The sequence below is a fragment of the Flavobacterium olei genome, from assembly GCF_039749035.1.
Lineage (GTDB): Bacteria > Bacteroidota > Bacteroidia > Flavobacteriales > Flavobacteriaceae > Flavobacterium > Flavobacterium olei.
In genome coordinates, this window is the sequence record NZ_JBDKWC010000003.1 from 646,736 (window position 1) to 704,406 (window position 57,671).

General features: G+C 34.2%; 49 protein-coding genes, 3 tRNA genes and 1 pseudogene (1 of these 53 cut by a window edge). 28 read left to right on the plus strand and 25 right to left on the minus strand.

Going from position 1 to position 57,671, the window contains the following annotated elements; translation table 11 throughout:
- Window positions 1–980 (minus strand): annotated as a pseudogene (locus ABEB31_RS10525) (hypothetical protein); the annotation flags it as partial.
- Window positions 981–1,185: 205 nt separating this feature from the next.
- On the opposite strand from ABEB31_RS10525, the gene pth reads away from it, so the two are divergent.
- Window positions 1,186–1,809, plus strand: a complete 624-nt coding sequence (pth, locus tag ABEB31_RS10530; RefSeq protein ID WP_347051595.1) for an aminoacyl-tRNA hydrolase — start codon at window positions 1,186–1,188, stop codon at window positions 1,807–1,809.
- Window positions 1,810–1,948: 139 nt separating this feature from the next.
- Window positions 1,949–2,557, plus strand: coding sequence for a superoxide dismutase (locus tag ABEB31_RS10535; protein ID WP_347051596.1), 609 nt, complete (start codon window positions 1,949–1,951; stop codon window positions 2,555–2,557).
- A gap of 752 nt (window positions 2,558–3,309) precedes the next feature.
- On the opposite strand, the gene ABEB31_RS10540 is transcribed toward ABEB31_RS10535, so the two are convergent.
- Window positions 3,310–5,208 carry an amidophosphoribosyltransferase gene (locus tag ABEB31_RS10540; RefSeq protein ID WP_347051597.1) on the minus strand — a complete coding sequence of 633 codons (1,899 nt, stop codon included), beginning with the start codon at window positions 5,206–5,208 and terminating at the stop codon, window positions 3,310–3,312.
- Window positions 5,209–5,287: 79 nt separating this feature from the next.
- Window positions 5,288–6,211 (minus strand): PfkB family carbohydrate kinase, encoded by a 924-nt coding sequence (locus ABEB31_RS10545; protein WP_347051598.1) that lies wholly within the window; start codon window positions 6,209–6,211, stop codon window positions 5,288–5,290.
- 233 nt (window positions 6,212–6,444) lie between these two features.
- On the opposite strand from ABEB31_RS10545, the gene ABEB31_RS10550 reads away from it, so the two are divergent.
- The gene (locus tag ABEB31_RS10550) at window positions 6,445–7,020 is read left to right on the plus strand and encodes a hypothetical protein (RefSeq protein WP_347051599.1); all 576 of its coding nucleotides are present in this window, start codon (window positions 6,445–6,447) and stop codon (window positions 7,018–7,020) included.
- Between the two features lie 116 nt (window positions 7,021–7,136).
- Here the strand turns inward: ABEB31_RS10550 and ABEB31_RS10555 are convergent, their stop codons facing one another.
- Window positions 7,137–7,532, minus strand: coding sequence for a hypothetical protein (locus tag ABEB31_RS10555; RefSeq protein WP_347051600.1), 396 nt, complete (start codon window positions 7,530–7,532; stop codon window positions 7,137–7,139).
- Window positions 7,516–8,103, minus strand: a complete 588-nt coding sequence (locus ABEB31_RS10560; protein WP_347051601.1) for an RNA polymerase sigma factor — start codon at window positions 8,101–8,103, stop codon at window positions 7,516–7,518. Before ABEB31_RS10560 ends, ABEB31_RS10555 begins: the two co-directional genes overlap by 17 nt.
- Window positions 8,104–8,402: 299 nt before the next feature.
- On the opposite strand from ABEB31_RS10560, the gene ABEB31_RS10565 reads away from it, so the two are divergent.
- Entirely contained in the window at window positions 8,403–8,747 is a 345-nt protein-coding gene (locus tag ABEB31_RS10565; RefSeq protein ID WP_347051602.1) for a DUF6249 domain-containing protein, read from the plus strand.
- A 58-nt stretch (window positions 8,748–8,805) separates the two neighbouring features.
- On the opposite strand, the gene rnhA is transcribed toward ABEB31_RS10565, so the two are convergent.
- Together rnhA and purN are read right to left on the minus strand one after the other, a co-directional pair.
- Window positions 8,806–9,279, minus strand: coding sequence for a ribonuclease HI (gene rnhA, locus ABEB31_RS10570; RefSeq protein WP_347051603.1), 474 nt, complete (start codon window positions 9,277–9,279; stop codon window positions 8,806–8,808).
- 105 nt (window positions 9,280–9,384) lie between these two features.
- A complete protein-coding gene (purN, locus tag ABEB31_RS10575; RefSeq protein ID WP_347051604.1) occupies window positions 9,385–9,954 on the minus strand; it encodes a phosphoribosylglycinamide formyltransferase in 570 nt (189 codons plus the stop codon).
- Window positions 9,955–10,129: 175 nt separating this feature from the next.
- On the opposite strand from purN, the gene ABEB31_RS10580 reads away from it, so the two are divergent.
- The 10 genes from ABEB31_RS10580 to ABEB31_RS10625 all read left to right on the plus strand — a co-directional run bounded on the left by ABEB31_RS10580 (window position 10,130) and on the right by ABEB31_RS10625 (window position 21,248).
- Window positions 10,130–10,366, plus strand: a complete 237-nt coding sequence (locus tag ABEB31_RS10580; protein WP_007137004.1) for an acyl carrier protein — start codon at window positions 10,130–10,132, stop codon at window positions 10,364–10,366.
- 255 nt (window positions 10,367–10,621) lie between these two features.
- Window positions 10,622–11,875, plus strand: a complete 1,254-nt coding sequence (fabF, locus tag ABEB31_RS10585) for a beta-ketoacyl-ACP synthase II (protein ID WP_347051606.1) — start codon at window positions 10,622–10,624, stop codon at window positions 11,873–11,875.
- Between the two features lie 9 nt (window positions 11,876–11,884).
- Window positions 11,885–12,625 carry a ribonuclease III gene (rnc, locus tag ABEB31_RS10590; RefSeq protein WP_347051607.1) on the plus strand — a complete coding sequence of 247 codons (741 nt, stop codon included), beginning with the start codon at window positions 11,885–11,887 and terminating at the stop codon, window positions 12,623–12,625.
- Window positions 12,626–12,750: 125 nt separating this feature from the next.
- The gene (locus ABEB31_RS10595) at window positions 12,751–13,239 is read left to right on the plus strand and encodes an IPExxxVDY family protein (RefSeq protein WP_347051608.1); all 489 of its coding nucleotides are present in this window, start codon (window positions 12,751–12,753) and stop codon (window positions 13,237–13,239) included.
- A 5-nt stretch (window positions 13,240–13,244) separates the two neighbouring features.
- Window positions 13,245–14,678 carry a pyruvate kinase gene (gene pyk, locus ABEB31_RS10600; protein ID WP_347051609.1) on the plus strand — a complete coding sequence of 478 codons (1,434 nt, stop codon included), beginning with the start codon at window positions 13,245–13,247 and terminating at the stop codon, window positions 14,676–14,678.
- Between the two features lie 529 nt (window positions 14,679–15,207).
- Window positions 15,208–16,224 (plus strand): HAD family hydrolase, encoded by a 1,017-nt coding sequence (locus ABEB31_RS10605; RefSeq protein ID WP_347051610.1) that lies wholly within the window; start codon window positions 15,208–15,210, stop codon window positions 16,222–16,224.
- Between the two features lie 491 nt (window positions 16,225–16,715).
- On the plus strand, window positions 16,716–17,294 hold the full coding sequence (locus tag ABEB31_RS10610) for a DUF4136 domain-containing protein (RefSeq protein WP_347051612.1): 579 nt from the start codon (window positions 16,716–16,718) through the stop codon (window positions 17,292–17,294).
- 127 nt (window positions 17,295–17,421) lie between these two features.
- Complete coding sequence (locus tag ABEB31_RS10615; protein ID WP_347051613.1) at window positions 17,422–18,591, plus strand: helix-turn-helix domain-containing protein; 1,170 nt, start codon at window positions 17,422–17,424, stop codon at window positions 18,589–18,591.
- 85 nt (window positions 18,592–18,676) lie between these two features.
- Complete coding sequence (locus ABEB31_RS10620) at window positions 18,677–19,834, plus strand: BamA/TamA family outer membrane protein (protein ID WP_347051614.1); 1,158 nt, start codon at window positions 18,677–18,679, stop codon at window positions 19,832–19,834.
- Window positions 19,835–20,051: 217 nt separating this feature from the next.
- Window positions 20,052–21,248, plus strand: coding sequence for a C1 family peptidase (locus tag ABEB31_RS10625; RefSeq protein WP_347051615.1), 1,197 nt, complete (start codon window positions 20,052–20,054; stop codon window positions 21,246–21,248).
- 309 nt (window positions 21,249–21,557) lie between these two features.
- Here the strand turns inward: ABEB31_RS10625 and ABEB31_RS10630 are convergent, their stop codons facing one another.
- The 5 genes from ABEB31_RS10630 to rseP form a co-directional block, all read right to left on the minus strand.
- Window positions 21,558–21,869 (minus strand): GIY-YIG nuclease family protein, encoded by a 312-nt coding sequence (locus tag ABEB31_RS10630; RefSeq protein WP_347051616.1) that lies wholly within the window; start codon window positions 21,867–21,869, stop codon window positions 21,558–21,560.
- A 223-nt stretch (window positions 21,870–22,092) separates the two neighbouring features.
- Window positions 22,093–22,172 (minus strand) — tRNA-Asn (locus tag ABEB31_RS10635).
- 140 nt (window positions 22,173–22,312) lie between these two features.
- A tRNA-Asn gene (locus ABEB31_RS10640) sits at window positions 22,313–22,386 on the minus strand.
- 36 nt (window positions 22,387–22,422) lie between these two features.
- Window positions 22,423–22,496: transfer RNA gene (locus ABEB31_RS10645), tRNA-Asn, on the minus strand.
- Window positions 22,497–22,579: 83 nt separating this feature from the next.
- Window positions 22,580–23,923, minus strand: a complete 1,344-nt coding sequence (gene rseP, locus ABEB31_RS10650; RefSeq protein WP_347051617.1) for an RIP metalloprotease RseP — start codon at window positions 23,921–23,923, stop codon at window positions 22,580–22,582.
- Window positions 23,924–24,123: 200 nt separating this feature from the next.
- On the opposite strand from rseP, the gene ABEB31_RS10655 reads away from it, so the two are divergent.
- The 7 genes from ABEB31_RS10655 (at window position 24,124) to hflX (ending at window position 34,468) form a co-directional block, all read left to right on the plus strand.
- Complete coding sequence (locus tag ABEB31_RS10655) at window positions 24,124–25,194, plus strand: NADH:flavin oxidoreductase/NADH oxidase (RefSeq protein ID WP_347051618.1); 1,071 nt, start codon at window positions 24,124–24,126, stop codon at window positions 25,192–25,194.
- A gap of 74 nt (window positions 25,195–25,268) precedes the next feature.
- Complete coding sequence (locus tag ABEB31_RS10660; RefSeq protein ID WP_347051619.1) at window positions 25,269–26,312, plus strand: Gfo/Idh/MocA family oxidoreductase; 1,044 nt, start codon at window positions 25,269–25,271, stop codon at window positions 26,310–26,312.
- A gap of 203 nt (window positions 26,313–26,515) precedes the next feature.
- Window positions 26,516–27,730 carry an MFS transporter gene (locus ABEB31_RS10665; RefSeq protein WP_347051620.1) on the plus strand — a complete coding sequence of 405 codons (1,215 nt, stop codon included), beginning with the start codon at window positions 26,516–26,518 and terminating at the stop codon, window positions 27,728–27,730.
- Between the two features lie 181 nt (window positions 27,731–27,911).
- Window positions 27,912–30,731 carry a carboxypeptidase-like regulatory domain-containing protein gene (locus tag ABEB31_RS10670; protein ID WP_347051621.1) on the plus strand — a complete coding sequence of 940 codons (2,820 nt, stop codon included), beginning with the start codon at window positions 27,912–27,914 and terminating at the stop codon, window positions 30,729–30,731.
- Between the two features lie 17 nt (window positions 30,732–30,748).
- On the plus strand, window positions 30,749–32,083 hold the full coding sequence (locus ABEB31_RS10675; protein WP_347051622.1) for a DUF5689 domain-containing protein: 1,335 nt from the start codon (window positions 30,749–30,751) through the stop codon (window positions 32,081–32,083).
- Between the two features lie 134 nt (window positions 32,084–32,217).
- Window positions 32,218–33,081: a hypothetical protein gene (locus ABEB31_RS10680; protein WP_347051624.1), complete on the plus strand. Its 864-nt coding sequence runs from the start codon at window positions 32,218–32,220 to the stop codon at window positions 33,079–33,081.
- Between the two features lie 160 nt (window positions 33,082–33,241).
- Entirely contained in the window at window positions 33,242–34,468 is a 1,227-nt protein-coding gene (hflX, locus tag ABEB31_RS10685; protein WP_347051625.1) for a GTPase HflX, read from the plus strand.
- A 136-nt stretch (window positions 34,469–34,604) separates the two neighbouring features.
- On the opposite strand, the gene ABEB31_RS10690 is transcribed toward hflX, so the two are convergent.
- From ABEB31_RS10690 to ABEB31_RS10715, 6 genes are all read right to left on the minus strand, one after another.
- Window positions 34,605–35,537 carry a DUF3078 domain-containing protein gene (locus tag ABEB31_RS10690; RefSeq protein ID WP_347051626.1) on the minus strand — a complete coding sequence of 311 codons (933 nt, stop codon included), beginning with the start codon at window positions 35,535–35,537 and terminating at the stop codon, window positions 34,605–34,607.
- A 78-nt stretch (window positions 35,538–35,615) separates the two neighbouring features.
- A complete protein-coding gene (locus tag ABEB31_RS10695; protein WP_347051627.1) occupies window positions 35,616–36,125 on the minus strand; it encodes a DUF2480 family protein in 510 nt (169 codons plus the stop codon).
- 85 nt (window positions 36,126–36,210) lie between these two features.
- Window positions 36,211–36,534 (minus strand): SUF system Fe-S cluster assembly protein, encoded by a 324-nt coding sequence (locus ABEB31_RS10700; RefSeq protein WP_025570977.1) that lies wholly within the window; start codon window positions 36,532–36,534, stop codon window positions 36,211–36,213.
- A gap of 93 nt (window positions 36,535–36,627) precedes the next feature.
- On the minus strand, window positions 36,628–37,053 hold the full coding sequence (locus ABEB31_RS10705; protein WP_347051628.1) for a SufE family protein: 426 nt from the start codon (window positions 37,051–37,053) through the stop codon (window positions 36,628–36,630).
- Between the two features lie 2 nt (window positions 37,054–37,055).
- The gene (locus ABEB31_RS10710; protein WP_347051629.1) at window positions 37,056–37,481 is read right to left on the minus strand and encodes a hypothetical protein; all 426 of its coding nucleotides are present in this window, start codon (window positions 37,479–37,481) and stop codon (window positions 37,056–37,058) included.
- Between the two features lie 12 nt (window positions 37,482–37,493).
- Complete coding sequence (locus ABEB31_RS10715; RefSeq protein ID WP_347051630.1) at window positions 37,494–38,708, minus strand: aminotransferase class V-fold PLP-dependent enzyme; 1,215 nt, start codon at window positions 38,706–38,708, stop codon at window positions 37,494–37,496.
- Window positions 38,709–38,927: 219 nt separating this feature from the next.
- Here ABEB31_RS10715 and ABEB31_RS10720 point away from each other — a divergent pair, with 219 nt between their 5' ends.
- Window positions 38,928–40,277, plus strand: coding sequence for a serine hydrolase domain-containing protein (locus tag ABEB31_RS10720; RefSeq protein ID WP_347051631.1), 1,350 nt, complete (start codon window positions 38,928–38,930; stop codon window positions 40,275–40,277).
- A 179-nt stretch (window positions 40,278–40,456) separates the two neighbouring features.
- Here ABEB31_RS10720 and sufD read toward each other — a convergent pair whose 3' ends face one another.
- The 5 genes from sufD to ABEB31_RS10745 all read right to left on the minus strand — a co-directional run bounded on the left by sufD (window position 40,457) and on the right by ABEB31_RS10745 (window position 45,118).
- Window positions 40,457–41,773, minus strand: coding sequence for a Fe-S cluster assembly protein SufD (gene sufD / locus ABEB31_RS10725; RefSeq protein ID WP_347051632.1), 1,317 nt, complete (start codon window positions 41,771–41,773; stop codon window positions 40,457–40,459).
- Window positions 41,774–41,877: 104 nt separating this feature from the next.
- Window positions 41,878–42,267 carry a four helix bundle protein gene (locus ABEB31_RS10730; RefSeq protein ID WP_347051633.1) on the minus strand — a complete coding sequence of 130 codons (390 nt, stop codon included), beginning with the start codon at window positions 42,265–42,267 and terminating at the stop codon, window positions 41,878–41,880.
- Window positions 42,268–42,353: 86 nt separating this feature from the next.
- Window positions 42,354–43,100: a Fe-S cluster assembly ATPase SufC gene (gene sufC, locus ABEB31_RS10735; protein WP_057121683.1), complete on the minus strand. Its 747-nt coding sequence runs from the start codon at window positions 43,098–43,100 to the stop codon at window positions 42,354–42,356.
- Between the two features lie 156 nt (window positions 43,101–43,256).
- On the minus strand, window positions 43,257–44,705 hold the full coding sequence (gene sufB / locus ABEB31_RS10740) for a Fe-S cluster assembly protein SufB (RefSeq protein ID WP_347051634.1): 1,449 nt from the start codon (window positions 44,703–44,705) through the stop codon (window positions 43,257–43,259).
- Window positions 44,706–44,788: 83 nt separating this feature from the next.
- Window positions 44,789–45,118 carry a HesB/IscA family protein gene (locus ABEB31_RS10745; protein WP_071635886.1) on the minus strand — a complete coding sequence of 110 codons (330 nt, stop codon included), beginning with the start codon at window positions 45,116–45,118 and terminating at the stop codon, window positions 44,789–44,791.
- A 330-nt stretch (window positions 45,119–45,448) separates the two neighbouring features.
- Here ABEB31_RS10745 and ABEB31_RS10750 point away from each other — a divergent pair, with 330 nt between their 5' ends.
- From ABEB31_RS10750 to ABEB31_RS10765, 4 genes are all read left to right on the plus strand, one after another.
- Window positions 45,449–46,372: a hypothetical protein gene (locus ABEB31_RS10750; RefSeq protein WP_347051635.1), complete on the plus strand. Its 924-nt coding sequence runs from the start codon at window positions 45,449–45,451 to the stop codon at window positions 46,370–46,372.
- A gap of 75 nt (window positions 46,373–46,447) precedes the next feature.
- Window positions 46,448–47,305 carry an MBL fold metallo-hydrolase gene (locus ABEB31_RS10755; RefSeq protein WP_347051636.1) on the plus strand — a complete coding sequence of 286 codons (858 nt, stop codon included), beginning with the start codon at window positions 46,448–46,450 and terminating at the stop codon, window positions 47,303–47,305.
- 264 nt (window positions 47,306–47,569) lie between these two features.
- Window positions 47,570–48,703 (plus strand): hypothetical protein, encoded by a 1,134-nt coding sequence (locus ABEB31_RS10760; RefSeq protein WP_347051637.1) that lies wholly within the window; start codon window positions 47,570–47,572, stop codon window positions 48,701–48,703.
- A gap of 5 nt (window positions 48,704–48,708) precedes the next feature.
- Window positions 48,709–50,355, plus strand: coding sequence for a hypothetical protein (locus tag ABEB31_RS10765; protein WP_347051638.1), 1,647 nt, complete (start codon window positions 48,709–48,711; stop codon window positions 50,353–50,355).
- Between the two features lie 270 nt (window positions 50,356–50,625).
- On the opposite strand, the gene ABEB31_RS10770 is transcribed toward ABEB31_RS10765, so the two are convergent.
- Window positions 50,626–52,935: a T9SS type A sorting domain-containing protein gene (locus tag ABEB31_RS10770; RefSeq protein WP_347051639.1), complete on the minus strand. Its 2,310-nt coding sequence runs from the start codon at window positions 52,933–52,935 to the stop codon at window positions 50,626–50,628.
- 289 nt (window positions 52,936–53,224) lie between these two features.
- On the opposite strand from ABEB31_RS10770, the gene ABEB31_RS10775 reads away from it, so the two are divergent.
- Window positions 53,225–54,853: a S8 family peptidase gene (locus ABEB31_RS10775; RefSeq protein WP_347051640.1), complete on the plus strand. Its 1,629-nt coding sequence runs from the start codon at window positions 53,225–53,227 to the stop codon at window positions 54,851–54,853.
- 64 nt (window positions 54,854–54,917) lie between these two features.
- Window positions 54,918–56,798 carry a M1 family metallopeptidase gene (locus ABEB31_RS10780; RefSeq protein ID WP_347051641.1) on the plus strand — a complete coding sequence of 627 codons (1,881 nt, stop codon included), beginning with the start codon at window positions 54,918–54,920 and terminating at the stop codon, window positions 56,796–56,798.
- 454 nt (window positions 56,799–57,252) lie between these two features.
- Here ABEB31_RS10780 and ABEB31_RS10785 read toward each other — a convergent pair whose 3' ends face one another.
- A protein-coding gene (locus tag ABEB31_RS10785) for an L-threonine 3-dehydrogenase (protein ID WP_347051643.1) crosses the window boundary here: on the minus strand, window positions 57,253–57,671 show its 3' portion. Its footprint extends 520 nt past the window's final position; only the last 419 of its 939 coding nucleotides appear in the window; the start codon falls outside the window, past its right edge; the stop codon is at window positions 57,253–57,255.

The following is a 57,671-nucleotide window of genomic DNA, read 5'->3' on the forward strand; positions in this document are numbered from 1 at the left end:
TAAGTGATGATAAGATTTCCGGTAGCGGGATCCACAACAGCAGAAGTAATTCCCTTTCCGTCATCACCTTTATCGCCTTTTTCTCCTTTTACTATACCGGCATCTGATTTAGTTCCGTCTTCATAAGTGATGATAAGATTTCCGGTAGCGGGATCCACAACAGCAGAAGTAATTCCCTTTCCGTCATCACCTTTATCGCCCTTGTCTCCTTTGGCTTTACCGGCATCTGATATAGTTCCGTCTTCATAAGTGATAATAAGATTTCCGGTAGTGGGATCTACAACAGCAGAAGTAATTCCCTTTCCGTCATCACCTTTATCGCCCTTATCTCCTTTTGCTTTACCGGCATCTGATATAGTTCCATCTTCATAAGTGATAATAAGATTTCCGGTAGCGGGATCTACAACAACAGAAGTAATTCCCTTTCCGTCATCACCTTTATCGCCTTTTTCTCCTTTTACTATACCGGCATCTGATGTAGTTCCGTCTTCATAAGTGATAATAAGATTTCCGGTAACGGGATCCACAACAACAGAAGTAATTCCTTTACCATCGTCACCTTTATCACCTTTGTCACCTTTTGCATTTCCGGCATTTATAGTTGTGCCATCTGTATATGTAATAATAAGATCTCCCGCATTATTTATTATACTGTTAGAAATTTCTTTTCCATCTCCATTAATTATTTCATCTGAAGTAGCAAATCTTTTCCATCTGTCTATATACCAATAGTAATACCCTGGGGTAACATCTAAAGTAGTAATGGTATTATAAACCAATAAACTCTCTTTATTACCATTAGTAATTGTAATAACGTCTCTTGTTCCGTTTAGTTTTACCTGAGGAATCAATATTCCTCGATCGGTTGCGACCACTTGAAATTGTGCAGATTTGTCAGGTTTTTTGTCACCCACAACGGCCTGTGCATATGATCCGTAACTTGCTAAAACAAAAGCCAATACTTGTAATTTCTTTTTCATAAGAATTCTTTTGTAATTTTATTTTCAAATTTCCATCGAAGTAAGAAGTTGATTAGCTTCTAAAAGTTTTTAAAATTGTAGTATAGGACATATCTTATTCCGGGACATAATATGGTAATGATAATCTATCTCTTAAAAAAAACAGAATATTAAAATTCACTAGTATTAAAGAAAAATTATTGAATTAAAACTTATTTTTGCATTCATGAAATGGATAACCAAACTGTTTTCATCAACGACGAAAGAAGAGAACACAGACAATATGAAAAAATATTTAATTGTAGGATTAGGAAATATAGGAGCAGAATATGTAAACACAAGACATAACATCGGATTTAAAGTTTTAGATTTTTTAGCCAAAAAAGAAAGTTTGTCTTTTGAAACTGTAAAACTGGGTTCGCTTGCAGAATATAAATTTAAAGGAAGAACCTTTTTTCTTTTAAAACCCAATACCTACATGAACTTAAGTGGTAAGGCCGTAAAATACTGGATAGACAAAGAAAACATTCCGCTGGAAAATATTATGGTTATTACGGATGATCTGAATCTTTCGTTTGGAACCATCCGCATCAAACCAAAAGGAAGCGACGGTGGGCACAATGGTCTTAAAAATATAAATCTGGTTCTGAATACTCAAAATTATACCCGTTTTAGATTTGGAATCAGTGATGAATTTAAAAAAGGAAAACAAGTAGATTATGTTTTAGGGGAATGGAATGCAGAAGAGGAGGCCAAATTACCGGAACGTTTAGAAATTTCTGCTGAGATTATTAGAACTTTCGGAACAGCGGGATTAGAAAACACTATGACTACTTTTAATGGAAAATAAAGATTATGAGGTATTTACTATGGTAAAAATCATTTTATTGATGAATTAAATTCAATTATAAGCAAATAGTATTTTCAATTCCAAAGTTAAATGTCTAAATTTGGAATAAATTATTATAAACCATAAAATTAAAGATATCATGGCTTTTGAATTACCACAGTTACCTTACGCGTATGACGCATTAGAACCACATATTGATGCTCGTACAATGGAAATCCACCATACAAAACATCATAATGCATACACTACAAATCTAAATGCAGCAATTGCAGGAACAGATTTGGAAGGAAAAACAATCGAAAATATCTTAATCAATTTAGATAAATCTAACGCAGCAGTACGTAACAATGGTGGAGGTTTTTACAACCACAACTTGTTCTGGACAGTAATGGCACCAAACGGGGGCGGATTGCCAACGGGTGATTTATTAGCGGCAATTGAGTCTTCTTTTGGATCATTTGAAGAATTTAAAGCAAAATTTGCCAAAGCTGGTGCAACTCAATTTGGTTCTGGATGGGCATGGTTATGTGTTCAAAAAGGGGGAAAATTAGATGTTTGCGGAACTCCAAATCAGGATAATCCATTAATGCCGGAAGTAGGATGTGGAGGAACTCCAATTTTAGGAATGGATGTTTGGGAACATGCTTACTATTTAAACTATCAAAACAGAAGACCAGATTATATTGAAGCTTTTTTCAGTGTAATTAACTGGACAGAAGTTGCAAGAAGATTTGCTTTAGACAAATAAGAAGATAGAATAAAGATTATACAAAAGACGAGTGCCAAAAGTGCTCGTCTTTTTTTTGTCTTTGTCTTTATTTTATAATATATGATTTTTGCTCTTTTAAAAAGAAAATAAAAAAGGTGGAATCTCTTCCACCTTTTTTGCCCCAAATCTACCATAAATATAACCTACTAATGTTATGGTTTAGTAAATGTATGACAGATATTTTTGCGTTAAAAACTTTTCAGATAAAAAGCAAGTATATCCGATTAAAGTGCAGTAACTGCTATTTATAAATAACATGAATTTTCACCAATAAAAAAGGTGGAATCTCTTCCACCTTTTTTGCCCCAAATCTACCATAAACTTTACCTACTAATGTTATGGTTTAGTAAATGTATAACAGATATTTATGCGTTAAAAACTTTTCAGTTAAAAGGTCAGTATTTCCGATTAAGTACTGTTTAGTTGTTCTAAGATTACGAGATAAACATAATAGAGTTTCTTCTTTTGAATAGCTAACTCTTTTGATGAAAATTGGATTACGAAGAAATGTAAAAAAAAAATTAAACAACTGTCGCAGAAATACTTGAGTTTATTCCAATAAAAAAGGTGGAATTTCTTCCACCCTTTTTGCCCCAAATCTACCATAAACTTAACCTACTAATGTTATGGTATCTCAAATATATTGTAGCTTTTCAATTTTACCAAACAAACAGGATGAACGGCAAAAAAAACCGATGAAATGCACAAATTAACCTTTTATTAATACTTTTTTAATAAGCTCTTGCGTCTTTTCCTTCATAAAAGTTCATAAATGCACGGTTAACAACGCGATTTCCTCCAGGTGTTGGGTAATCACCGGTAAAATACCAGTCACCTAAATTTTTAGGACATGCTATATGAAGATCTTCAACAGTCTGGAAGATAATTTTTACTTCTGCATTAATTTCCGGAGAGCTTAACATTTCTGCAATTTTATCTGAAATCTCTTCCTGTGTAAATTGATCGTAAATCGCAGTCACATAATTTACAACGTCTTTGTCGGCAAAATTTTCCTGTGCTTTACATTTTGCATACACTTCGTCTACTATATGATATAAATTTCTTTCTTTTAATAAAGTCAAAGCAGCTCTAAAAGCCACAAGGCCTTCCAGTTTCGCCATATCGATTCCGTAACAATCCGGATAACGAATCTGCGGTGCCGATGAAACGATTACAATACGTTTTGGATTTAAACGATCCATCATCTTAATAATGCTCATTTTTAATGTAGTACCACGAACAATACTGTCATCAATAATAACCAAATTATCTTCTGGTTTGATTACTCCATACGTCACATCGTAAACGTGCGCAACCAGGTCATCCCTACTGCTGTCTTCTGTAATAAAGGTTCTTAGTTTCGCATCTTTAATGGCAACCTTTTCTGTACGTATTTTTACGGCCAGAAGCTCCTGAAGTGTTTCCGTTGTAAGTGTATTTCTGTTTTCCAGAATATAATTGTTTTTTCTCTGGTTTAAGAAATCCTGAGCAGCTTCAACTAAACCATAAAATGATGTTTCAGCAGTATTCGGAATATAAGAGAAAACAGTATTATCTGTATCGTTGTCAATTGCCTTAAGAACAGCTGGTAAAATTAATTTACCTAAATCCTTACGTTCCTGATAAATTTCGGCATCACTTCCTCTGGAGAAATAAATTCTTTCAAAAGAACATGCTTTCTTAACAGTTGGTTCCAAGATTTGTTCCATAGAAACTTTTCCGCTTTTCTTGATAATCAAAGCATTTCCCGGATCAATTTCCTGAACTTTTTCAAAAGGCACATTAAATACAGTTTGAATAACAGGTCTTTCTGAAGCAACAACCACTACTTCATCATCCTGATAGAAATACGCAGGACGAATTCCCGCAGGATCTCTAAAAACAAATGCGTCACCGTGACCTAATAATCCGGCCATTGCATAACCACCGTCAAGATTTTTTGCCGAGCGGCTTAATATTTTTGCAATATCCAAACGTTCTGCTATAACGGGAGAAGCCTCTCTTTTAGAATAACCTTCTGCTTTGCAATCCTGGTAAAGCTGCATTACTTCCTTATCTAAGAAATGGCCAATTTTTTCCATTACTGTAACAGTATCTGCCATTTCTTTAGGATGCTGCCCTAATTCTACCAGATTTTCAAAAAGTTCTTTAACGTTTGTCATGTTAAAGTTTCCTGCCAAAATCAGGTTGCGGTGCATCCAGTTGCTTTGACGTAAAAACGGGTGAACGCTTTCGATGCTGTTTTTTCCGAAAGTTCCGTAACGAACGTGACCTAAAAACAATTCTCCAATATAAGGAATGTTTGATTTTAGAGCTTTCATGTTATCCGCAAGTTCCGGGCGTTCTTTTAACTCCTCGCTAATACGTTCATTGATTTGTTTAAAAACGTCCTGAATAGGTTGCGCATGATTCGAACGAACTCTGCTGATGTATCGTTGTCCGGCTTCTACATCCAATTTAATGCTTGCAAAACCAGCACCGTCTTGTCCACGATTATGCTGTTTTTCCATCATTAAATACATCTTCTGGATTCCGTAAAAAGCAGTTCCGTATTTTTCTTTATAATATTCAAGCGGTTTTAGTAGTCTCACTAAGGCTATACCACATTCGTGTTTTAAAGCGTCGCTCATTGTTTTTGTTTTTTTGTGTTGTGTAAGTTGTGTGTATTATTGTAATAAAAAAGCCCCGTTTTATCGAGGCTTTTGCGCATTATATTTCTATGTCAAACTGAGTTAACGACTTAAATTGCTGTAATCGAATCGCTACTTCTGCTTTGCTTAATGTTTCCATTCTTTCTGTTCCAAATTTTTCTACGCAGAACGAAGCTAAATTTGAACCGTAAATAATTGCATTTTTCATATTGCCAAACGAGATATTTTCGCTTTGCGCAATAAATCCCGAGAAACCACCTGCGAAAGTATCTCCGGCTCCTGTTGGATCAAAAACATCTTCTAATGGTAAAGCCGGTGCAAAGAATACTTCTCTGTTATGAAATAAAAGTGCTCCGTGTTCTCCTTTTTTGATTACCACATATTTTGGTCCCAATTCCTGAATTTTATTTGCTGCTTTTACTAATGAATATTCACCAGAAAGCTGTCTCGCTTCTTCGTCATTAATAGTAATAACATCAACACGTTTGATAACATCTAATAATTCCGGAAGAGCGCAGTCCATCCAGAAATTCATTGTATCTAAAACAACCAGTTTTGGTTTTTTTTCTAATTGATCTAAAACACTGCTTTGTACTAAAGGATGCAAATTCCCTAACATTACAACATCAGCATCTTTAAAATTTTGTGGAACTTTTGGCTGAAAATCAGCCAGAACGTTTAGTTCTGTAATCAAAGTATCTCTTGAATTTAAATCATTGTGATATAAACCGCTCCAAAAAAAGGTTTTTCCGCCTTTTACAATTTCGATACCAGAGATATCAATATTTTTTGAAGTTAAAAGATCTAAATGTTCTTGAGGAAAATCGTCGCCAACTACAGAAACAATGGCCGATTGCAAGTTAAAAAATGATGCCGATAATCCGATGTAGGTTGCAGCACCACCTAATATTTTATCTGTTTTTCCGAAAGGAGTTTCAATCGCGTCGAAAGCAACTGTTCCAACAATCAATAGTTTATTCATTTTATGAATTTCGAATTAGGGTGCAAAGATACTCTATAAGTTACAATCCTGCAACGGTTTAGCGTCTCAAAATTTTCTTAAAAAAACAACATCGATTTCGTTGTAAAACTATTGTAAATGAATTAATTGAAATTGATTTTGAGGAGCGTTTAAAATAGGTTTTCTGAATTTAAAATGCAATTTATATTTTGTAATTTTTTTTGTTAGATTTGTTTAAATATGAAATTCCAACAATGAACAGAATTTACTTTTTATTACTATTCTGCCTTTTGTTTTCTTGTGAAGGAAAAAAAACTAATTTTTCAGATGAAATGATTGAAATGCTTGCTAATCGCGGCGAAATGAAAAATGACAAGGAAGCTTTACCGCCCCCGCCAATATTTTTCTCAGATGCATACCTTTCGATAAATGATGTTGAGATTCTTCGTTTAGAGGAAAACGAATTGTTTTTCTTTTATAAAAGATATTATTCTACAAATTTCAATTCGTTTAAAGAGTTTTTAAATGCAGTTTTAAATGATGGTTTTAGTATAGAAAGAAAAATATTTACTCATCCAAAATATCCACTCCGATTTAAATTAAATTCAAAAATAGAAAAGAAATATAAAGATTTAGGGTTTGAGGATTTTTTTAAAAAATATTCTAAAGAAACAGCTTCAAAAAGGCTCGCTTTAAATCGCTCAAATATTAATGATGGTGAATATTTTACAATAGTTTACTTTTTTTTTAAAAACGGTTACGATATTAGTTCTGATTGTTATTTGGGAGTTGACTATATCGGAAAAAGAGAAGATTCTTTTAAGTTATAAGTGATTTGATTACCAATTTTTCTAATGATATTTTGATAATTTTTTAGCAGTTTTTTATCTATATTTTGAAATCTTCGTGAGATAAATTGCGTTCGATTTTTAATTTTTTTTTTTCATTACACTTGATATTTCTTATCAAAATAATTCTTCAGGATCCCAATCTGAATCAACATCATAATTGGGACAATTAAAAGTGTATATAATAAAGTTTTTGAAATGTGAATTCCTGAAAACAATCCTGAAATTGTATCTGCATACGGAGTTTTTACATCTAAAACAGTATCTGTTCCGGTAAAGAAAGAAACGTAGATAGTCAATAATGCCAAAGCCATTCCGATAGAAATCCAGACTGGTTTAGAAATTAATGGTTTATATACATTAAGTTTTTTCTCTTCCAAAATTGAAATTTCAGACATTATTTTAGAAGTAAAGTCAAAAGATGGTGATTGCAGTTTTTCTTCCGCCATCATTTTGCCAATAAGTAGTTCAATATTTTTATCGCTCTCTTTCATAACATTCTATTATTTCTGGTTCTAACTGCTGTCTCAAAATTACGGCTAATTTTTGCCGGCTCCTAAATAATTTTACTTTAGCATTATTGGCCGAGATATTCATGACTTTTCCGATTTCTTCCAAATTCTGATCTTCAAAATAAAATAAAGTCAACAGGAAGTTTTCATCTCCGGGCAATAAATTTAAACATTTTTGAATGGTTTGCTTTCGTTCTTTTTCTTCTAAAGCGCTCAAAGCGTTGTCCATCGTTTTAATTAAATGAGAAGAAAATTCATCAATCGAAATATTTAAATTTTCTTTTTTATTTTTCTTCAATCTGTCCAGACAGGTATTATAAGCAATTTTATAAATCCAGGTCGAAAACTTAGAATCCCCTTTAAATTTGGTCAGCGAATTGTAAATCTTTATAAAAGTATCTTGCGCAACCTCTTCGGCCTCCTCCCGGTTTTTTAGCATTTTTAAGGACAAGGTGAAGATCATATCTTTATAACGATCAACCAAAACTGCAAAGGCACTATTCTCGCCCTGCAGCATTTTATCGATATAATGTTGATCATTTAAAGTACTCATATTATATAGGACGACATTTTGTTTCTTTAGGTTACAGCATTTTCCGAAAAATTAGATAATTAGATAATTCGGCATATTGCAAAAGGGACAAAGAATTAAAATTGTAACCTGTGAGAAGTTGAACTTCAAAAGTTTGTCATACTTAATTGAAGTGTTAAAGATAATTGATTATCAGTAGTTTATTAATTGTCTAATGACCAAATTTTCTAATTATCTAATTTTTTTGGAAAATCCTGTAACCTCATTTCAAAAGCTGTCGTCCTATGGGTGTATCAATCAATTAAAAACATAAAAAAATCATGGACGAAAAAATTTTAATCCCAATTAGTTTCTTTTTAATGATCTTTGGAATCATTTACCTTATTTATTCCACCAGAAACAGAGAACGTCTGGCACTTATAGAAAAAGGCGTAGATGCAAGTATCTTTTTTAATACCAACCAAAAAAATGTTCCCGCCTGGAAAGTTTTCGTTATAAATACCGCTTTTCTTCTAATCGGAATTGGTGTCGGACTTTTTATTGCTTTATTCTTAACTACCTATACAAAAATGAATCCTGATGTAGTGTATCCGGCTACCATAATTACCATGTCCGGAATTGGGTTACTGGTAGGATTTCATAAAGCAAAAGATTTAGATAAATAAAAGAAGTAAGTAAATTTGAGTTACTACAAAAAACGCATCCATACAGATGCGTTTTTTTTTATTCTTTAGAACCGACTGTTTCGTAATAAACGTCAACAGAAAGTTTCGGCTGCATTGACGCCATAACGGCCAGCTGGTCACAGCGTTCGTTTTGGACATGATTATTATGGCCTTTTATCCATTTAAAATTAACCTGATGTTTGCGGTAAACTATTAAAAAGCGTTTCCATAAATCAGGGTTCTTTTTGCCGGTAAATCCTTTTTTCTCCCATCCGAAAACCCACTTTTTTTCAACAGAATCAACGACATATTTGGAATCGGAAATAATCAAAACCTTCATATTTGGCTTTTTAAGTTTTTCTAAACCTACAATTACTGCAAGAAGTTCCATTCTGTTATTTGTTGTTAAACGAAAACCTTCGTAAAATTCTTTTTTATGCGGGGTTCCAACCAGTTCCATCACGACACCATAGCCGCCATTTCCGGGATTTCCTTTTGCAGCGCCGTCTGTATATATATGTACTTCGTGCATTTTTTATTTTAGATTTAAGACTTTAAGATTTTAGATTGGTCAGGCTTTATCTAAAATTGATTTTTGATTTTGATATTGCAGTTGCACTTTGATTTTTAGTTGCAATTAAATTTTTCCTTCTAATAACTTTTCAATAATTTCAGGAAAATGCTTTTGTTCCAGTTCATGAATCTTTTCCGCAACAGTTTCCGGCGTATCGTTCTCTGTTAAGGCAATATTTTGCTGAAAAATTATTCCGCCTTCATCATAATGTTCATTAACATAATGAATAGAAATTCCGGTTTCTTTTTCCTTATTATTTACTATCGCTCTGTGAATGTGCATTCCATACATTCCTTTTCCACCATAATTGGGTAAAAGGGCAGGATGAATGTTTATAATTTTGTTGGGATATCTTTCAATTATGTTGTCCGGGAATTTCAGCAGGAAACCAGCCAGAACAATCATATCCGGGTCGATTTTCTCTATTTTTTGTAATACATTTCTCTCTAAAAGATCGTTTTTTTCGAAAATTTCCACCGGAATTTGATGATTTTTTGCTCTTTCAATCACTTTTGCCGTAGCATTATTTGTAAACACCGAAACGACTTTTGCAATTTCAGTATTGGCAAAATATTTTATAATGTTTTCTGCATTAGTACCTGATCCTGAGGCAAAAACAACAATTTTTTTCATATTGGAATTAATTTTGAGACTGCAAAAAACGGAATAAAAATCGAAAATAAATAGATTTAAAAGACCTTTCTTGAAATTAATTTTATAAATTAGTGTTACATTTATTAACTAAATCATGGTTTTAAGATAAAGTTTTTTATTTTTGCCAACAAATTAAATTCTAAAATTAAAGATTATGTCAGACATTGCATCAAGAGTAAAAGCGATTATCGTAGACAAATTAGGTGTTGACGAAAACGAAGTTGTAACAGAAGCAAGCTTCACTAATGATTTGGGAGCTGACTCATTAGACACTGTTGAGCTTATTATGGAATTCGAAAAAGAATTTGATATTCAAATTCCAGACGATCAAGCAGAAAACATTGCTACTGTTGGTCAAGCTATTTCTTATATCGAGGAAGCTAAAAAATAATAATACCACACCCGGTTTTTAAAAAATTCCAATTTTTTAATCCCGAGCTTCGGGGCCAGACTCCAAATTTTTTGGAATTTGTTTTTAAAAGTTGAAATTTATTAAAAATTGGGTGTTATTATTTTTTTTAAAATTTAAAATTCGATTGATTTTCAATCAAAAAGATATATTTATATTGTAAATCCCATGGCTCTTAAGTAACAACAAGTTAAGAAAGCGTGGGTTTTATTTGTTTAAAGTACAAAACACATATTTATGGCATTAAGGCGAGTTGTTGTAACAGGATTAGGTGCACTTACCCCTATCGGGAATAATATCCAGGATTATTGGAATGCACTTGTGAATGGAGTTAGCGGAGCCGCTCCGATCACATATTATGATACCGAGAAGCATAAAACGAAATTTGCCTGCGAAGTAAAAAACTTCAATATTGAAGATTACATGGATCGCAAGGAATCTCGTAGATTAGATAAATTTGCTCAATATGCAATTGCTGCCAGTGATGAAGCGATCAAAGATGCCGGAATTACAAATGATAACGTAAACAAACAAAGAGTTGGTGTTATCTGGGGAGCAGGAATTGGAGGTTTAGAAACTTTTCAGGATGAAGTAATGTACTATGCAAAAGGTGATGGAACTCCAAAGTTCAATCCCTTCTTTATTCCTAAAATGATTGCCGATATCGCACCTGCACATATCTCTATGCGTAACGGATATATGGGACCTAATTATACTACGGTTTCTGCTTGTGCATCTTCTGCAAATGCATTAATCGATGCTTTCAATTACATTCGTTTAGGAATGTGCGATGTTATTGTTTCCGGAGGTTCTGAAGCAGCAGTTACAATTGCTGGTATGGGAGGTTTCAGCTCAATGCACGCATTATCTACGAGAAACGAAAGTCCGGAAACGGCTTCAAGACCTTTTGATGCAACCAGAGATGGTTTCGTATTAGGAGAAGGAGCAGGAGCATTGGTGCTTGAAGATTATGAACATGCCAAAGCCAGAGGTGCAAAAATCTATTGCGAAGTTGGCGGTGGCGGGATGTCATCTGATGCTTACCACCTAACTGCACCACATCCTGAAGGAATCGGGGTTATCGCAGTTATGGAAAATACTTTGAGAGATGCCGGAATGAAACCGGAAGATATTGATCACATCAATACTCACGGAACTTCTACTCCATTAGGAGACGTTGCTGAGTTAAAAGCAATCAGCAAAGTTTTTGGCGAACATGCTAAAAATATCAATATCAACTCTACAAAATCGATGACAGGGCATTTACTTGGTGCTGCCGGAGCTATTGAAGCAATCGCTTCTATCCTGGCAATGCAACACGGAATTGTTCCTCCAACGATTAACCATACAGTTGTTGACGAAAATATTGATCCGTCTTTAAACCTTACTTTAAACAAACCTCAAAAAAGAGAGGTAAATGTTGCCATGAGTAATACATTTGGTTTTGGTGGACACAATGCTTGTGTATTGTTTAAAAAACTAGCTGACTAATTTCTGTATATGAATATTATCAAAAAAATATTTTCTAAATCCCGTTCTCTAGAAGACGGGATTTTTTTTGACACTATTCAGAAAATTCTTGGTTTTCAGCCTGCTAACATTGATTTTTACAGAAGAGCGTTTACACACCGCTCGTCTAATAAATTAGATCAGAATGGGCATCCTATTAATTACGAACGTTTAGAATTTTTAGGAGACGCCATGTTAAGTGCTGTCATTGCTGCACATTTATTTAATAAGGCGCCAAATGGTGACGAAGGTTACTTAACCAAGATGCGTTCAAAAATAGTAAGCCGTGAGCATTTGAACGAATTAGGAAAAGATTTGAATTTAGTGCAGTTTGTTGAAAGTAAAGTGCCCATTCAGCATTTTGGAGAAAATATTCATGGTAATATTTTTGAGTCTCTTGTTGGTGCTATTTACCTGGATAAAGGTTATCCTTTTTGCGAAAGATTTATTCAAAAAAGAGTGATAACGCCTTATGTAGATATTGCACGGCTTGAAGGAAAAGTGATTAGTTACAAAAGTCTGGTTATCGAATGGTGTCAGAAGGAAAAAAGAGTTTTCCATTATGATATTTTTGAAGATAACGGAATTGACGGACAACGCCTGTTTGGAGTCAAATTGAGTATTGATGAGAAAGTAGTTGCAAGAGCGAGAGCTACCTCAAAAAAGAAAGCAGAAGAAAAAGCTTCACAAAGAGCTTATTTTGCATTTCAGGAAAAAATTGACAAAAAATAGCTTCAAAAATGTTGTAACTATCACAAGACTACAACGTTTTCGTTTATAATTTAACAAAAACAACTTCGTCTACACTATTTAAGCTCCGTTAGAAATAGTATATTTACAACTTGATTTTTCATGACATGGCTATTCATAGATTGGATTTAGACGAATTTGACGAAATTGATTATTATTTAATGGCAATTCATACTTCATTAGAAGATTACAGACTTGCCTATTTTATCAATAAAAACCTTCCGATAAACTTAAGTAAGAGCAAAAACGAGATCCATGCTCAGACTAAGGAAGGAGAAGCAAGTTTTTCCAGGTTCTATTACTATGATGAGGAAAAGGCTGTTTCATGGAATTTAATTCAGAATAAAAATGAAATCATTTCTGTGAGTACAAATGATTTTCAGAATTTGTTTTCTAATGAAACAAGTGAGGTTTCAACAACAATTCATTTACTTCCTGAATTTAAAAAGGTCGATTTTTTCCTGAAAATAGACAATAGCGAAGAGGCGCTAAATTTTTCAGAAATTCAACAAAAACTAAATACCATAGAAAGTATTGCGGCCATATATGCCGTCGATACAGACAAAATAAAATCAAAAAACAATCTAATTTTTTAAAAAAAATGTTAACAAACAAGAAAACCAAAATTGTTGCTACACTTGGTCCCGCATGTAGTACAAGAGAGATCATCAAAGATATGATCGATGCAGGGGTTAATGTGTTTAGAATCAATTTTTCGCATGCAGATTACGAAGGAGTAAAAGAAAAGATTGACATTATTAGAGGTCTAAACGAAGAGTTTGGTTATACTACTGCAATCTTAGGAGATTTGCAAGGACCAAAACTTAGAGTTGGTGTAATGGAAGAAGGAACAGTTGTACACGATGGTGACGAAATCACTTTTACTACTGCTGAAGATATTATTGGAACGTCAAAAAAGGCGTTCATGAAATATCAAAATTTTCCAAATGATGTTAACGTTGGAGAGCGTATTTTGCTTGACGACGGTAAACTAATTTTTGAAATCGTTTCTACAGATAAAAAAACAGAAGTTGTTGCCAGAGTTATTCAGGGCGGAGAGTTAAAATCTAAAAAAGGAGTTAACTTACCAAACACTAAAATTTCTCTACCAGCTTTGACTGAAAAAGATATTGCAGATGCGATTTTTGCAATTGAGCAAAAAGTAGACTGGATTGCACTTTCATTCGTAAAGACGCCACGTGACTTACAAGACTTACAGGAACTGATCGCGAAACATTCGGAAGTTAAAATTCCAATTATTGCTAAAATCGAAATGCCGGAAGCTCTTGAGAACATGGACAAAATTGTAGCATATTGTGATGGATTAATGGTTGCCCGTGGAGATCTTGGTGTTGAGCTTCCTGCTCACGAAGTTCCATTAGTTCAAAAAGACTTGATTCGCAGAGCAAAAACCGCAAGAATTCCGGTTATCGTTGCAACACAAATGATGGAAACAATGATTACCAGTTTAACGCCAACAAGAGCAGAAGTAAATGACGTTGCTAACTCAGTAATGGATGGTGCAGATGCGGTGATGTTATCAGGAGAAACTGCAACAGGAAATTATCCGGTACAGGTAATCCAGAGAATGACACAAATTTGTGAGGCTGTTGAAAATTCACCATTAATTCAGGTTCCGCAGAATACACCACAAATTAAAACAAAACGTTTTGTTACTAAAACAGTTTGTCACCAGGCTGCATTATTAGCTAACGAAATCGAGGCAAAAGCAATTTGTACCTTAACAAACAGTGGTTATACTGCTTTCCAGATTTCGGCCTGGAGACCTTCAACTGCACACATCTTAGTATTTACTTCAAACAAAAGAATCTTAACGCAGCTGAATTTATTATGGGGAGTTAAATCTTTCTATTATGATAATGAAGAAAGTACAGATGATACTGTAACAGATGTAAATAAAATTGCAATTGAAAAAGGATATGCACAAAAAGGAGATTATTTAATTAATCTTGCTGCAATGCCAATTAAAGAAAAAGGTATGGTGAATACTATGAGAGTTTCAGAAATCGAATAACTCTCTCTTTCAATATTTAAAAAGCCGCTTATTTAAGCGGCTTTTTTTTGTTCTTATTTTAAAATGATAGGATTTTAGACATTAAATTATTAAAAAAGTGCGAGGAAGAGAAATTTCTGAAATAATGAAAGGTTGAATTTTCTTTTCGAAGATTATACCCACTTAATGCTGTAAAGAATATTCTTTTTAGCGGGAAAAAAATTAAACTTCCTTTCATTCAACAAAACTTTTTAAAAAGATGTGTTCAGTTTATATTTAAAAAAACAAATCCGTGTATTAAGTTTTAGTATGTATTTCATAAAGAAAAAATGATGCAAATTCCATTCTTTTTTGTTTCATTTTATAAAATGAAACAAGCCAATGCCATTAAATAAAGAATAATCGCTCATTATTACTTAATTTTGATAGTAAAAATCTAATCTGTTTTAAATATCCTCATCAGCGAATAATGTGAGATGCAGATTATAGTGCATCATAGTTTTCATTGTAAACTTCAATAATTACGTATCATTTCTTACCTAAAAACATCATGAAAGCTAAAATATTTTTTCTACCCTTAATAGTTCTGTTTTTCTTTTCCTGTAAAAAATCCGACACGTTAACCTTACCCAAAACTGAAAGTAAAAAAACAGATACGATAAGTACAGGTGACCCGCTGCCAGCCTGGAATGAAGGAGCTCTAAAAAACAGTATTATAGCGTATGTCCAAAAAGTTACCAGAAAAGGAAGCGCAGATTTTATTCCTGTCGAGGACAGAATCGCCACTTTTGATAACGATGGAACATTATGGGCTGAAAAGCCTTATGTTCAGGAGCTTTTTGCTTTTTATCGCGTAAAGAAAATGGTAGAAGCAAATCCTGAATTATCCAAAAAACAACCTTTTAAAGCAGTGATTGAAAATGATAAAACCTATTTTGAAAAAGGCGGAGACAAAGCCCTCATAGAATTGGTTGCTACAACTCATACCGGAATGACCGAAGATGAATTTGAAGCTTCGGTTAATGAATTTTATAAAAAAGCCAAATACCCCGGTAAAAACGTTCCGCTAAAACAAGTCCGTTATCAACCCCAGTTAGAATTGCTGGATTTTTTACGTGCCAACGGATTTAAAACCTATATCGTTACAGGGGGAACAATCGAGGTGGTAAGAGGGATATCTCAGGATTTTTACGGGATTCCGAAAAATCAGGTTGTGGGAACTTCATTTAAATATAAATATGATGCAGCTAAAAATGCTGTTATGCGTGAACCTGCTTTAAATCATTTTAATGATAAAGAAGGTAAGCCGGTCGGAATACAATTGTTTATTGGCAAGAGACCTGTTTTTGCTTGTGGAAACGAAGGCGGCGCAGGAGACGTTGCTATGCTGAAATATTCACAGGGAAGTAAACATCCATCTTTTCAATTATTGGTTAACCACAATGATTCTATAAGGGAATATAAATATCAGGAAAAAGATAATGCTTCGCTAAATGCAGCTGCTGCAAATAAATGGCATGTCATTGATATGAAAAAAGACTGGAAAAAAGTTTTTTCAGATAATTAATTGAAGTTAGAAATAGTTCATTTATAAAACCGGAACGAGTTTGGTTGTAAATGCTGAAATTACTCAAAATGGGGAAGGCAATACAACTCTAATTTCTTTAAATCCTTCATTCAGTGAAATTACAAAATTCGGATTACAGATAGTTCAGTTTTCAGTACAACCTTAATTCCAATCGTAGGTCATGTTAACTTTTAAATTATAATTATACTAATCTCTTTTAGACAATTCTAAAAAAAAAATCACTTAGGTATATAGTTATAAGACGTAATAAAAGAGTTTTGTGATTAATTTTAAAAATCCGTAAGATATTATTTATTTAATAGTATCAGTTTAAGTAAAATAATATATCTTTATGTTGCTATAAGTGATTGTATTATAGCTATTTGCTTTTGAATATTGTGGTTTGCAATACAATGTTCTATTTCATTACGATTTTTAGATTTTAGTAGATTCGAGTTAAACTGATTTAATAATAATTTAAATAATAAAACATGAATATTACAAGTACAAATCTTCGCATTATCCCAATCTTATTTTTGGGTTTAATTTATAGTTGTTCTCCAACTGTAAAAGTAACTACCGATTATGATCATTCTGCAAATTTCACAGAATACAAAACTTTTGCTGTTTATGATTTAAAAGCCCAACAAGGTCAGGTGAATCAATTAAATGTTGACCGTGTTGCAAAAGCCATTCGAAATGAAATGCTAGCAAAAGGATTTACAGAATCCAGTAATCCAGACTTGAAAGTAAATGCTGTTTCTATTCTTAAAAACAAAACATCTGTAACCGCCAATACCGATTTTTACGGCTATGGCGGAATGTATCGCCCTTACGGATATTGGGGCGGAGGAGCCATGATGGGCGGTGCCAATACAACGTTTAATAGTTACGACTACGTCGACGGCTCATTGGTAATCGATATCGTTTCTAACAAAACTCAAAAACTACTCTGGCAGGGAATCGGAAATGCAGAAATTGACAGCAAGCCAGATAATCCTGAAGAATTTATTAATAGTTCTATCAAAAAAATACTGGCAGATTTTCCTCCCGGAACAGTCAAAAAGTAAGGCTGTAAAAATAAAGCTTTGTACTTGTCAAAACTTTTGGCAGGTACAAAGCTTTATTGTTATCTCTTCTGCTTAGTAATTTTTTTTAGGTTTTTAAGATAAATGTTTACTAATTAAACTTAAAAAAATGACTAATATTTTACTCTCTCTTTTCTTTTTTATAGCGACAATAGCAGGCCTGGCCATGGCAATTAGGGTACTTTTTTCTAAGAAAAACTATTCAAAAAATTTCTTTTTGGGCATGTTTCTTTTAAGTCTTGCGATGGTTAGTATTTATAATTTTTACTTGTCGGCTAAGGTATTTAAAGATTTTCCGGATCTTTTTATAATTGCAAAATCATTTATATACTTAGCAGCTCCATCTTCATTTTTATATGTACGAAACATTCTGTCTGCAAAGGAAAACTTTAGAAAACTCGATTGGCTGCATTTTGTTCCTTTTGCTTTATATTTTGCATTAACTGTTTTTGTATATGCAGGAAATTTTACAACTCTAAAATGGGTAGATGTTATAGAAGCAAAAATTAAAAATCCATTTTCTATTTTAACATTGACGATCTGGCTTTTCTATGTCTTTTTTCAAACCATGTTGATTTTAAACTATGATCTGAAAAAATTTAACGGAAATCAATTTCATCGCCTTAAAATAATCGACTGGATCCGTGTTTACAATCTTATGGTTTTGTTTTTGTTTTCTGCCCTTTTTGTATATCACTTTTTACTTCGAAATATATATGCAGTAGAGATTTCGGGCTATGTTCTCATTTCGACAGTTTTATTTCTTACAGTGGGCTGGCTTTATTTCAGGCCGCAAATTTTTCATGACGACGAAGAAAGATTCGATTTTGTAGTTGATAAAACTACTATCGTCAAATCTAAAGAAACTAAAACTGTTCCAGTTGCATACGAATTAACAGCTCAAAAAAAACAGGAATATCTTTCGAAACTGGATTCTGTTTTAAATCTTAAAAAACTTTATCTAAAGAAAGATTTTGTAATAAGAAACCTGTCAGATGAAACCGGAATAACCATACATCATCTTTCTAATCTTATAAATTCTGAATTTGGACTTCATTTTCAGGATTACATAAATCTTAAAAGGATAGAACACTTCAAAGATAAAATAAACGATCCCGAGTGGAAAGATCTCTCATTAGAAGGTATGGCCTGGGCTTCTGGATTTAAATCCCGTACAACCTGCTTTAGGGCATTTATAAAACATACAGGAAAATCTCCATCAAAGTATTTTAAAACAATTCGACTGAATCCGGGTCATAGAACTGCTTATTCTATTTAGTAAAATCATAGCAGACTATAAATTTATATGAAAAAGTAGTTTAGATTCCATTTGAAAGTTGTGAATAGTAACGATTTATACTCTTATGAAAAAGAAAAGACTAACAAAAAACATTTTCCTTTTTACGTTATGGTTTATCATTTCGTTTAATACACTGAATGCGCAAAAACAGCATATAAGCTTAAGAGATTCTATTGACAGAGCCATCGATCTAAGTGATTATATTATTTATGCCCACGGTTTTATTGTGATTCCATCCATTATAACAGAACCGGCTCTGGGCGGAATTGGAGGGGCTGTTGCGCCCATATTTCTTAAAAAACACGAACCGGTTATAGAAGAAAATGGAAAAAAACGATTTATAAACCCGGACATAACAGGCGGAATGGGAATGTATACCGGAAATAAAAGCTGGCTCGTTGGCGCTTTTCGATCTGCGACACTAATAAAACCTAAAATATTATATCGTGTCATGGCCGCATATGGTGATATGAATTTGTCTTTTTATTCGAAAAGACCCAATCTGTCCGATGAGGAATTTAAACTTAATTTTAGATCTGTTATTTTTTACACGCAATGGCTGAAACAGTTTAATAATGCAAAATGGAGCGCAGGTCCGCAATATCTTTTTTTAAATTCTAAAATAAACCTGCCCGATTTTAATCTCCCACCGCCATTTGTAGAACCAAAAGATATTAAGAGTACGGTAAGTCAGTTAGGAGCTGCGATACAGTTTGACGGACGCGATAATATATTTACACCAGATAAAGGAATGAGGCTTCAGTCTGATTTTTTCTGGTCGGACAAAGCTTTAGGCAGCGATTATCAATCGTGGCGCGTCAATTTATCTGCAATTGGTTACCATCCTGTGACCAGCAATTTAATTGCCGGATTAAGGATTGAAGGAGAACAGGCTTTTGGTAGTCCGCCCTTTTATTTGGAACCGGGAATTAATATGAGAGGAATTCCCGCGGCCAGATATATGGGTAAAACAAGCCTTGTCAGTGAACTGGAATTAAGATGGGACGTGTACAGAAGATGGAGTCTTATGGGTTACGGCGGACTTGCAAGTGCGTTTGATGACTGGGATCAGGCTTTTGCGAAGCCAGTTGTGTACAGCTACGGAACCGGTTTTAGATACTTATTGGCCAAAAAATTTAAATTACGAATGGGAATAGACGTTGCAAAAGGCCCCGAACAATGGGCCTATTACATTGTTTTTGGAAGTAACTGGATGCGATAAAAAAGGAAAAAAACTTGTAAGAAGTTAATTTATAAAATGATAACCTTAAAAAGCCTCAATAATCCCATATTGTGGCTTTTTGTATAAATAACCTAATAATTGATATCATTAGGAAAATATTAACAAATAAAGTTTAAACAAATTGTATAATATTTAATTGTTTTGTAACAAATTAGAAACATAAGAGACTAATTTTTATAAATCTTAAACCTAACTTATGAATACATTTTCATTCAGATCAGTGTTTGCAGCATCAGTATTTTTGGCTGGAACTGCAGGCTGTTTTGCGCAGGATGTTTTAGTAAATTCACTAAAGCTAAACGCAAGCGACAAAAGTAAAGAGAACTTCAAATTTACAGAAGTAATCAATTTAGGAACAACATCAGTAAAATCTCAGGGATCTTCGGGAACGTGCTGGAGTTACTCAACAAACTCTTTTTTAGAATCAGAAATGATTCGTTTAGGAAAACAGCCGGTTGAGTTGTCTCAAATTTATTCTGCAAGAAATGTATATGTTGACAAAGGAGAAAACTACGTTCGCATGCACGGAGCAATTTCGCTTGGAGATGGTGGAGCTTTGCACGACGTAATTAATATGTACAAAAAATACGGAACTGTACCCAGAGAAGTTTACACAGGTTTAAACTACGGAACAGACAAAAATAAATTTGCCGAAATGGGTGCCTTAATCGAAGGATTCCTAACGGCAGTTGTAAAAAACCCGAATGGAGAATTGACACCAACTTGGAAAAAAGCCTACGCAGCAATGATCGATTCTTATTTAGGGCAGGCACCTCAAAATTTCAATTACAAAGGAAAAAGCTACACGCCGCAAACTTTTGCTAAAGAAGTGGTAGGAATTAATCCTGACGAGTATGTAGAAATGTCCTCTTTTACCAATGCGCCTTATTACCAAAAAACGACAATGATGGTGCCGGACAACTGGTCTTTGGATCAGGTTTACAACGTAAAAGTAAACGATATGACAGACGTTATCGACAATGCCCTGAAAAAAGGATACACTGTAGCCTGGGCAACAGATGTGAGTGAGAAATCTTTCAGCTGGAAAAATGGTGTAGCTTATGTAGCTACTAAAAAATTCGATGACATGACGGCTGAAGAAAAAGCAGATATGTTTAACGGACCTAAAGCAGAACCGGAAATCACTCCGGAAATGCGTCAGGCGGCGTTTGATAACTACACCACAACAGACGACCACGGAATGCACATTATTGGTTTAGCAAAAGACCAAACCGGAAAAGAATACTACATCGTAAAAAATTCCTGGGGAGAAACAAACGACTACAAAGGTTTCTTGTTTGTAACTAAGAATTTCGTAAAATATAAAACTACTGCTTTATTAGTAAACAAAGGAGGAATTCCAACTGAGATTGCTAAGAAATTAGGGGTTTAATTTATTAGACTTTTTGAAATAGGAAAGCGCCGTGATCTTGGATTACGGCGCTTTTTTGTATTGAAACCTCATTTTCTAAAATAAATCAAACTTTATTGAATGCAGAGATATTAAAATTTAAAGAAGGCTAAATTCCAAAGTTTTTTAACAGAAGATATTGCTTTTTTCATTGGTTTAAAGCAAATTGAATTCGTTCGTTTGTATTTGAAAACGTTATGTAAAAAAAATACCAGTTGCAATTTGTAAGTAGTATTTAATAAGCTCCCCATCTTGGGCTCGAACCAACCCCGAAAGCTTTTGGGGCTCTGATTAACAGTCAGGTTTATATTTCGTAAGAAGTTTGTCTATTATTTCTGGATATACAATTAAATTTTCAATGTATTTTTTACTCTTCATATTTTTAATGTGTTTCTCTACAAACAGAGCCTGCGTTTTACTGTTACACTTAAAATTAAAGAACAAAGTCCAATCATTTGCATTTGCAGTGAATTTGTTCTGGGGCGCATTTCTATGAAATTCTAATCTTAAATCCAAATTAGATGTATACCCAATATAATATCGATTAAGTTTTTTAGAATGTAAAATGTAAACAATATGATTCATAGCATGAAGAAAAATCATTTATATGACTTGATCTTTTTTAACTCACACTCTTGTTTTTCTGGGCTCTGATTAATAGGCAAAAAAACGCCAAGTACAATTTGTAAAGTGGTATTTAATAAGCTCCCTCTTGGGCTCGAACCAACCCCGAAAGCTTTCGGGGCTCTGATTAACAGTCAGATGCTCTACCAACTGAGCTAAGGAGGAATCACCTTAAAGGTAAATATGTTTGCTAAAAAGTTGCTCCCCTGTTAGGCTCGAACCAACCCCGAAAGCTTTCGGGGCTCTGATTAACAGTCAGATGCTCTAACCAACTGAGCTAAGGAGGAATCACCTTAAAGGTAAATATGTTTGCTAAAAAGTTGCTTCCCCTCTTGGGCTCGAACCAACCCGAAAGCTTTCGGGGCTCTGATTAATAGTCAAAAAAAAATACCACTTACAATTTGTAAGTGGTATTTAATAAGCTCCCCCTCTTGGGCTCGAACCAAGGACCCTCTGATTAACAGTCAGATGCTCTAACCAACTGAGCTAAGGAGGAATCACCTTAAAGGTAAATATGTTTGCTAAAAAGTTGCTCCCCCTCTTGGGCTCGAACCAAGGACCCTCTGATTAACAGTCAGATGCTCTAACCAACTGAGCTAAGGAGGAAGTTGCTGTTCTTTTTAGCGAGTGCAAATATAATCGAATTTTTAGTTTCTCAAAAATATTTTAACTCTTTTTATTAAATATTTTTACTTGCCGACAATCGCTTTGTAAATATCGTTTCCGTTAGCAAATACTAATAGTGTAATAAGTAATACAAAACCAACCATTTGTGCGTTCTCTAAGAATTTATCACTCGGTTTTTTGCCACTAATTATTTCGTACAATAAAAACATAACATGTCCGCCATCAAGAGCAGGAATTGGCAATAAATTCATAACTCCAAGCATAATCGATAACAAAGCGGTAATTGTCCAGAATGCTTCCCAACTCCATGAAGTAGGAAAAATATTGAAAATAGCCGCAAAACCACCCACTTGTTTGTATGCTTTTGTTTCCGGATTAAAAATCATTTTCAATTGTTTTCCGTAACCAACCAATTGATCTTTTCCTTTTTCAAGACCAACCGGAATAGATTCGAAGAAACCATATTCTTTTTTACTAATTTTATAATAGCCTAACTTTTCGAGAGACTTCATGTCTAAACCTCCGGCAACAACACCCAGTTTGCCGTCTTTGCTCACTTTTAAATTAATCGGAGTTTCTTTTAAGTCACGCAAAACAACAGCAGAAATAGCCTTTCCTTTATTGGCTTCTAAAATAGATTTTGCTTCATCAAAATATTTAATTTTTTGTCCGTTAAGGGAAAGAATCAGATCTTTTGGTTTTAGGTTTTGATTTGGAGATTCTTCAGCTACTTTTCCAATGGCAAAAGGATAACGAATACCAACAAGCATTCCTTTTTCTGTTTTAGAAAGCTGATCTACAAAATCAGTTGGCATTTTAATCGTTTGCGTTTGTCCGTTTCTTTCAACCAAAACTTCTTTAGCCATAATGATATTCATATTCATATCACTATCAAAATTTTCTACTTTTTTATCATCGATCGAAACAATTTTGTCACCCGTTTTAAAACCGGCTTTAACCATGGCGGGATTATCGATCGCCACACCATCTTTTAAATCAGAATTGGCAATATAAGTATCACCGTAAGCAAACGCCATTCCGATGTAAATAATAAAAGCAAGAATAAAGTTTACTGTAACGCCGCCAAGCATGATAATTAAACGCTGCCATGCCGGTTTAGTACGAAATTCCCAAGGCTGTGGAGGCAGAGCCATTTGGTCTTTGTCCATGCTTTCGTCGATCATTCCGGAAATCTTCACATAACCTCCCAACGGAAGCCATCCGATACCGTATTCTGTTTCGCCAATTTTCTTTTTAAAAAGGGAATATTTAACATCAAAAAATAAATAAAATTTTTCGACTCTGGTTTTAAACAATTTTGCAGGGATAAAATGCCCTAATTCATGAAGAATAATAAGTAAAGATAAACTCAATAGAAATTGAGAGAGTTTGATAACTATATCCATTTTAAAATTTTAGTTCGTAATTTAACGCACAAAAGTAGCGTTTTCTATTTTAATATAAGAGCGCAAGATAGTGTTTAAGGTTTTAAATGTTTGTTAATTAATAAACATTTAGATTTCGAGTTTTAACAAGATGCCGTAACTTTACTTTTCAAAGACTTTTATACGTAATAAGTAGTCTAACATCATTAAAAGTTACATTTATGGCATCTCAATTATTCGCTCCGCTTTCTATAAAAAAAATCACTTTAAAAAACAGAATCGTCATTTCGCCAATGTGTCAATATTCTTCAGTTGACGGATTTGCAAACGATTGGCACCTGGTGCATTTAGGAAGCCGTGCAACCGGCGGCGCAGGATTAATCATTCAGGAGGCAACGGCCGTTTCTCCGGAAGCCAGAATTTCCCCTTCAGATCTCGGAATCTGGAAAGACGAACATATCGAAAAATTAAGACAAATCAACCAGTTTATAGTTTCTCAGAATTCAATTCCAGGAATTCAGCTCGCGCATGCCGGACGCAAAGCAAGTGTTTCGGCACCATGGGAAGGCAATAAAAAGTTGGATTTCGCTCAAGGCGGATGGCAAACGGTTGCCCCAAGTGCCATTTCATATCATGATGATGAACCTTTTCTTCCGGAAGCTTTAGACCAAAACGGAATTCAAAAAGTGATTTCTGATTTTAAATCAGCAACCAAAAGAGTTGTCGAAGCCGGCTATGAGGTTTTAGAGATTCATGCCGCGCACGGTTATTTGCTGCATCAGTTTTTATCGCCTTTAACGAATGACAGAACAGACGAATACGGCGGAAGTTTTGAAAACAGGATACGCTTCACATTAGAAATTGTCGAAGCTGTTCAGTCAGAATGGCCATCAGATCTTCCTTTATTTGTTCGAATTTCGGCAACCGACTGGGCAGAAAACGGATGGAATCCCGAAGAATCTGTACAGCTTTCTAAAATATTGAAAGAAAAAGGAGTAGATTTAATCGATGTTTCGTCAGGCGGATTGGTTTCGCATCAGAAAATAACATTAGGTCCGGGTTATCAGGTTCCGTTTGCAGAAAAAGTAAAACAGGAAGCAGATATTTTAACAGGCGCTGTGGGATTAATTACAGAAGCAGAACAAGCCGAAGATATTCTAAATAAAGGTCAGGCCGATTTAATTTTATTTGCCAGAGAATCACTTAGAAACCCGAATTTGCCTTTAGATTTTGCCAGAGAATTAGAGTCAGAAATTCAATGGCCAAAACAATACGAAAGAGCTAAACTTTAAATTTATTAGCCACAAATTCACGAATTATTTTAAAATTATAATTTGTGAATTCGTGGCTGAAAAAACACAAACCAATGCAAAAAATTAAAACAGCACTATTATCATACGGAATGTCGGGTAAAGTTTTTCACGCTCCGTTTTTAGATCTTCATGAGGGATTTGAATTGTTAGGTTCGTGGGAAAGAAGCAAAAAACTAATTCAGGAAGATTATCCGTATGTAAAAAGTTATGCTTCAATCGACGACTTATTAGAAGATAACATTGATTTGGTAATCGTGAACACGCCTGTGGGAACGCATTACGAATATGCAAAAAAAGTACTTTTGGCAGGAAAACATGCCGTTGTAGAAAAGGCCTTTACCACTACAGTTGCAGAGGCCAAAGAGCTGGCTGCAATTGCAAAAGAAAAAAATGTTAAACTTGCTGTTTTTCAAAACAGAAGATGGGACAGTGATTTTAAAACCATCAAAAAAATAATTGATGATGGCGTTTTAGGAGATTTGGTTGAAGCCGAATTTCATTTTGACCGATATAATCCTGTATTAAGCCCCAAGGCACATAAAGAAACCGCAAATAACGGTGCAGGAGTGCTGAAAGATTTAGGTCCGCATATCATTGATCAGGCAATAAGTTTGTTTGGTTGTCCGAAATCGGTTTTTGGAGACATTCGCGTCACACGTGAAAATTCTGTTGTAGACGACTGGATCGATTTGACTTTGTTTTATTCTAATTTCAGAGTACGTCTTAAAGCCGGATTTTTTGTGAGAGAAGCCCATCCGGCATATACCATTCATGGAAAAAAAGGTTCTTTCTTAAAACCTCGCGGAGATGTTCAGGAAGATGATTTAAAAGTCGGAAAAAAACCAAACAGGGAATCCTGGGGTACAGAGGATGAAAATCTACAAGGTCTTTTACACACCGAAATTGATGGAAAAATAGTAAGAGAAAAAGTTCCAACACTTCAGGGGAATTATTTTAGTTTTTTTGATGGCGTTTACGATTCGATTACAAACGATAAAAAAGAACCTGTTACAGCAGATGAAGGTGTAAAAGTAATGCAGGTTATAGAAGCTGCCATTGCGAGCAACGCCCAGCAAAAAGTAATAAGTATAAACTAATAAAAGGCGCACAATAGTGCGTCTTTTTTTTGGACTTTCATTTTAAAACTAAATTCGAAATGTGTAATTTTATTAAGATGAAATCACTTTTTTTGATGCCCTTAAATTATAAACAATAACGTTGTAAATTGTTTATAACACAAGATGCTGTGTGCTTTAAAAAGTGTTTTTAGTATTTTTGAAAATATCAATAAAAATTTAATATGCTGATAAATTTTAATCCGTTATCGCTTTTTCAGACTAAAGGAAAAATCAAGAAAGTATTTAGAGAAGCAAAGGCTTCTTATTTAAATCGCATTCGTTTTGCCGTTGGGATGTTTTATTTCGGAATGGGTTTAAGTTTTGCAAGTTGGGCGAGCAGAATTCCGGATATCAAAACGGCTCTGCATTTAACAGAAGGCGATTTGGGTTCTATACTTTTTGCACTTCCGGTTGGGCAGTTAATTGTAATGCCTTTTTCCGGAAAAATGGTAACCAAATTTGGAAGTCATCGCATCCTGATTTTTTCATTGATTATGTACGTTTTCTGTTTAATAAATTTAGGTTTGGCATCTACCGTTTTGCAGTTATCGCTGGGTTTATTTTTGTTTGGAGTCTTCGGAAATTTAGCCAATATCGCTGTAAATACGCAGGGAGTTTATACCGAAGTTTTGTTTAAAAAAACAATCATGTCTTCTTTTCACGGAATGTGGAGTTTCGCTGGATTTACGGGAGCCTTAGTTGGCTTAGGAATGCTGGCTTTAAAATTAAGTCCGTTGCATCATTTTATGATCGTAGCCGGGATTGTCCTAATAATGGTGGCTCTTAATTTTAAATTTTTAATTCGTGCCAAAGAAAAAATAAAAACAAAACAAGAAAAAAAGCTATTTGTAAAACCAGATAAGGCGTTGCTTTGGTTGGGAGTAATTGGATTTTGCAGTATGGCCAGCGAAGGGGTGATGTTCGACTGGAGCGGGGTTTATTTTAAAGATATTGTACAGGCACCCGGACCTTTGGTGGTTTTAGGTTATACTTCTTTTATGATTATGATGGCGAGCGGAAGATTCTTAGGCGACGGATTAATCAACAAATTTGGCCGCGAACGTGTCATGCAGATCAGCGGGGTCATGATTTCTGCCGGACTTTTTACTGCAGTTTTTCTTCCTTATATTATTCCGTGCACTATTGCTTTTATGCTTGTTGGTTTGGGCGTGGCAACAATCGTTCCTACCGTATATAGTATTGCCGGTAAAAACCCGACAGTGCCGGCAGGCGAAGCTTTAACAATCGTTTCCAGTGTAAGTTTCCTGGGTTTTCTGATGGGACCTCCGATAATTGGACATATTGCACAAAATTTCGGACTTCAGTTTTCGTTTGCCTTTATCGGAATTTTTGGCGTTTTAATTGCTTTTATGGTTTCAAAAATAAGAACAGCATAAATTAGAGTTTGATTGTCATATTAACTAATCTTATAATATTTTGTAAGAATTTGTTTATTTTAAATAATTTCTTTTATATTTGAATTTAAACAGAGTGTTTCGTTTTCTTAATTCTCTCTTTCCAAAAACCAATTTTATCTTTTGAATACGACGATTAGTTTTCAAAGTAAATTGGATTTAAATGAGAAAAAAATACGCGGTCTTTTTTATTGTATGGTTCTTCAACATAGGCTCGGCACAGCAGGAGATAAAGGTTACGGGAATTGTTATGGATGCACGAACTCAGAATCCGCTGGAGAATGTGGTGGTAACGATACAAAATACAGCCTTGATGCAGCTCACGTCAAAGGCAGGGAAATTTGAGCTTCATATTTTCCCTCAAAAAGAGCAGTTGCTTTTATTAAGAAGTCAGGGATACAAGGATTATCTTTTAAAATTCAAGTCTGATTTGGGCAAAGATATCAATCTTGGTATTTTACAATTAGAGGATACTTATTCAGACGAAGTTCCGGCTGCACTGATCACTTTATCAGACAATGATTTTACAGAAGATAATAGTTCTTCCGAAATGACTTCTGGACTTCTGCAATCTTCCAAAGATCCTTTTATGCAGGCATCGGCGTTTAGTTGGGGACAGGCACGATTTCGTGTTCGCGGATTAGACAGCGAAAACGGAATCATGATGCTCAACGGAATGTCGATGAATAAAATTTATGACGGACGCCCGCAATGGAGTAATTGGGGCGGATTAAATAATGTCCTTCGCAATCAGGAATTTTCTATAGGAGCTGCGCCGTCCAATTATACTTTCGGAGGAATTTTAGGAACACAGCAAATCTACACCCGCGCATCCTTGTACCGAAAAGGAACATCACTTACATTTTCGGGAAGCAATACAACTTATTCATTGAGGGCAATTGCAACGTATGCTTCGGGCATGAATACTTCAGGCTGGGCATACGTAATCTCTGCGGGAAAACGCTGGGCCGAAGAAGGCTATTTTGAAGGAACCAATTTTAATGCAGATTCTTTTTTTCTTAGTGTTGAAAAGAAATTAAGCAACAAACATTCACTGAATTTCACCGGATTTTATACGCCGAATTCACGTGGTAAAAATTCTGCGAATACAAAGGAAGTAACCCGTTTGTTGGGAGAAAAATACAATTCGTATTGGGGATTTCAAAGCGGTGAAAAAAGAAACGCAAGAATAAAAAATGTACAAGAGCCGCTGCTGATGCTGAATCATTATTTTAAAATTGATGATAAAACCAATCTCACTTCTGGCGTAATGTATCAATTCGGAAAAGTGGGCAACAGCAATTTAGATTATCAAAATGCAGACAGTCCCGATCCGGTTTATTATAAAAACATGCCCAGTTATTTTAGTTCCCTGTACGCAAAAGATCACGGGGAATTTTCAGGTGAATTTACGCCCGATTATGAAAACGCAGAAAAAAGTAAAATCGCATTATTTGCCAATCACCAGATTAATTGGGATGCCTTGTATTTGGCCAATCAAAAACCGGCAGAAAAAGGGTATATACCTTCTCAAAGTCATTATGTACTTTATGAAGACAGAACCGATGACCACACTTTTGCTGTAAACTCCAATTTAAATACGCTGATAACGCCGAATATTTCTTTTGATACGGGATTTACTTTTAAAAAATTAAAATCGCATAATTTTCAATATTTACTGGATCTTCTTGGCGGAGAATATTTTGAAGATGTAGATCCCTTTTACAAAGGAAATTTATCGCAATCCGACTTGCAGAACCCAAATCGTAAAGTTGGAAAAGGCGATGCTTATGGATATAATTATAATCTTTTGGCTCAGACAGCAGAAGTCTTTACACAGTTTAAATTTACTTATAATAAAACAGAATTCTTTCTGGCGCAGTCTTATTCAATGTCAGATTATCAAAGGGAAGGTTTATACCAAAACGGACTTTATCCAACAACTTCTTTAGGGAAAAGCGAAAAATTAAAATTTGAAAATTTTGGTTTTAAAGGAGGCTTTACTTATAAAATATCAGGAAAGCAGTTACTGTTTTTGAATGCGGCACATCTTACGCGGGCACCTTCATTGCGAAATGCTTTTTCAAATTCGCGTTTAAACAATTCTGTTGTTGATGGAATTGAAAGTGAAAATATCAGTAGTGCCGATGCCAATTATATGTATCGTTCTCCCAAATTGAAATTGCGTTTAACAGCTTATTATTCAATTATTAAAAACGCTTCAAAAACATCTTTTTTCTACGCCGAAGGGATTTTTGATAATGGCGCAGGTTATGATGCGACAGATGCTTTTGTCACTCAGACTTTGACAAAATTAGACAAGAAAAATATTGGAACAGAATTAAGTCTTGAATATCAGTTTTCCTCCACACTTAAAAGCACTTTATCTGCTGCTTTTGGGAAATATGTTTACAGCAGCAATCCAAATGTAATCATTACCAATGACGCCAATAGGGCAAAAGATAATCTTAAAACAATTTTTGACTTTGGACCTGCTTATTTAAAAAATTACAAACAACCCGGAACTCCACAACAAGCATTTTCATTTGGTCTGGAATATCGCGATCCTAAATTTTGGTGGCTGGCAGCCAATCTTAATTATTTAGCAGAAAGTTACATTGATGTATCTCCAATTTCCAGAACTTCTCAATTTTATATCAATCCGGCAAATGGTTTTCCATTTCCTGAAGCTACGGCCGACCGTGGAAATGAATTATTGAAGCAGGAAAAATTCAATCCTATCACATTGCTAAATGTTAGTAGTGGAAAATCGTGGCGAATTCGAAAAAAATATATCGGGCTTTTTGCAAGCGTCAACAATGTGCTGGATCTGCTTTATAAGACTGGTGGTTTTGAGCAAGCCAGAAATGCAAACTTCAGAGCGTTAAATCAGGATGTTTCCAGCGGAACCCCTTCTTTTGGCCCCAAATATTATTATGGCTACGGACGCACTTATTTTTTAAATCTTACTATCGGATTATAAACTGAAATTATTTTCTCATGAAAAAATTATTTACACTTTTCACAATATTATTATTTAGCTGCAGTACGGAAATTGAAACTCCAAAATTATCCTGTACACAACCCGATCTTACGGTCAATAAAACAGTAGAGAAAGTTTACGAGCTTTCTGGTACCACTGCAAAACAATATTTATATGATGATGTAATGGAAGCTTACGTAATATCAAGTGACGAGGGCGGTAATTTTTTCAAAACCATTTCTTTGCAGACATTAGCTTCAAATGGAATTCCGTCAATTGGATTTAGCGTTTCAGTTGATGCAACCAATACTTATATTGATTATCGTGTAGGAAACAAAGTATATGTAAAGCTTAAAAATCAATTTACAGATTTGTATTACGGAGGATTGCGAATTGGAAGTCTCTATGTTAGTAATTCCGGCGATCCTACTATTGGCAGAATTTCGCAAAATGATTTTAGAAATGTTCTCAATGCTTCCTGTACCATTATAGAGGAAAACAGATTAGTAGAATCACTTTCCATAGAGGAAGCGGTGTCAGATTCAAAATTAAATACTTTAATTGAACTAAACGATGTCGAATTTTCCGAATCTGCGTTAGGGCGTCATTATTTTGAAGAATCGAATAATGTTGGAGGATCTACCAACTGGAATCTTAGGGATAAAACTGGAAATCAGATTATTTTTAGAACCAGTGCTTACGCGAAATTTGCCGATCATTTTGTACCGGAAGGAAGCGGAACAGTAAGGGGAATTTTAACGAAGTTTGGTTCTGATTATCAGTTGATGGTTCGTGCTGAAAATGATATTATAATGAATGGAAAAAGAAATACGCCATTTTTTTCTGAAGATTTTCAATCGGTTAAAAACAATGTGAACTTTGCATTACCAGGTTGGAGCAACATCGTAGAAAAAGCTTCAAAATTATGGAAAAGCATGGTGTACTCCGGAAACGGATATGCTGAATTTAATACCACCAGTACAACAGCAGCAGAAAATGTAGCCTGGATTGTTTCCCCTAAAATTAATTTGTCAGGTTATAAAAACGCAGTACTTTCTTTTAGAAGTGCGCAACATGATTTAAAAATCGATTCACCGTTAAATACTTTAGAAGTTTATGTTTCTGCCAATTTTGATGGTTCTAGTGTTACAAAAGCAAAATGGACAAAAGTAGAAGCTAAAGTTCCGACAATTTCTACACCAGTCCGCGAATTTATTAGTTCTGGCGGAATAGATTTATCAGCTTATTCAGGAAATATTAATATAGGGTTCAGATATGTGGGTTCTGGAAAAGATAAGACTTTGAACGGCGCTTTTATGGTTGATGATATTAAGATTTTTGGTGAGAAATAAGATGTAATTTTTAAATGTTAAATTAAGAGGTTGATTTTTAGATTATTATTTAAAAAATTGTAGTTTTTGTATTTCAAACTCTTAAAATTTAATTGAATTTTGTATTTTGGTCATCCCAAATCGATACAAATACCATGAAAAAAATCTACTTATTAGCCATCTTAATGATGGTTTTCCCATGTTTGTTGCACAGTCAGGACGCTCCAGTAAAATTAAAGCAGATTAATATTGTAAAAACAAATTACCAAAATTATAAAGATGGTGAAATTGTAAATAAAGCAATTGTATTTGCCGACGGAAAAATCCAGACCATTACAACTTCAGATGTTATTCAAAAATTCTTCTACAATAAAAACGGATTATTGGATATGACTGTGAAGGAAAAGATTGGAAGTGATTGGAAGGAAGTGATCAATTATACTTATGATGCTGATAATAACATTATAAAGTTTGTAAATAAATACCACGAGGGTAACGATTACATTACAAAAACGGTGACTTTTTCTTATGAAGGTGCCAGGATAAAAGCAATAACGAAGAAAAGTACAAATCATCAGAATATTGTGGATGATATTGAATACTTAGTTGAAAATGGCCTCATTGTGAGACGTACGACACGTGACAGAAACAAGGCAATTGTTGGAAAATTAGAATATGTTTATGTAAACGATAATGTTTCGAAACATAAGGGACTGGTTGGAGATAAAATTTCAAAAACCTATACCTATGATGATAAAAAATCGGTTGAGCAATTAATTGTTCAGAATTTGTTTGGTGATAACTATAAAGTAATTGTACCCATGATTTCATATCACGAAGATGAATTTAGTTTTGAAACTATCTCCTACAATAACGAAATGAATTTCAGCCCTTCGTCGACAGCTTTAGTGGCAGTGAGCAGAAAATACAAATACAATAAACTGAACTATCCGATTTCTTGTTCCCAAATAGAAGAGAACGGAATTGTAAAAACAGAAAAAACGTTTATTTACGAATAAACATTTCATAATTAGATCATTCAGAATGGAATTTTGTTGAGTTTGTCTCGACAGAATTCCATTTTTTTTATAAAGAAATCTATTATATATAAATTTAAAAACTAAATTGTATAAGTAATTGTAGCGTACAAATGATTAAATTTGCAGCTTATTCAAGACTATGTTAGAAAAAGAAGTTATAAATTTTGAGAGAACAGTTATTGTTGGTATTGTTACTCAAAATCAAAGTGAAGAAAAATTAAATGAATACCTGGACGAATTGGAGTTTTTGACTTTTACCGCGGGAGGTGAAGTTATAAAACGCTTTTCGCAAAAAATGGAACGCCCAAATCCCAAGACTTTTGTGGGAACTGGTAAAATTGAGGAAATCAATCTTTTTGTTGTCGAGAACAAAATATCGACTGTAATTTTTGATGATGAGTTGACGCCTTCACAGCAAAAAAATATTTCAAAAATTATAGATTGTAAAATTTTGGACAGAACGAATCTGATTCTGGATATTTTTGCGCAAAGAGCCGAAACATCTTATGCACGAACGCAGGTAGAATTGGCACAATGTATTTACTTATTACCAAGACTTTCCGGTTTATGGACACACCTTGAGCGACAAAAAGGGGGTATCGGTATGCGTGGTCCCGGAGAAACGGAGATCGAGACCGACAGACGTATTGTACGTGACCGAATTTCATTATTGAAAGAGAAAATCAAAACGATTGACAAGCAAATGAGTATCCAGCGCAGTAATCGTGGCGCGATGGTTCGTGTTGCTTTGGTTGGATATACCAACGTTGGGAAATCGACTTTGATGAACGCAATTGGTAAAAGTGATGTTTTTGTGGAGAATAAATTGTTCGCTACCTTAGATACAACGGTTCGAAAAGTAGTCATTAAAAACCTTCCGTTTTTACTTTCTGATACGGTAGGATTTATTAGAAAACTGCCGACACAATTGGTTGATTCTTTTAAAAGTACACTGGATGAGGTTCGCGAAGCCGATTTATTGCTTCATGTAGTAGATATTTCGCATGCTGATTTTGAAGATCATATTGAATCTGTAAACAAAACTTTGCTGGAAATTAAAAGTAACGATAAACCAACAATAATGGTTTTTAATAAAATCGATGCTTACAAACACCTGACAATCGATGAAGATGATTTGATTACCGAAAGAACACGAAAACACTATTCTTTAGGTGAATGGAAACAAACCTGGATGAGTAATGTTGGCGAAGACAAAGCATTGTTCATTTCGGCAAGCAATAAAGAAAATTTTGAAGAATTTAGAGAAGTTGTTTATGAGGCTGTAAGACAAATTCATATTACACGTTTTCCTTATAACAAATTTTTGTATCCGGATTATAAGGATGCAGTAGAGAAGGAAGAGTAATAAATAGAAACGGCTTTTGAATTATCAAAAGCCGTTTTTTTTTATCGTGATTTTCTAAATTTTTAATAATTGAATTGTTGAATCCAGCTATCCCGAATCGGGACAATGTTTTATAAAATGTCTTGTGTAATGATTATTAAAATCCGAAGTTTACCCCAAGACCAAAAACCTGTCTGGTTTGGAATCCGCGGAAAGCATTGTCATCATAAATTGCCTGAAATGAAAAGTTTGCCGAAAGGTATTTGTTGACTTTCATAATAATATTCAGCGAATAATCCATATCGACATTTTGCGGGTCTTCTAAGTAATTAGAATATAGGTTTAAGGTGTTTTCTGCAGTTACGTTGGTCATAATAGCAAGTTTGTAATAAAGAGAAGCGTAAAAACCCAGTTCGTAACGCATGCTTTTATTAGCATCTACTCCGAAATAATTACCATCTACATAATCAATCCCAGAGGTGTACGCGCTGTCTACAAATGTAAATTTTGATGTTAAAGGTGCAAAGTTGATTTTTAAATTAGAATCTTTTGTCCAATAAAGACCGGGACCTGTTGTGAGATATCCGGGAGAAAGAAATTTGGTGTTTTCGGTTCTGATTTCTTTGCCATTTGCGTCCTGACCATAGATATATCCGGTTGTAAACTGGGTTCTAAAGTTGAGGAAATAAGAGTAATACCATTGCCCGAAAGCTTTTTTTCCAACAATAGAATTGATCTCAAAGCGGTCATCGGTTTTTTTCTCGAAATCGGCATTTTTAGTCTGAAGCAAACCGTATGATGCAAGGATTTTATTATCCCAAGTTACATCGTCTTTTTTATAATTCAGATCGTAATTGATTCCCAGTGTTCCTGAAAAACTGTCTTCTCCACCGGCAATCCAATTGTTAAAGCTGGACTGGTTTAATAATAAAGAAAAATTTCCTTTGCTTTTCCAGCCTTCGCCTTCAATTGTATCGTTTATTTTTTTAACCGCTTTTTCGGTATTCTGAATTAATTCTTTTTCTGAGTTTTGTGCCTGAACAAAAGTAAAGTTCGCCACTATGCATAGTAAGAACGCCAGCTTTTTCATGGTTATTTAATTTTAGTGTATTATCAAATATACTAAAAACCAATTGAAAGTGGAGTGTTAACAACATGTAATTGAAAGTTATTTCTTAGATTGTTTGTATAGTGGTACTGCCGAACAGGCTTCGCCGTACATAATACTTCTTGCAAATACCTGAAGGTTATTTGCAGCTAAAATATAAGCCCGCATAGGAACAGGTTTTCTGGAACATCCTTTTACAATTACCGGTTTGTCCTGATAAACAGAAAAATCAATTTTACTTAAAATTTCTTCGTAAAGACTTGCGTCGAGGTCTTCGATTGTTCCATTGACTACTTTTTTGGCAAAAGGCGCCAGATGAACACTAACTAAAATTAATGCCCAGGCAGGAATAATAGCATCGGTACTGCAATGCACCGCTACATAATGATCCTGATATTGTGACCAATCGTGATTTTTAAGATGCTCTCTAAAGTCTTTTTCCTTCAAAAGAAAACCTTCTAAAAGCCATTGCGAAATGTCAATCTGCGTTCGTATTCCTTTCGGATAATAATCCTCAAGATCAAATACTTCTAATGCACTGTTGGCAACTTTGTTAACGATTTCTTCCATTTGAAAAATGGTTTCAGGTTTAAAGTTTAAAGTTTCAAGTTGTTGGAACGTGTAACCTGAAACTTTAAACCTGAAACAATTATTATTAAAGCATTCCTAATTCTAATTTTGCTTCTTCGCTCATTAAATCTTTGCTCCAAGGTGGATCAAAAGTGATTTCTACCTCTACATCTTTTATGTGTTCGATAGTTTTTACTTTTTCTTCTACTTCCCTCGGAAGACTTTCTGCAACAGGGCAGTTTGGTGAAGTAAGTGTCATTAAGATTTTTACTTCGTAATCGGTATTTACCATAACGTCGTAAATCAATCCTAATTCATAAATATCTACAGGAATCTCCGGATCGTAAATTCCTTTAAGGATTCTTACAATAGATTCTCCTAATTCGTTTGTGTCTATTTCTTGTTCCATTTTTGTTTTTTGTTTTTTCTTTTGACACGAATTTCAAGAACTAATTATTTTTTAAAAAATTTGCGTAATTGGTGAAATTCGTGGCAGAAAAAATTAATTTTTATTTTTAGCATCAAAAGCTAAAGCATACATTTTGATGTTTTTTATCATCGAAACTAAACCGTTTGCACGAGTAGCAGATAAATGTTCTTTTAATCCGATTTCGTCAATAAATTGCGTATCAGCGTTTATGATATCTGAAGCTTTTTGATTGGAGAAAGCGCGAATTAAAATAGCGATAATACCTTTTGTTAAAATCGCATCACTATCTGCGGTGAAAACAATTTTATCGTCTTTTTGCTCGCCTTGCAGCCAAACTTTAGACTGACAGCCCTTAATTAAATTCTCGTCGGTTTTGTATTCTTCCTTAATTAAAGGAAGGCTTTTTCCTAACTCAATAATGTATTCGTAACGCTGCATCCAGTCGTCGAACATTGAGAATTCGTCAATTATTTCGTTTTGAATTTCTTTTATTGTCATAATTATTCGGTCACAAAATCAACTAATAAATTTACCAGTTTTTCGATTTCTTTTGGCGGATAACCATTATCGAAGCCTTGCGTTTCGTAGGTCTTTCCGTCTTTTGTTATTTTTAAGTTTCCAATCGCTGCCCCGTCGTATGTTCTTTTATCGGTAGGAGCTTTTAAGGAAGAAAGATTTTCTGGTTTAACTTTTGAAAATGCAGTCACAATTTCGTTCCATTTAGCATCATCAACATTGATTTGTACTGGCGCTGCGTCACGTCCGTTTGTAACAGAAACCGTTTTGTTTTGTGCCACAATACTTTTATAATAGCCTCTGGATTGTGCAGAATATTCAATTTGAGTTGATGTCATATCTACTTTTTTTTGGCTGCAGCATCCGCTTGCGATAAAAATAGTTAAGAGCAATAATGATAGTATTCTCATAAATTTGTTTTTTTAGCTTAACATGGTTTGTGCTTTTTTAACGGCATCTACCATTAAATCAATTTCTTCTTTTGTGTTATAAAATGAAAAGGAAGCACGAATAGTTCCCGGAATGCAGAAAAAATTCATAATTGGCTGTGCGCAGTGATGTCCCGTTCTAACAGCAATTCCTAATTTATCTATAATAGAACCAACATCGTAAGGATGAATTCCGTCAATATTAAACGACACTACAGAAGCTTTATTTTCTGTGTTTCCGTAAATTCTGATGCCGCTAATCTCTGATAAACGTTTGTTTGCATGTTCTAATAGTTCATGCTCGTACTGCTGTATATTTTCAAAACCGATACTATTTAAGTAATCAATTGCAGTCCCAAGAACAATTCCACCTGCAATGTTTGGCGTTCCGGCTTCAAATTTATGAGGAAGATCAGCATAAGTTGTTTTTTCGAAAGTAACTTCTTTAATCATTTCCCCACCGCCCTGATAAGGAGGAAGTTTGTTTAGCCATTCTTCTTTTCCATACAAAATTCCGGTTCCGGTTGGACCACACATTTTATGACCGGAAAAAGCATAGAAATCACAATCTAAATCCTGAACATCTGGTTTTAAATGCGGAACAGCCTGAGCGCCGTCAATTAAAACGGCAGCGCCAACAGCATGTGCTTTTTCAATAATATATTTAATCGGATTTATAACTCCAAGCGCATTAGAAATGTGGTTCAGGGTTACAATTTTAGTTTTTTCAGACAGTAAAGCATCAAATGCTGAAATGATCAATTCTCCGTTTTCATCAATTGGGATTACACGTAAAACCGCTCCGGTTCTTTCGCATAACATTTGCCAGGGCACAATATTACTGTGATGTTCCAATGAAGAAACTACAACTTCGTCACCTGGTTTTAAAATTGTAGTAAAACCGTTTGCCACTAAATTGATTCCGTGCGTTGTTCCTGAAGTAAAAAGCACTTCATGCGCAAATTTGGCATTGATGTGATTTTGAACTTTACCACGTGAAACTTCATAAGCATCTGTAGCCAACTGACTCAATGTATGAACACCACGATGGATATTCGCATTGATTTCCTGATAATATTTTACTTCAGCATCAATCACCATTTGTGGTTTTTGCGAAGTAGCTCCGTTGTCGAAATATACTAATGGTTTACCGTTTACTTTTTGTGAAAGTATCGGAAAATCAGCTCTTATTTTTTGGATATCTAGCATGTCTTATTTAGAAAAATTCTATTTACAAAAGTACTAAAACTAAATTGTAATATACGGCAATTCTATAATTTCCTTTTATGGCGCCATTGTTTGTGCCTGAAATAGAGATTTTGTAAAAATCAAATCTGTTTTATGAATTATCTCAAACAGATTTATAATTTGACTTCTAAAAATGTGAACATAAATTATTTATATTGCATTAAAATAACTTTAATCACTATGAAAAAAATTATCAAGATCCTTTTGCTGCTTCTGATTCTTGCTTTTTTATATTTCGGGTTTACCACTTATCCGAAACTGGATTTGATTTCCGGGTTCTCTGCTAAAAGTGTCGCATCGGGTCATTTTATTGATAATCGTTCGGTAGATTTAATCGAAAAAACCGACAATGATATTAAAATGATTGATCTGGCAAAAAATTCAATTGATGAAAACGGAAAATTTGCAACAGCAACCGTTTACGGATTAAAGGAAAGAAAAGCCATCTATCGTGAAGGTCTTGGAGCAACTTTAATTAATGATGATTTTGATGTTTCAAAACCTTATTTACTTCCCAAAAGAACTAAATTAGAAAATAATCTTCCTTTTCCTTACGGAAATAAAGAACCAAAAGATACTGCATTTTCAAATATAAATTACTCAAAATTAAAGAAAGCCGTTGATGGTGCTTTTGACAAAACGAGTGGCAGAATTAAAAGAACGCGTGCTGTTGTTGTTTTATACAAAGACAAATTAATAGCCGAAAAATACGATACCGGTTTTACAAAAGACAGCAAAATTTTAGGATGGTCCATGACCAAAAGTATTACCAGTTCTGCTTTTGGCGTTTTGGCAAAACAAGGAAAAATTGATATTTATAAACCAGCTCCTGTTACAGAATGGCAAAATGACGAACGTAAAAATATTACGCTTAATGATTTATTGCACATGAACTCCGGTTTAGAATGGGAAGAAGATTACAGTACGATTTGCGACGCTACAAAAATGCTTTTTCAGGCTGAAGATATGGGAAAAGTACAATTGGAAAAACCAGCACAATTCAAACCCAATACACATTGGTATTATTCTTCTGGAACAACCAATTTATTATCGCTGATTTTAAGAAGACAATTTAAAACCCAACAGGAATATCTTGATTTTTGGTACAGTGCCGTAATCGACAAAATCGGAATGAATTCTATGATTGTCGAACAGGATATGTCGGGTACATTTGTAGGTTCATCTTACGGATGGGCAACGCCGCGCGACTGGTCAAAATTTGGATTATTATATTTAAAAAAAGGTAACTGGAACGGAGAACAAATTCTGGATGAAAGCTGGGTAAAATATACGGCAACGCCAACAAATACTTCTGGTGGGAAATACGGAGCACAATTCTGGCTAAACGCCGGTGGAAAATTTCCCGATGTTCCCCGTGATATGTTTTACTGCAGTGGCTATCAAGGGCAGATGGTAGCGATTATTCCATCTATGGATATGGTAATTGTGAGAATGGGAGTTAGGGAAGAGGACCCTGGTTTTGATTTTAATGGGTTTTTGAAAGGGATAATCGATAGTGTTAAGAAGTAATTGGTTCTTTTCCTGCAAGGTTTTCAAAACCTTGTAGGTATCTAAAGCAAATATAATACTTGTGAGGTTTTGAAAACCTCGCAGGAAGATGACGGTAAAAAAGAAAAGTTCGCAAAGCTTTTAATAAAAAACTTTGCGAACCTTGCGTAAATCTTAGCGTTCTTTGCGGTTAAATAAAACTACAAATCAAACCCTAAATTCACACCCAATTTCATGGCAATGATTTTAGTAATTCTTTGTTTTAATTCCGGTATTTTAATGCTTTCGATAACGGCATTTGAGAATGCGTACATCAATAAAGCTTTAGCTTCTTTTTTCGGGATTCCGCGTGACTGCATGTAAAACATTGCGGTTTCGTCTAGCTGTCCGATTGTACATCCGTGAGAGCATTTAACATCATCAGCAAAAATCTCTAATTGCGGTTTTGCGTTGATGGTTGCTTTGTCGCTCAATAAAATATTATTGCTTTTTTGGAAAGCATTTGTTTTTTGGGCTATTTGGTTAACCAAAATTTTTCCGTTGAAAACTCCTGTGGAACGATCAGAGAAAATCCCTTTATAATCCTGAAAACTTTCGCAATTTGGCTGTGCGTGGTTTACCAAAGTATAATGGTCAACGTGTTGTTTGTCGTTAAGAATAGAAATTCCGTTTAGCGTACTGGTCAATCTTTCACCAAAGTGATAAAAGTTTAAGTTGTTACGTGTAATATTTCCTCCAAAAGAAAATGTATGCACATACGCATGGCTTTCCTGTTGCTGCGAAACATAAGTATTGTCTACTAAATTTGCTTCGCTGTTATCATTCTGAATTTTGTAATAATCCACAATAGCACGTTTTTGAGCAAAAATCTCTGTGACAGAATTGGTTAAAACCGGATTTTCGTTCAGACTTTGGTGACGTTCGATAATCTGAACATGTGAGTTCTCACCCACAATAATCAAGTTTCTTGGCTGAACCATTAAAGCCGCTTCATTTCCTGTTGAGAAATACATAATCTCAATTGGTTTATCTGCTACTTTCTTTTGTGGAATATTGATAAAAGCACCTTCGCATGCAAATGCAGTATTCAGAGAAGTTAAACTTTCATCTTTACTTGCAATCTGATTAAAGTAGGTATCAATTACCATTTTATATTTTGGTTTGGTCAATGCCGAAGACATCAGACAAACATCGATTCCGTCGTGAGTTGTAGAAGACAAATGCGAACTGAAAACGCCATCAATAAAAACTAATTTATAAGTGTCGATTTCGTGTAAAAAGTATTTTTTTACCTGATTGAATTCGATTGCATTTTCCTGCTTTGGAAAAACCGTAAAGTCATTTTTTAAAACGGCGTTTAACGATGTATATTTCCAGGCTTCTTCCTTTCTGGTTGGGAAACCTTTATTTTCGAAGTTCTTTATAGCATTTGTGCGAATGTCATGCAAATCTGAATGCACATCAACACGCTCCTCAAAAGCCATAAAAGACGATACTAATTTTTCTTTTAAATCCATTGTTCTTTTTGTTTCCTTCGGTGTTTCAGGTTTCAAGTTTCAGGTTGATTATTGGAACTTATTTCTGAATCCTTTTGTTTCAGGTTTAATGTTTCAAGGTTTTATTATTGAAACTTATTTCCTTTGAAATCTTTTTTATTTAGATAAGTGATAAAGTTTTTTATTTTACCGCTTAAATTTTCGTAATCCTTTTTTAAAGCTTCGAATTTTTCTTCTGAAATATATTCAAAATCAAAAACCCGGTATAACTGAGATCTTGTTTCTCCGGCTGAACCTTTTGCAATAGAAAGAAATTGTCTAAATTCTAAATTTCCATCTCGTTCAAAACCTTCAGCAATATTATCCATCACTGAACCGGAAGAAGATTTTATTTGATTCTTAAATCTGAGATCTGATCGTAACTCTGTATGCACTGCAATAAGATTGATTTCTTTTGCTAATCGTCGCGCTTCCTTCCAAATTTCTAAATCTTCAAATCGAGTGATTGTTGCCATATTTCTTAATTTTTTTATTTAAGTTTAAACTTACAAAATGTAGTTTAACCTAAAACTAAAAAAAACATGAAACCTGAAACAAAAATTTAATTCTCTGCTTTAATCCAGTCGTATCCTTTTTCTTCTAATTCGTATGCCAATTCTTTTCCACCAGATTTTACAATTCTACCATTATATAATACGTGAACGAAATCCGGAACGATATAATCTAACAAACGTTGGTAGTGCGTGATAACGATAATTGCGTTTTTCTCGCTTTTAAGTTTGTTTACACCATTTGCTACAATTCTTAGTGCATCGATATCAAGACCAGAATCGGTTTCATCAAGAATAGCCAATTTTGGCTCAAGCATTGCCATTTGGAAAATCTCATTTCTTTTTTTCTCTCCTCCTGAAAAACCTTCGTTTAAAGAACGGGATAAAAATTTACGATCAATTTCCAGCAATTCAGATTTTTCACGAATCACTTTCAGCATTTCGTTAGCCGGCATTTCTTCCTGACCGTTTGCTTTACGAGTTTCGTTGATTGCTGTTTTCATAAAGTTAGTTACACTAACTCCTGGAATTTCTACAGGATACTGAAAGGAAAGAAAAACTCCTTTATGAGCTCTTTCTTCAGGAGCAAGATCAGCAAGATCTTCTCCGTCAAGAATAACTTCTCCGTCTGTAACTTCGTAGTTTTCGTTTCCGGCAATTACAGCAGAGAGTGTACTTTTTCCGGAACCGTTTGGTCCCATGATAGCGTGAACTTCTCCAGCTTTTACTTCTATATTAATTCCTTTAAGGATTTCTTTATCACCGATTGCGGCGTGAAGGTTTTTTATTGATAACATCTTTTTTTGTTTAAAGTTTCAAGTTTCAAGTTTTCAGTTCGACCGAAAAATGAAACTTTGAAAAATCTTTTAATTTAGTTGATATAAAATTCTTTTTAATGCTTTGAAGAACAAATTTTCAGATCTCAAAACTTGAAACCTGAAACCTGAAACTTTTTATCCTACCGAGCCTTCCAAAGAAATCTCTAATAATTTCTGTGCTTCAACTGCAAATTCCATTGGTAATTTGTTCAAGACATCTTTACTGAAACCATTTACAATTAAGGCAATCGCTTTTTCTGTCGGAATACCTCTTTGGTTGCAGTAAAAAACCTGATCTTCTCCGATTTTACTTGTAGTAGCTTCGTGTTCAATTTTTGCTGACGGATTTTTACTTTCGATATATGGGAAAGTATGCGCCCCGCAATTGTTACCCATTAATAAAGAGTCACATTGCGAAAAGTTTCTTGCATTTTCAGCCCTTGGGCTAATTTGCACTAAACCTCTATAACTGTTTTGTGATTTTCCAGCCGAAATACCTTTAGAAATAATGGTCGATTTAGTATTTTTTCCTAAATGGATCATTTTTGTTCCGGTATCTGCTTGTTGGTAATTATTGGTAACGGCGATAGAATAAAATTCCCCAACCGAATTATCTCCTTTTAATACACAAGAAGGATATTTCCATGTTACCGCAGACCCAGTTTCAACCTGCGTCCAGGAAATTTTAGCATTTGTTTCGCATAAACCTCTTTTAGTTACGAAGTTGTAAACTCCACCTTTTCCTTCTTTGTTTCCAGGAAACCAGTTTTGAACAGTAGAATATTTAATTTCAGCGTCATCCATCGCGATTAATTCAACCACAGCAGCGTGCAATTGATTTTCATCGCGGCTTGGAGCAGTACATCCCTCAAGGTATGAAACATAACTTCCGGCATCTGCAATAACAAGTGTTCTTTCGAACTGTCCTGTTCCTGCCTGATTGATTCTGAAATAAGTTGAAAGTTCCATAGGGCAACGAACACCTTTTGGAATATAACAGAAACTTCCATCAGAGAAAACCGCTGAGTTTAATGCTGCGTAGAAGTTGTCTTTTTGTGGTACAACAGTTCCTAAATATTTTTTAACTAATTCGGGATGTTCTTTAATGGCTTCAGAAATTGGACAGAAAATAATTCCCTTTTCTGCAAGAGTTTTCTTGAAAGTAGTAGCAACAGAAACAGAATCGACCACAATGTCCATAGCTACATTGTTCATCATTTTTTGCTCATCTACAGAGATTCCTAACTTCTTGTACATTTCTAAAAGTTCAGGATCTACATCATCCAAAGTTTTGTTTGGATCCACTTGTTTTGGAGCTGAATAATAGGAAATGGCCTGAAAATCAGGTTTTTCATATTGTACATTTGCCCATTCCGGTTCGATCATTTCTTTCCATGCACGAAAAGCTTCAATACGCCATTCAGTCATCCATTCCGGCTCTTCTTTCTTTAAAGAAATGGCACGAACAATATCTTCGTTTAAACCAATAGGAAATGTTTCCGATTCTATATTAGTATAAAATCCGTATTCGTATTCTTTAGTTTCCAGTTCGATTTTTAAATCGTCTTCGGTGTATTTGCTCATTATTTTTATATGTCTTAAAGTTTTAAAGTCCAAAGTCTGAAAGTCAGTTTAAGTCTTTTGGACTTATGACTTCCGGCTTTTGACTATAAAGAAAACGATTCTCCGCATCCGCAAGTTCTGCTTGCATTTGGATTGTTAAAAACAAATCCTTTACCGTTTAATCCGCCAGAAAACTCAAGAATAGTTCCGGCCAGATATAGAAAAGATTTTTTTTCAACTGCAATCTGTATATCGTTATCAACGAATATTTTGTCGTCATCTCCTTTGGTTTTGTCAAATTTTAGATCATAAGACAAACCAGAGCATCCACCGCTTTTCACGCCTACTCTTACGTAGTCGTTTGCGGCGTCAAAACCATCATCAGTCATCAGATCGATGATTTTCTTTTTGGCAGTATCTGAAACTTTTATCATTGTTCTTAGATGTTTGTTTTTAAGAGCATTTTTCTCCTGTAATGAATTTATTACAGTTTTAAAACGCTAATTTTCAATGTTAAATAGAAATTATCTGCAAAGATACGACTTAAAAACCTTTTTCCATAACGGTTCACATTATTATAACAAATGTTAAAATAGATATTACTTATTTTTATAAAATCACGATTTGGAAATAATAAAAGAGCGGTATAAAAAAATTGGTTTCTAATTTCTATAAAATATTGTTTTTAATTGTTAAAAAACAAGTATATGTACTTGTTCATACGAATTTTTAATTGTTATTTTTGCATAAAATTGTGAATATTTATGAAAAAACAAAATAATACTAAATGGTTTAAACCTTTGTTTGCAATTATTCTTATTTTGGGATTTGGTGCTGTATTTTTAGTTTTTAGTAGCGAATCCATTGAAGATGTTGCTGAAACACCGGAAACTATTAGTAAACGACTCTCATTTGAAAGCAAAGAAACAAGCGAACGTAAAGATATTTTAGATTCTCTAAAAGCATTAAAAATTGCCTATGATGTGGCAATTCTTGAGAAAACGGCCTTATCCAAAGAGTTGGAATTTGAACGTGCGAACGTTGAAAATTTAATGGAGATCATTAAAGCTTCTGAAAATCCTTCGGCAGATCAGATTAAAATATTTAGAAATCAGCTTTCAAACCTGAATGTTTCTCTTGAAAGCAGGGTTTTAGAAATTAAAAAGCTGAAATCTCAGAATAAAAATTTAATGACAGAAATAGAAAGTCAGAATGTCGTGATGTATCAGCAAAAGGCAGAAAATGACACTTTAATTTCAAAACAAAAAATATTAGAATCTACTTTAAAAGATGCTTCAAAACTTTATTTAAGCAATTTTAAAGCCATTGCGCTTCGTGAAAAAAGTTCGGGAACAGAGTTAGAAACCACTAAGGCAAAGAATGCTAAAAAGCTAAAAATCAGTTTTACAATTAATGGTAACGGGGTGGCTAAAACAGGAAGAAGGGTATATTATATTCAGGTGTTAGATCAAAAAAATACAGTTTTGGGCGATAATAAACTCATTGAATTTGGAAGTGATAAAGCGCTCGTTTACAGTTTTATTGTCAGTGCAGATTTTCAGGGTAAATCTTTAAGTGCCTACGGAATCCTAAATGCAGATCAGAACCAGTTTAAAAAAGGGACTTACTTTATAAATTATTTTGACAAGCAGGAAATAATGGGAACAACATCTATTACATTACAATAATCCTCGGGTTTTTAAAAATAATTGTAGTAAAAGGAATTGATTTTTCTAGCTTTGTTGTTTAGAAAAATCATTCTTATGAAACTATACCCAATAGAATCCGGAAATTTTAAATTAGACGGCGGCGCCATGTTTGGTGTTGTACCTAAAACTATCTGGAACAAAACCAATCCGGCCGATTCAAATAATTTAATTGACATCGCTGCAAGATGTTTATTGATTGAAGATGGTAACCGTCTTATTTTGATTGATACCGGAATGGGTGACAAACAATCTGAGAAATTTTTTGGTTATTATTCGCTTTGGGGATCACATTCACTAGATAAATCTTTGGCGAAATACGGATTTAATCGCGATGATGTTACAGATGTTTTTATGACACATCTTCATTTTGATCATTGCGGAGGAAGTATCAGATGGAATGCTGGTAAAACCGGTTATGAACCAGCTTTTATAAATGCCCGGTTTTGGACCAATGAAAATCATTGGAAATGGGCAACTCAGCCCAATCCAAGAGAAAAAGCTTCTTTTTTGACAGAAAATATTCTGCCAATGCAGGAAAGCGGCCAACTAAATTTTATTGAAAGACCAGACTCAGAATTTGGATATTCGAAAGAACTTGGTTTCGATATCTTTTATGTAGACGGTCATACCGAAAAGCAAATGATTCCATATATTAAATACAACGGTAAAACTATTGTTTTTTGTGCCGATTTGCTTGCTACAGCCGGACACATTCCTCTGCCGTATGTAATGGGTTATGACACAAGACCCTTATTGACTATGCCGGAAAAAGCAAAATTTCTAAATGATGCCGCAGATCAAAATCATTATTTGTTTTTGGAACACGATGCTCATAATGAAATTATAACAGTCGAACATACTGATAAAGGTGTTCGGTTAAAGGATATTTTTACCTGCGAAGACATTTTATAAAAATTATATACTCTAAAATATTTCAAACCTGTGTCATTTTCTGGCACAGGTTTTTTTGTTAAAATAGGACTACAAAAAACGTATTTATACCTAGGGCCAATTTTGTTAAATTTTATAATTTGTTTAACAAATATTTTTTTATATACTCCGGATATAAAAAAAATAAAAATTAGGTTAAAAATCGTTATAATACAGCCCTTTATAGTTGGTTATTATGAATATTATAGATACGTTTGCCGTACAAAAATTATTAATAAATAACCTATGAAAAAAATTACAATTTTAATCGTATTTATGATTGTTTTTTGTGCGAATGCACAGAAAGTTGATTTAGATCGATTTTACTTTCCGGTAACTTACCAGCTTCTTCCCAAAGAGCCGGTTCCTTTCGAAAAAAGAACATACTCTTCAAGAGTAAAATTAGGCGGTGCCATTCAAATGTACGCAAGTCCAGCTGCAGTTAATGACAAACTTAATATTATTGGATGGAAAAAAGTAGACGAAAACGGAACTGTTGATATCGAGTTTAACCTGGAAGATTTTGTTGAAAAAGGCGCATCACCAGCAATGAGAGCTGAAGAACAAAAAGACAAAGACGGAAGAGTTATTAGTAGAAAAGAATATTACTATGTAGTATCAAAATATACTACAAGAGGCTACGCAAAAATTAAAGGACCAATTGGCGGTGCGCCACTTTCTGAAAAACAGGCAGAGGCAGAAAAAGCGAAGCAAACAGCAGTAGCCACTAACAGGTTCTTAAAAAATGCTGTTGTTAAAAAAGACACTACAGCAAACGAAGGTTACAATCTGAATTTTAATGGAGATTTAGAATTCAAAACAAAAGAATTTACAGACAGTCAGTCTGCGGTTAAGGATTTTAATATTAATAAAACAGCTTACCGTGACAAAATGTTAAGGGATTTTGCTGATAATTCGGTAGCTTATTTTAATAGTAATATTAATAGTACCTATGGTTTCAAACCAAAAAGCGATAATGAAATTCTTTGGATTTTAGACGCGAAAAGTGATGAAGGTAAAACTCAAATTGAAGCAATTCAGGCCGTAAAAGCTTTGTTTACGACTATGAAAGCAGATGAGCCAATTGATGATCTGAAATCTAATATGGAGCCTTTGATTGAGTATTTTGATTCAATAAAAACAAAATATACAGAAGATAATAAGCCATCGCGCAAAATGAGATATTCTGCTTATTATAATTTAGCTATTATTTACCTAATGCTCGACCAGCCTGAAAAAGCAATTGCTGAATCTGAGAAATTAATTGCAAATGACTACGATAAGAGTGATGGAAAAGCAATGATTGAAAAAGCAAATAAATTAATTGCAAGCTTTAAAGCTGCCAAAACAAACACCACGCATAACCCAGCCCTAAAATAAAATAGATGAAAAACATAACCCGCGTTATAGTATTATTAATGCTTGCAGGAGCCACTCAAACCGTATCGGCTCAAATGACTGCATGGGCTTCAGGAAAAACAGAAGCAATTACAAATAGATTGAATCTTCGCGGACCCGTACCGCCAACCAATATGGAGTACGGAAAATACAAGTCGTACGAAGTAATTTTGGATCTTGCTCCGGGTTTAGAAAATAGCATGAATATTAAAAAAGCGCCTTTTTCTGCAGAAAAATTCTATCAGGCGTTTAATATTTCAGGACTGAAAAAACAGAAAGAAGGAGATTTTAAAGTAAAATATAATCTGACCCGTTTTGAACTTGTAAACGACGAAGATTATTTGCAGACTACTTACCAAAAAGCACCTGCATATTATATTGGTTTAGAATCTAATTTGGAAATTACAGATAAATCTGGAAAAGTAATTTATAAAAGATATACAACTCCAAAGGTTTGTATGTATGTTACAAATCCGACAGAAACTTATGAGAACTTAACTTATAAGATATTGACTGATAATTTCTATAATATGTTTCAGGAATTTGAAGGTTTCTATTTGTACGGACCTAAAATTGAAAAACTAAAATACTCTGATCTTGAAAAGAAGAAAAAATCAAAATCAACATTTAATGTAGATGAATTTAATCAGTCAGTTCAGGTATTGCCAACTTTAGTAGATGTTGACAGAGAAAACTGGGGAGATTTATTTGGTGAAGCTCAGAAATACTGGATGGAATATGTTAATTTTCAGGATAAAGATGACGAAGATTTGGCTAAGAAAGTCAGATTTAGTGCAAACTACAACCTGGCTGCGACTTACATTCTTTTAGGGAACGTTGAGGAAGCTTCGAAATATCTTCCGGGTGTAAAAGAAAACGAAAAAAGTTTCTTAGGCCTAAGAACTGATTTTCCATACATGACAACTTTAATTGAAGAAATCGATAATTACAAAAAGCTTACAGAAAAAACATTTACTATCGAAGCAATCCCTCAGGAACCAGTTTTGGCATCTTATAAAAAAGCAGAAACAGCGTTTAGATATGCAGAGTTTGATGGTGAAGTCTTAGATACAGACTCTAAAGTTTTTAAAGGAAAAGTTAGAATAATCAGTGATTATCCTGAGTTGGTAGATTTAAGAACTGTAGAAACGGTATCAGGTCTTAGATCCATGATTGATGGAATTGGTTCTGAAAAAAGTTCTGTGAGAATCTTTATTGACGGGCAGAAAAAACCAGAGAAAACTAACCTGAAAAGAGTAGTAAATATTAAAGATAATGAAGGAAGAATATATATTGTAGGTAAAGCAGGAAGAGGAATTCCTCTTGTTGGTGCATACGATAAATCTTCAGTGAGTACAAAAAGATACTCTATGTTCGAAGAAGTTAAAAAGGGTGGAAAAGTATCATTGTACCATGAGTTCTTTCCTCAGGATGATTATTCATTAAAGAAACCAACACAAGATGAATTCTTTAGTCCTCCAATTTTCTTAGGAAGAAGAAAAGCATTAAGAGAATATTTTTCTGATTGTCCTAAAATGATAGAAAGCATCGAAAAAGGAGCTTACGATTTTGAGAACAAAGAAACGTATATCAAAATGTTTGATGATTATACGGCATTTTGTGGTAACTCATAATTAAGATTTTTAATTCTGATTTATAAAATGGCTGTCTCAAAAAGACGGCCATTTTTTTGACTTTAAATTAATTTGTAAAATCCCTTTCCTTCTTATTTAAAATATAAAGAATAAATTTTCGCTGAAGGATTTTGTGCAATCAGAAATAAATAAGGGTTTGCATTTTATCTTATTGTAGATTGATAAACAGGAGATTACATTAAACAAAACAGCAAAAAAAATCCATTTTCAAATTAATGAAAATGGATTTTAAGTTATGTGTGTTATTTGTTAGTCGACGATAACTTTCTTAGCCGAAGCAGCCTCTCCGTTTATTAAATAAACATAGTAAATACCTCTTGGAAGCCCTGATAAGTTGATGGTATTTTCATTATCACCGGCATTTAAAGCAAATGATTTTACCAATTGTCCTAATGAGTTGTAAACTGTTGCTTTTTCCAGAGAAACGTTGCTTATATAAACTTCTCCTTTTGTTTGAGTTGGATAAACAATAGCTTTATTAAAGACAGAATCTTCGATGCCTAAATTACAGCGTGTTGAGTAACTTGCTGTTGCATCTTTGTTTGTCCAGTTTGCAGTCGAATAAGCCACATCGTCAACCTGAATACAAGTTAGAGCCGGATTAGAGTTTAAATAAACCTGAGCATCTTTTAATAAGGTATTTTGTCTGTTTCTTAAATCTAATTCTGTTAGAAGATTGTTGTGACACATCACAGATGTTAATGCGGGATTTTGAGAAAGACTTAAAGTTTTAAGCTTATTAGAATGACAGGATAATAATTGTAAAGCAGCATTCTGGCTAACGTTTAAAGTAGTAAGATTATTAAAGCCAGTATGCAAATTAACTAGATTTGGCAACTGTGAAACATCTAAACTTGCAATCTTATTCTGATCACATTTTAAATAGTTAAGTGTTGTTGATGCTGGTAAAGTTAGGCTTGCTAGCTCATTACTTCCGCAATTAACGGTTTTTAATAAAGTGTTCTTTGACAAATCTAACGAAGTAATTTTATTGGCCGTACAATCAAATTCCTGCAAAGCAATATTATTAATTAAGTCCAGAGTTGTTAAAGTGTTATTGCTTTGGCAATTTAAAGTAGTCAGCGAAACACTTTTTGAAACATTTAAAGTTTTAATGGAATTAAGATAACAGTTTAAAACCAATAAGTTCAGATGATTGGAAACGTCTAAAGTCTGAATTAAATTGTTAGAGCAGTTCAAATTTACTAAAGCAGTATTGTTGGATACGTCTAAAATAGTAAGTTCATTGTTATAACAGTACAAGTTTTTTAACAACGGATTTGTTGTAATAGTATTTAACTTGTTATTATAACATGACAACGAAGTTAAATTAATATTCTTTGAGACATTTAAAGTTGTAATCTTATTATTGCTGCAGCTTACACTCTCTAAAAGTACATTTTTAGAAAGATCAAGGCTTGTTAGATTATTACTGTCAGCATTTAAAATTTTTAAACCAGCGAAGTCCTGAATACCTGTTAAGTCAGATATTGAATTATTTGAGATATTTAAAGAAGTTCGGCCAGAGATATTAGCTGTCGGAACCTTTCCATTTGGAGCACCGGAATCGTATCCAAGAGCAATTAATTTATTTTCAAAATTAACATCCGGAATCAAAGTATAAACCGTACAATCAACATTGTAAGTAGCTATACCATCTTTAACAACCGAAAGCCAGTTATTGGTAGAATAAGTCACATCATCAACCTGAATGCAAGTTAAACTTGGATTGCTGCGAAAATCTAACATAGACTTGTTTAACTTGGTATTGTTGCCATTTTTCAGATTAAGCTCGGTTAAGAGATTTTTCGAACAGGAAAAATCAACCAGATTAATATTTGCAGAAAGATTTAGCGATTTAATCTCATTCGTATCACAATACAATGAAGTTAAAGCAGTGTTTTTACTTACGTCTAAAGTGGTTAATTTATTGCTCCAACAAGTTAAATTTGTTAACAACGGATTTTGGGTCAGAACGACAGTTGTAATTTTATTTTCTGTAAAAGAGACTGTTTTTAATATCGGATTTAAAGAAAAATTTAAAGAAGTAAGGCTATTTTTATCAGCGGTAAAATTTTCCAATAATGGCGCATTACTTAGTGATAAAGCCGTCAACAGATTATTGCTGCACTGAAATAAATTCAACTTTTTATTATTTGTCAGCGATAAAGAAGCCAGCTTATTGTTGGAACAATTAAATAGTTTTAATTCTGTGTTTTTGGTTAAATTGATACTTGTCAGTTGGTTATTCGAACAATATAAGGTAGACAAATAAATATTTCCCGATAAATCTAAAGAAATTAAAGTATTACTGCTGCAATTTAAAGTTTCAAGATCTTTAAAGTCCTGAATTCCGGTCAAATCTGTAATAGAACTAAAAGAAAGATCGATACTTAAAATACTGGAAATTTTAGATGTCAGTACTTGTCCGTCGGGAGTTCCAGAATCTATTCGCTGTCTAATAAGCTCATTTTCAAAGTTGATGTCGGGTATTTTTGTATATTGAGCATACATTGAAAAATTTGCTAATAATAGCAGTAAGAGTAGTTTTGTTTTCATAGATAAATTTTACGATTACGTCGCGCAAGTATATAGTTTAATTTTAACATTTCCTTACGGGAAACCGTAAGGGAATAGTATTTGTTGGTTTTTAAGTGGTAAGAAGGTTATGTTTGATTCTTCCTTTAGTCTTAAAAACGGTATGACTTTGACTGGTAGTGATTTAAAAAATTTATAGCTTTTACAGTTTTCAATCAAAATTTCATAACACATTGTTAACGGTTAGCTTTTTGTAACAAAAAAGCATAATTTAGTCCCATCTTTTAACTTTACATATATTTATAGATAGATGAGTCACATAAACCCAATTAAATTATCTGCTTTTGCATTACTAGTATTGGCAGGTTGTAATACATTACAGGCACAATCGGCTGCAAAAGAATTTATAAAAGCGCCTTTAGCTGTTGTTAAGAAATCACCGGTAAGCGAAAATGAACTGAAAAGATGGAGTCACCTTGATTTAATCAAAGATTCGATTCCGGGAATGAGTGTTGATAAAGCTTACGCTGAATTGCTTCAGGGAAAAAAAGGTGTAAAAGTAATCGTAGGAATTGTAGATTCTGGTGTTGATATCGAGCATGAAGACCTGAAAGGAATGATTTGGACCAATCCAAAAGAAATTCCCGGAAACGGAATTGACGACGATAAAAATGGATTTATTGATGATGTTCACGGTTGGAATTTCCTTGGAAATTCGGTAAACGAAAACCTGGAAATGACACGCGTTGTCAAAAAGGCAGACGACGGTTCTGCACAATACAAACAAGCTTTGGCTCAGTATAATGAGAAATACGAAAAAGCTTTAAAAGACAAAGAACAAGTAGATTTTTTATTAGATGTTCATAATACAATTAAAAAAGAACTTAATAAAACAACCTATAAAATTGAAGATTTAAGCGCGATTACTTCAACAGACCCAAAAGTGGCACGAAGTAAAGCGATCATGACTCAGATTTTTACAAACGCCGGACCAACGTTTGATCCTGAAGCTGACTTTGGTGAATACAAAGAGCAGGTTTACGATCAGTTAAGTTATAATCTGAACAAAGATTTTGACGGAAGAAAAATTGTGGGAGACAATCCTGAAGATATAAAAGACAATCATTACGGTAATAATATTGTTTTTGGACCGGACAAAGAAAAAGCACTCCATGGAACTCACGTTGCCGGAATTATCGCCCAGGTTAGAGGAAATAATTTAGGTGGAGACGGTGTAGCTACAAATGTTGAAATTTTGACAGTGAGAGCAGTGCCGGACGGAGATGAGTATGATAAAGATATCGCTTTGGCAATTCGTTACGCAGTAGACAATGGAGCAAAAGTAATCAACGGAAGTTTCGGAAAAAGCTTTTCTCCGCACAAAGACTGGGTTTACGATGCTATTAAATATGCTGCTAAAAAAGACGTTTTAATTGTGCATGCCGCCGGTAATGACGGTTACAATATTGACGAAACCAAAAACATCAATTATCCAAACGACTCCCAGGACAATATAAAAGAATTTGCAGATAATTTAATTACTATTGGAGCAATTAATAAACAATACGGAGAAAATGTGGTTGCACCATTCTCAAACTTTGGAAAAATAAATGTTGACGTTTTTGCTCCGGGTGAAGAAATTTATGCAACAGTGCCAAACAACAAATACAAATATTTACAGGGAACTTCTATGGCTTCGCCAAACGCGGCAGGAGTTGCAGCGTTAATTCGTTCTTATTATCCAAAATTAAAAGCGGCTCAGGTTAAAAAGATTTTAATGGAATCAGGAGTAGCACTTCCTTCAATGGTAGTTTTGGGAGAAAGTGAAAATCCGGGAGAAAAACCAAAAGCAGTTTCTTCTGTAGAATCTTCTAAAACGGCGAAAATGGTAAATGCTTACAACGCGTTACTAATGGCAGAAAAGATGTCAAAAAAATAATACGATTACACTATTAACCTAATGGAAGGGCTTTTGCTCTTCCATTTTCTATTACATATATACAATGCGAAAAATTATTTTACTTTCATTCCTGAGTTTGGGCTTCAGCTCAGCATTTGCACAAAGCGCTCCCTATTGGCAACAACACGCCGATTACAAAATGGAGGTTTCTATGGATGTAAAAAACTATCAGTATAAAGGAAAACAAGAATTGGTTTACACCAATAATTCTCCTGATACATTGAGAAAAGTATTTTATCATTTATTTCCAAATGCTTTTCAGCCGGGAAGTGAAATGGATGCCCGTCTTCACTTTATAAAAGATCCCGACGGAAGAATGGTAAACAAAGTAAAAGGCGCTGATGGAAAAGATAGTAAACAAAGCCGTATTGAAACGTTAAAGCCAAACGAAATTGGATTTTTAAAAATCACAAATTTGAAACAGGATGGCGCTGTGGCTCAGACGAGAGTTTCAGGAACTATTTTGGAAGTGACTTTAGCGAAACCGATTTTGCCAAATTCTAAAACTACTTTTACACTAGATTTTGATGGGCAGGTTCCCGTACAAGTTCGTCGTTCGGGAAGAAATAATTCTGAAGGAATTGAGCTTTCAATGTCACAATGGTATCCAAAATTAGCCGAATTTGATTTCGAAGGCTGGCATGCAGATCCATACATTGCAAGAGAATTTCACGGAGTTTGGGGTAATTTTGATGTAAAAATTACAATCGACAAAGAGTACACGATTGGTGGGTCAGGATATTTACAAGATAAAAATTCTATTGGACATGGTTACGAAGATGCAGGTGTAACAGTTACTTATCCAAAAAAAGCAAAAACGCTTACCTGGCATTTTATAGCACCAAATGTTCATGATTTTACCTGGGCAGCAGACAAAGAATATGCACACGATATTGTAAAAGGACCAAACGATGTAGATTTGCATTTCTTCTATAAAAATACGCCAAAAGTTGCTGAAAACTGGAAACAATTAGAGCCGCTAATGGTCAAAGTAATGAACTATTACAACCAGAGAGTTGGCGCTTACCCGTACAAACAATATTCATTTATTCAGGGCGGAGATGGCGGAATGGAGTATGCCATGTGTACTTTAATGCTTGGAAACGGAACTTTGGAAGGCATTCTTGGAACTGCGACGCACGAATTAGGACACTCATGGTTCCAACACATTCTGGCATCAAACGAATCCAAACACCCGTGGATGGATGAAGGTTTTACAACGTATATTGAAGATAGTGCTTTAAACGAATTGAAAGGCGATAAAAAAGAGGTAAATCCCTTTAAAGGAAATTATGCAGCTTATTACAGCTTAGTAAATTCAGGAAAAGAACAACCACAGTCAACTCATGGGGATCGTTATGATGAAAACCGTCCATACAGCATTTCATCTTACGTAAAAGGAAGTATTTTCCTTTCGCAGTTAGAATATGTAATCGGAAAACAAAATGTTGATGCAACTTTGCACAGATATTTCAATGATTTCAAATTCAAACACCCAACACCAAACGATATCAAAAGAACAGCCGAAAGAGTTTCCGGAGCAGAATTAGACTGGTATCTTACCGATTGGACGCAAACCTTAAATACAATTGATTACGGAATTAAAGACGTTGCTGATAATTCAGGAAAAACAACTGTAACTCTGGAAAGAATTGGAATAATGCCAATGCCAATCGATTTAAAAGTAGATTACACCGACGGTACTTCTGAAACGTTTTACATTCCGTTAAGAATGATGAATTTCATTAAACCAAATCCAAATTCAAACGAAAAAAGAACTGTTTTACAAGATTGGGCCTGGGCACAACAAAACTATAATTTTACAATTGACAAAACTAAATCAGCAATCAAAAAAATCACCATCGATCCAAGCGGATTAATGGCTGATATTAAAGCTGCAAATAATGTTTTTGAGGTGAAGTAAGCTTCTAATTAGAATATAAAAAAATCCCGTTTAGCATTCTAAACGGGATTTTTTGTTTTTTGAATAATTAGGAGCATAACAAAAGGCATTTTAATAAACATGAGTTCCCGCTCTCGGCTATATCTCGCTGTTGCCCGACGTCGGGCCAGCAAGTATACCGCCTCTATCGGGGCTGGATACAAACAATTGGCTTCTTTTAAACATTTCTCATTTTTGTCATTTCGACTGAAAGGAGAAATCGCACGCGTAAGCCCAAAGATTGTCAATAACTGATATGGAATTTCTGGTGTGATTTCTCCTTTCAGTCGAAATGACAAACTAGTTAAAAAGGCTTTAGCCAAACTCGATAGTTTGGCTAAAGCCTTTCATTTTTTACAATAAAAAACCTCCAGCTAAAGCTGAAGGCAATTGAAATTTTTCATAGAAATATTAAACAATTCTGTTAAAAAGCGATTTAACTCAAATGCTCAATCATATCCTTTGTCATCGTTTCCAGATCAAAAGTATGATTCCACCCCCAGTCCTCTCTTGCAGAACTGTCGTCGATACTTGCCGGCCAGCTATCCGCAATCTTCTGACGGAAATCCGGATTATAAGTAATCTCAAAATCCGGAATATGTTTTTTAATTTCTGCTGCAATTTCAGTTGGTGTAAAACTCATTGCGGCTAAGTTATAAGAGGAATGTATTTTAATTTTCTCAGTCGGAGCTTTCATGATATTAATGGTCGCGTCGATCGCATCATCCATGTACATCATCGGCATTTTAGTTTCTGAAGATAAGAAACATTCATATTTTTTATCAGCAATAGCTTTATAGAAAATATCAACTGCATAATCGGTAGTTCCTCCACCCGGAGGAGTTGACCAGCTGA

What these genes read in the sequence shown, in the direction of transcription:
- pth (WP_347051595.1), top strand. Translation starts at nt 1,186, where the DNA reads ATGAAATGGATAACCAAACTGTTTTCATCAACGACGAAAGAAGAGAAC.
- ABEB31_RS10535 (WP_347051596.1), top strand. Translation starts at nt 1,949, where the DNA reads ATGGCTTTTGAATTACCACAGTTACCTTACGCGTATGACGCATTAGAA.
- ABEB31_RS10540 (WP_347051597.1), bottom strand. Translation starts at nt 5,208, where the DNA reads ATGAGCGACGCTTTAAAACACGAATGTGGTATAGCCTTAGTGAGACTA.
- ABEB31_RS10545 (WP_347051598.1), bottom strand. Translation starts at nt 6,211, where the DNA reads ATGAATAAACTATTGATTGTTGGAACAGTTGCTTTCGACGCGATTGAA.
- ABEB31_RS10550 (WP_347051599.1), top strand. Translation starts at nt 6,445, where the DNA reads ATGAACAGAATTTACTTTTTATTACTATTCTGCCTTTTGTTTTCTTGT.
- ABEB31_RS10555 (WP_347051600.1), bottom strand. Translation starts at nt 7,532, where the DNA reads ATGAAAGAGAGCGATAAAAATATTGAACTACTTATTGGCAAAATGATG.
- ABEB31_RS10560 (WP_347051601.1), bottom strand. Translation starts at nt 8,103, where the DNA reads ATGAGTACTTTAAATGATCAACATTATATCGATAAAATGCTGCAGGGC.
- ABEB31_RS10565 (WP_347051602.1), top strand. Translation starts at nt 8,403, where the DNA reads ATGGACGAAAAAATTTTAATCCCAATTAGTTTCTTTTTAATGATCTTT.
- rnhA (WP_347051603.1), bottom strand. Translation starts at nt 9,279, where the DNA reads ATGCACGAAGTACATATATATACAGACGGCGCTGCAAAAGGAAATCCC.
- purN (WP_347051604.1), bottom strand. Translation starts at nt 9,954, where the DNA reads ATGAAAAAAATTGTTGTTTTTGCCTCAGGATCAGGTACTAATGCAGAA.
- ABEB31_RS10580 (WP_007137004.1), top strand. Translation starts at nt 10,130, where the DNA reads ATGTCAGACATTGCATCAAGAGTAAAAGCGATTATCGTAGACAAATTA.
- fabF (WP_347051606.1), top strand. Translation starts at nt 10,622, where the DNA reads ATGGCATTAAGGCGAGTTGTTGTAACAGGATTAGGTGCACTTACCCCT.
- rnc (WP_347051607.1), top strand. Translation starts at nt 11,885, where the DNA reads ATGAATATTATCAAAAAAATATTTTCTAAATCCCGTTCTCTAGAAGAC.
- ABEB31_RS10595 (WP_347051608.1), top strand. Translation starts at nt 12,751, where the DNA reads ATGGCTATTCATAGATTGGATTTAGACGAATTTGACGAAATTGATTAT.
- pyk (WP_347051609.1), top strand. Translation starts at nt 13,245, where the DNA reads ATGTTAACAAACAAGAAAACCAAAATTGTTGCTACACTTGGTCCCGCA.
- ABEB31_RS10605 (WP_347051610.1), top strand. Translation starts at nt 15,208, where the DNA reads ATGAAAGCTAAAATATTTTTTCTACCCTTAATAGTTCTGTTTTTCTTT.
- ABEB31_RS10610 (WP_347051612.1), top strand. Translation starts at nt 16,716, where the DNA reads ATGAATATTACAAGTACAAATCTTCGCATTATCCCAATCTTATTTTTG.
- ABEB31_RS10615 (WP_347051613.1), top strand. Translation starts at nt 17,422, where the DNA reads ATGACTAATATTTTACTCTCTCTTTTCTTTTTTATAGCGACAATAGCA.
- ABEB31_RS10620 (WP_347051614.1), top strand. Translation starts at nt 18,677, where the DNA reads ATGAAAAAGAAAAGACTAACAAAAAACATTTTCCTTTTTACGTTATGG.
- ABEB31_RS10625 (WP_347051615.1), top strand. Translation starts at nt 20,052, where the DNA reads ATGAATACATTTTCATTCAGATCAGTGTTTGCAGCATCAGTATTTTTG.
- ABEB31_RS10630 (WP_347051616.1), bottom strand. Translation starts at nt 21,869, where the DNA reads ATGATTTTTCTTCATGCTATGAATCATATTGTTTACATTTTACATTCT.
- rseP (WP_347051617.1), bottom strand. Translation starts at nt 23,923, where the DNA reads ATGGATATAGTTATCAAACTCTCTCAATTTCTATTGAGTTTATCTTTA.
- ABEB31_RS10655 (WP_347051618.1), top strand. Translation starts at nt 24,124, where the DNA reads ATGGCATCTCAATTATTCGCTCCGCTTTCTATAAAAAAAATCACTTTA.
- ABEB31_RS10660 (WP_347051619.1), top strand. Translation starts at nt 25,269, where the DNA reads ATGCAAAAAATTAAAACAGCACTATTATCATACGGAATGTCGGGTAAA.
- ABEB31_RS10665 (WP_347051620.1), top strand. Translation starts at nt 26,516, where the DNA reads ATGCTGATAAATTTTAATCCGTTATCGCTTTTTCAGACTAAAGGAAAA.
- ABEB31_RS10670 (WP_347051621.1), top strand. Translation starts at nt 27,912, where the DNA reads ATGAGAAAAAAATACGCGGTCTTTTTTATTGTATGGTTCTTCAACATA.
- ABEB31_RS10675 (WP_347051622.1), top strand. Translation starts at nt 30,749, where the DNA reads ATGAAAAAATTATTTACACTTTTCACAATATTATTATTTAGCTGCAGT.
- ABEB31_RS10680 (WP_347051624.1), top strand. Translation starts at nt 32,218, where the DNA reads ATGAAAAAAATCTACTTATTAGCCATCTTAATGATGGTTTTCCCATGT.
- hflX (WP_347051625.1), top strand. Translation starts at nt 33,242, where the DNA reads ATGTTAGAAAAAGAAGTTATAAATTTTGAGAGAACAGTTATTGTTGGT.
- ABEB31_RS10690 (WP_347051626.1), bottom strand. Translation starts at nt 35,537, where the DNA reads ATGAAAAAGCTGGCGTTCTTACTATGCATAGTGGCGAACTTTACTTTT.
- ABEB31_RS10695 (WP_347051627.1), bottom strand. Translation starts at nt 36,125, where the DNA reads ATGGAAGAAATCGTTAACAAAGTTGCCAACAGTGCATTAGAAGTATTT.
- ABEB31_RS10700 (WP_025570977.1), bottom strand. Translation starts at nt 36,534, where the DNA reads ATGGAACAAGAAATAGACACAAACGAATTAGGAGAATCTATTGTAAGA.
- ABEB31_RS10705 (WP_347051628.1), bottom strand. Translation starts at nt 37,053, where the DNA reads ATGACAATAAAAGAAATTCAAAACGAAATAATTGACGAATTCTCAATG.
- ABEB31_RS10710 (WP_347051629.1), bottom strand. Translation starts at nt 37,481, where the DNA reads ATGAGAATACTATCATTATTGCTCTTAACTATTTTTATCGCAAGCGGA.
- ABEB31_RS10715 (WP_347051630.1), bottom strand. Translation starts at nt 38,708, where the DNA reads ATGCTAGATATCCAAAAAATAAGAGCTGATTTTCCGATACTTTCACAA.
- ABEB31_RS10720 (WP_347051631.1), top strand. Translation starts at nt 38,928, where the DNA reads ATGAAAAAAATTATCAAGATCCTTTTGCTGCTTCTGATTCTTGCTTTT.
- sufD (WP_347051632.1), bottom strand. Translation starts at nt 41,773, where the DNA reads ATGGATTTAAAAGAAAAATTAGTATCGTCTTTTATGGCTTTTGAGGAG.
- ABEB31_RS10730 (WP_347051633.1), bottom strand. Translation starts at nt 42,267, where the DNA reads ATGGCAACAATCACTCGATTTGAAGATTTAGAAATTTGGAAGGAAGCG.
- sufC (WP_057121683.1), bottom strand. Translation starts at nt 43,100, where the DNA reads ATGTTATCAATAAAAAACCTTCACGCCGCAATCGGTGATAAAGAAATC.
- sufB (WP_347051634.1), bottom strand. Translation starts at nt 44,705, where the DNA reads ATGAGCAAATACACCGAAGACGATTTAAAAATCGAACTGGAAACTAAA.
- ABEB31_RS10745 (WP_071635886.1), bottom strand. Translation starts at nt 45,118, where the DNA reads ATGATAAAAGTTTCAGATACTGCCAAAAAGAAAATCATCGATCTGATG.
- ABEB31_RS10750 (WP_347051635.1), top strand. Translation starts at nt 45,449, where the DNA reads ATGAAAAAACAAAATAATACTAAATGGTTTAAACCTTTGTTTGCAATT.
- ABEB31_RS10755 (WP_347051636.1), top strand. Translation starts at nt 46,448, where the DNA reads ATGAAACTATACCCAATAGAATCCGGAAATTTTAAATTAGACGGCGGC.
- ABEB31_RS10760 (WP_347051637.1), top strand. Translation starts at nt 47,570, where the DNA reads ATGAAAAAAATTACAATTTTAATCGTATTTATGATTGTTTTTTGTGCG.
- ABEB31_RS10765 (WP_347051638.1), top strand. Translation starts at nt 48,709, where the DNA reads ATGAAAAACATAACCCGCGTTATAGTATTATTAATGCTTGCAGGAGCC.
- ABEB31_RS10770 (WP_347051639.1), bottom strand. Translation starts at nt 52,935, where the DNA reads ATGAAAACAAAACTACTCTTACTGCTATTATTAGCAAATTTTTCAATG.
- ABEB31_RS10775 (WP_347051640.1), top strand. Translation starts at nt 53,225, where the DNA reads ATGAGTCACATAAACCCAATTAAATTATCTGCTTTTGCATTACTAGTA.
- ABEB31_RS10780 (WP_347051641.1), top strand. Translation starts at nt 54,918, where the DNA reads ATGCGAAAAATTATTTTACTTTCATTCCTGAGTTTGGGCTTCAGCTCA.